The 54,290-nt window shown below is 68.6% G+C and carries 65 protein-coding genes (1 of these 65 running past the window's edge); 37 read left to right on the forward strand and 28 right to left on the reverse strand.

Features of this window, described 5'->3' with window-relative positions; translation table 11 throughout:
- Window positions 1–467: 467 nt before the first annotated feature.
- Complete coding sequence (locus BMY74_RS11850; RefSeq protein ID WP_089914364.1) at window positions 468–2,135, reverse strand: GmrSD restriction endonuclease domain-containing protein; 1,668 nt, start codon at window positions 2,133–2,135, stop codon at window positions 468–470.
- 366 nt (window positions 2,136–2,501) lie between these two features.
- Between BMY74_RS11850 and BMY74_RS11855 the strand changes: the two genes are divergently transcribed.
- Window positions 2,502–3,317, forward strand: coding sequence for a hypothetical protein (locus BMY74_RS11855; RefSeq protein WP_143091546.1), 816 nt, complete (start codon window positions 2,502–2,504; stop codon window positions 3,315–3,317).
- Here the strand turns inward: BMY74_RS11855 and BMY74_RS11860 are convergent.
- Window positions 3,314–4,843, reverse strand: a complete 1,530-nt coding sequence (locus BMY74_RS11860; protein ID WP_177229705.1) for a helix-turn-helix domain-containing protein — start codon at window positions 4,841–4,843, stop codon at window positions 3,314–3,316. The two genes, BMY74_RS11855 and BMY74_RS11860, sit on opposite strands and share 4 nt — an antisense overlap.
- Before the next feature lie 178 nt (window positions 4,844–5,021).
- Between BMY74_RS11860 and BMY74_RS11865 the strand changes: the two genes are divergently transcribed.
- The gene (locus tag BMY74_RS11865) at window positions 5,022–5,396 is read left to right on the forward strand and encodes a hypothetical protein (RefSeq protein WP_177229706.1); all 375 of its coding nucleotides are present in this window, start codon (window positions 5,022–5,024) and stop codon (window positions 5,394–5,396) included.
- A 218-nt stretch (window positions 5,397–5,614) separates the two neighbouring features.
- Here the strand turns inward: BMY74_RS11865 and BMY74_RS11870 are convergent, their stop codons facing one another.
- Complete coding sequence (locus BMY74_RS11870; RefSeq protein ID WP_089915639.1) at window positions 5,615–6,016, reverse strand: GntR family transcriptional regulator; 402 nt, start codon at window positions 6,014–6,016, stop codon at window positions 5,615–5,617.
- Between the two features lie 124 nt (window positions 6,017–6,140).
- Between BMY74_RS11870 and BMY74_RS11875 the strand changes: the two genes are divergently transcribed.
- The 12 genes from BMY74_RS11875 (at window position 6,141) to BMY74_RS11930 (ending at window position 13,465) form a co-directional block, all read left to right on the forward strand.
- Window positions 6,141–6,530, forward strand: coding sequence for a hypothetical protein (locus BMY74_RS11875; RefSeq protein WP_089914370.1), 390 nt, complete (start codon window positions 6,141–6,143; stop codon window positions 6,528–6,530).
- A gap of 193 nt (window positions 6,531–6,723) precedes the next feature.
- Complete coding sequence (locus BMY74_RS11880) at window positions 6,724–6,936, forward strand: hypothetical protein (RefSeq protein WP_089914373.1); 213 nt, start codon at window positions 6,724–6,726, stop codon at window positions 6,934–6,936.
- Window positions 6,933–7,199, forward strand: a complete 267-nt coding sequence (locus BMY74_RS11885) for a hypothetical protein (RefSeq protein ID WP_245786061.1) — start codon at window positions 6,933–6,935, stop codon at window positions 7,197–7,199. Before BMY74_RS11880 ends, BMY74_RS11885 begins: the two co-directional genes overlap by 4 nt.
- Window positions 7,200–7,202: 3 nt before the next feature.
- Entirely contained in the window at window positions 7,203–7,388 is a 186-nt protein-coding gene (locus BMY74_RS11890) for a hypothetical protein (RefSeq protein WP_089914379.1), read from the forward strand.
- A 79-nt stretch (window positions 7,389–7,467) separates the two neighbouring features.
- Window positions 7,468–8,838, forward strand: coding sequence for an FtsK/SpoIIIE domain-containing protein (locus BMY74_RS11895; RefSeq protein ID WP_245786062.1), 1,371 nt, complete (start codon window positions 7,468–7,470; stop codon window positions 8,836–8,838).
- Window positions 8,839–8,886: 48 nt separating this feature from the next.
- A complete protein-coding gene (locus tag BMY74_RS11900) occupies window positions 8,887–9,351 on the forward strand; it encodes a hypothetical protein (protein ID WP_089914382.1) in 465 nt (154 codons plus the stop codon).
- Window positions 9,348–9,662 (forward strand): WhiB family transcriptional regulator, encoded by a 315-nt coding sequence (locus BMY74_RS11905; protein WP_245786063.1) that lies wholly within the window; start codon window positions 9,348–9,350, stop codon window positions 9,660–9,662. Before BMY74_RS11900 ends, BMY74_RS11905 begins: the two co-directional genes overlap by 4 nt.
- On the forward strand, window positions 9,662–9,847 hold the full coding sequence (locus BMY74_RS11910; RefSeq protein ID WP_089914385.1) for a hypothetical protein: 186 nt from the start codon (window positions 9,662–9,664) through the stop codon (window positions 9,845–9,847). The genes BMY74_RS11905 and BMY74_RS11910 overlap by 1 nt, the downstream gene beginning before the upstream one ends.
- Before the next feature lie 8 nt (window positions 9,848–9,855).
- Window positions 9,856–10,638: a hypothetical protein gene (locus tag BMY74_RS11915; RefSeq protein WP_089914387.1), complete on the forward strand. Its 783-nt coding sequence runs from the start codon at window positions 9,856–9,858 to the stop codon at window positions 10,636–10,638.
- Window positions 10,639–10,722: 84 nt separating this feature from the next.
- The gene (locus tag BMY74_RS11920) at window positions 10,723–12,063 is read left to right on the forward strand and encodes a replication initiator (RefSeq protein ID WP_089914390.1); all 1,341 of its coding nucleotides are present in this window, start codon (window positions 10,723–10,725) and stop codon (window positions 12,061–12,063) included.
- A complete protein-coding gene (locus BMY74_RS11925) occupies window positions 12,060–12,242 on the forward strand; it encodes a helix-turn-helix transcriptional regulator (protein ID WP_089914393.1) in 183 nt (60 codons plus the stop codon). Before BMY74_RS11920 ends, BMY74_RS11925 begins: the two co-directional genes overlap by 4 nt.
- A complete protein-coding gene (locus tag BMY74_RS11930; protein ID WP_089914396.1) occupies window positions 12,242–13,465 on the forward strand; it encodes a tyrosine-type recombinase/integrase in 1,224 nt (407 codons plus the stop codon). Before BMY74_RS11925 ends, BMY74_RS11930 begins: the two co-directional genes overlap by 1 nt.
- 173 nt (window positions 13,466–13,638) lie before the next feature.
- Here the strand turns inward: BMY74_RS11930 and BMY74_RS11935 are convergent, their stop codons facing one another.
- The 3 genes from BMY74_RS11935 to arsM are packed head-to-tail and all read right to left on the reverse strand — an operon-like array spanning window position 13,639 to window position 15,781.
- Window positions 13,639–14,373 (reverse strand): class I SAM-dependent methyltransferase, encoded by a 735-nt coding sequence (locus BMY74_RS11935; protein ID WP_089914399.1) that lies wholly within the window; start codon window positions 14,371–14,373, stop codon window positions 13,639–13,641.
- 38 nt (window positions 14,374–14,411) lie between these two features.
- Window positions 14,412–15,008, reverse strand: a complete 597-nt coding sequence (locus tag BMY74_RS11940; protein ID WP_089914402.1) for a cadmium resistance transporter — start codon at window positions 15,006–15,008, stop codon at window positions 14,412–14,414.
- Between the two features lie 20 nt (window positions 15,009–15,028).
- Window positions 15,029–15,781 carry an arsenite methyltransferase gene (gene arsM / locus BMY74_RS11945; RefSeq protein ID WP_089914404.1) on the reverse strand — a complete coding sequence of 251 codons (753 nt, stop codon included), beginning with the start codon at window positions 15,779–15,781 and terminating at the stop codon, window positions 15,029–15,031.
- Between the two features lie 78 nt (window positions 15,782–15,859).
- Here arsM and BMY74_RS11950 point away from each other — a divergent pair, with 78 nt between their 5' ends.
- The 3 genes from BMY74_RS11950 to BMY74_RS11960 are packed head-to-tail and all read left to right on the forward strand — an operon-like array spanning window position 15,860 to window position 17,282.
- On the forward strand, window positions 15,860–16,201 hold the full coding sequence (locus BMY74_RS11950; RefSeq protein WP_089914407.1) for an ArsR/SmtB family transcription factor: 342 nt from the start codon (window positions 15,860–15,862) through the stop codon (window positions 16,199–16,201).
- Window positions 16,198–16,890 (forward strand): aquaporin, encoded by a 693-nt coding sequence (locus BMY74_RS11955; RefSeq protein ID WP_089914410.1) that lies wholly within the window; start codon window positions 16,198–16,200, stop codon window positions 16,888–16,890. The genes BMY74_RS11950 and BMY74_RS11955 overlap by 4 nt, the downstream gene beginning before the upstream one ends.
- Window positions 16,887–17,282: an arsenate reductase ArsC gene (locus BMY74_RS11960; protein WP_218159611.1), complete on the forward strand. Its 396-nt coding sequence runs from the start codon at window positions 16,887–16,889 to the stop codon at window positions 17,280–17,282. The genes BMY74_RS11955 and BMY74_RS11960 overlap by 4 nt, the downstream gene beginning before the upstream one ends.
- Window positions 17,283–17,297: 15 nt before the next feature.
- On the opposite strand, the gene BMY74_RS11965 is transcribed toward BMY74_RS11960, so the two are convergent.
- Window positions 17,298–18,131: an oxidoreductase gene (locus BMY74_RS11965; RefSeq protein ID WP_089914413.1), complete on the reverse strand. Its 834-nt coding sequence runs from the start codon at window positions 18,129–18,131 to the stop codon at window positions 17,298–17,300.
- Between the two features lie 151 nt (window positions 18,132–18,282).
- Here BMY74_RS11965 and BMY74_RS11970 point away from each other — a divergent pair, with 151 nt between their 5' ends.
- Window positions 18,283–19,152, forward strand: a complete 870-nt coding sequence (locus tag BMY74_RS11970; protein ID WP_089914415.1) for a helix-turn-helix transcriptional regulator — start codon at window positions 18,283–18,285, stop codon at window positions 19,150–19,152.
- Here the strand turns inward: BMY74_RS11970 and BMY74_RS11975 are convergent.
- Window positions 19,136–21,781, reverse strand: coding sequence for an alpha/beta hydrolase family protein (locus BMY74_RS11975; RefSeq protein ID WP_089914418.1), 2,646 nt, complete (start codon window positions 21,779–21,781; stop codon window positions 19,136–19,138). The genes BMY74_RS11970 and BMY74_RS11975 overlap by 17 nt on opposite strands.
- Before the next feature lie 263 nt (window positions 21,782–22,044).
- Window positions 22,045–22,206 (reverse strand): hypothetical protein, encoded by a 162-nt coding sequence (locus BMY74_RS44970; protein WP_177229708.1) that lies wholly within the window; start codon window positions 22,204–22,206, stop codon window positions 22,045–22,047.
- A gap of 68 nt (window positions 22,207–22,274) precedes the next feature.
- Here BMY74_RS44970 and BMY74_RS11980 point away from each other — a divergent pair, with 68 nt between their 5' ends.
- The 3 genes from BMY74_RS11980 (at window position 22,275) to BMY74_RS11990 (ending at window position 23,896) form a co-directional block, all read left to right on the forward strand.
- The gene (locus BMY74_RS11980; RefSeq protein ID WP_089914421.1) at window positions 22,275–22,871 is read left to right on the forward strand and encodes a histidine phosphatase family protein; all 597 of its coding nucleotides are present in this window, start codon (window positions 22,275–22,277) and stop codon (window positions 22,869–22,871) included.
- On the forward strand, window positions 22,871–23,344 hold the full coding sequence (locus BMY74_RS11985) for a GNAT family N-acetyltransferase (protein WP_089914422.1): 474 nt from the start codon (window positions 22,871–22,873) through the stop codon (window positions 23,342–23,344). Before BMY74_RS11980 ends, BMY74_RS11985 begins: the two co-directional genes overlap by 1 nt.
- A gap of 126 nt (window positions 23,345–23,470) precedes the next feature.
- Window positions 23,471–23,896, forward strand: a complete 426-nt coding sequence (locus tag BMY74_RS11990) for a DUF5684 domain-containing protein (protein ID WP_089914425.1) — start codon at window positions 23,471–23,473, stop codon at window positions 23,894–23,896.
- Window positions 23,897–23,962: 66 nt separating this feature from the next.
- Here the strand turns inward: BMY74_RS11990 and BMY74_RS11995 are convergent, their stop codons facing one another.
- The 3 genes from BMY74_RS11995 to BMY74_RS12005 all read right to left on the reverse strand — a co-directional run bounded on the left by BMY74_RS11995 (window position 23,963) and on the right by BMY74_RS12005 (window position 26,131).
- Window positions 23,963–24,742 (reverse strand): SAM-dependent methyltransferase, encoded by a 780-nt coding sequence (locus BMY74_RS11995; RefSeq protein ID WP_245786064.1) that lies wholly within the window; start codon window positions 24,740–24,742, stop codon window positions 23,963–23,965.
- A gap of 176 nt (window positions 24,743–24,918) precedes the next feature.
- Window positions 24,919–25,629, reverse strand: coding sequence for a S1 family peptidase (locus BMY74_RS12000; protein WP_089914431.1), 711 nt, complete (start codon window positions 25,627–25,629; stop codon window positions 24,919–24,921).
- Between the two features lie 82 nt (window positions 25,630–25,711).
- Complete coding sequence (locus BMY74_RS12005) at window positions 25,712–26,131, reverse strand: hypothetical protein (protein ID WP_089914434.1); 420 nt, start codon at window positions 26,129–26,131, stop codon at window positions 25,712–25,714.
- A 252-nt stretch (window positions 26,132–26,383) separates the two neighbouring features.
- Here BMY74_RS12005 and BMY74_RS12010 point away from each other — a divergent pair, with 252 nt between their 5' ends.
- Window positions 26,384–27,319, forward strand: a complete 936-nt coding sequence (locus BMY74_RS12010) for a diacylglycerol/lipid kinase family protein (RefSeq protein ID WP_089914437.1) — start codon at window positions 26,384–26,386, stop codon at window positions 27,317–27,319.
- A gap of 245 nt (window positions 27,320–27,564) precedes the next feature.
- Complete coding sequence (locus tag BMY74_RS12015) at window positions 27,565–27,819, forward strand: WhiB family transcriptional regulator (RefSeq protein WP_015104912.1); 255 nt, start codon at window positions 27,565–27,567, stop codon at window positions 27,817–27,819.
- A gap of 162 nt (window positions 27,820–27,981) precedes the next feature.
- Here BMY74_RS12015 and BMY74_RS12020 read toward each other — a convergent pair whose 3' ends face one another.
- Window positions 27,982–29,460, reverse strand: a complete 1,479-nt coding sequence (locus tag BMY74_RS12020; protein ID WP_089914440.1) for a PAS domain-containing sensor histidine kinase — start codon at window positions 29,458–29,460, stop codon at window positions 27,982–27,984.
- Between the two features lie 54 nt (window positions 29,461–29,514).
- Between BMY74_RS12020 and BMY74_RS46970 the strand changes: the two genes are divergently transcribed.
- The gene (locus tag BMY74_RS46970; protein ID WP_369809028.1) at window positions 29,515–29,589 is read left to right on the forward strand and encodes a 50S ribosomal protein bL37; all 75 of its coding nucleotides are present in this window, start codon (window positions 29,515–29,517) and stop codon (window positions 29,587–29,589) included.
- A gap of 63 nt (window positions 29,590–29,652) precedes the next feature.
- Here BMY74_RS46970 and rsrA read toward each other — a convergent pair whose 3' ends face one another.
- Window positions 29,653–29,913 carry a mycothiol system anti-sigma-R factor gene (gene rsrA, locus BMY74_RS12025; RefSeq protein WP_089914443.1) on the reverse strand — a complete coding sequence of 87 codons (261 nt, stop codon included), beginning with the start codon at window positions 29,911–29,913 and terminating at the stop codon, window positions 29,653–29,655.
- Window positions 29,910–30,575 (reverse strand): sigma-70 family RNA polymerase sigma factor, encoded by a 666-nt coding sequence (locus BMY74_RS12030; protein WP_177229709.1) that lies wholly within the window; start codon window positions 30,573–30,575, stop codon window positions 29,910–29,912. The genes rsrA and BMY74_RS12030 overlap by 4 nt, the downstream gene beginning before the upstream one ends.
- A 50-nt stretch (window positions 30,576–30,625) precedes the next feature.
- On the opposite strand from BMY74_RS12030, the gene ybaK reads away from it, so the two are divergent.
- Window positions 30,626–31,102 carry a Cys-tRNA(Pro) deacylase gene (ybaK, locus tag BMY74_RS12035; protein WP_089914449.1) on the forward strand — a complete coding sequence of 159 codons (477 nt, stop codon included), beginning with the start codon at window positions 30,626–30,628 and terminating at the stop codon, window positions 31,100–31,102.
- Between the two features lie 111 nt (window positions 31,103–31,213).
- Here the strand turns inward: ybaK and BMY74_RS12040 are convergent, their stop codons facing one another.
- Together BMY74_RS12040 and BMY74_RS12045 are read right to left on the reverse strand one after the other, a co-directional pair.
- Window positions 31,214–31,714: a hypothetical protein gene (locus tag BMY74_RS12040; protein ID WP_089914452.1), complete on the reverse strand. Its 501-nt coding sequence runs from the start codon at window positions 31,712–31,714 to the stop codon at window positions 31,214–31,216.
- A 129-nt stretch (window positions 31,715–31,843) separates the two neighbouring features.
- Entirely contained in the window at window positions 31,844–32,389 is a 546-nt protein-coding gene (locus BMY74_RS12045) for a DinB family protein (protein WP_089914455.1), read from the reverse strand.
- 65 nt (window positions 32,390–32,454) lie between these two features.
- Between BMY74_RS12045 and BMY74_RS12050 the strand changes: the two genes are divergently transcribed.
- A complete protein-coding gene (locus BMY74_RS12050; RefSeq protein ID WP_089914458.1) occupies window positions 32,455–33,312 on the forward strand; it encodes a DUF7916 family protein in 858 nt (285 codons plus the stop codon).
- Here BMY74_RS12050 and BMY74_RS12055 read toward each other — a convergent pair.
- Both BMY74_RS12055 and BMY74_RS12060 read right to left on the reverse strand, forming a co-directional pair.
- Window positions 33,309–33,920 carry an alpha/beta hydrolase family protein gene (locus BMY74_RS12055; protein ID WP_089914461.1) on the reverse strand — a complete coding sequence of 204 codons (612 nt, stop codon included), beginning with the start codon at window positions 33,918–33,920 and terminating at the stop codon, window positions 33,309–33,311. The genes BMY74_RS12050 and BMY74_RS12055 overlap by 4 nt on opposite strands.
- The gene (locus BMY74_RS12060) at window positions 33,917–34,606 is read right to left on the reverse strand and encodes an SOS response-associated peptidase (protein ID WP_089914464.1); all 690 of its coding nucleotides are present in this window, start codon (window positions 34,604–34,606) and stop codon (window positions 33,917–33,919) included. The genes BMY74_RS12055 and BMY74_RS12060 overlap by 4 nt, the downstream gene beginning before the upstream one ends.
- Before the next feature lie 85 nt (window positions 34,607–34,691).
- Between BMY74_RS12060 and aroA the strand changes: the two genes are divergently transcribed.
- The 6 genes from aroA to BMY74_RS12090 all read left to right on the forward strand — a co-directional run bounded on the left by aroA (window position 34,692) and on the right by BMY74_RS12090 (window position 39,083).
- Entirely contained in the window at window positions 34,692–35,960 is a 1,269-nt protein-coding gene (gene aroA / locus BMY74_RS12065; RefSeq protein WP_089914467.1) for a 3-phosphoshikimate 1-carboxyvinyltransferase, read from the forward strand.
- Between the two features lie 2 nt (window positions 35,961–35,962).
- Window positions 35,963–36,961 carry a ribosome small subunit-dependent GTPase A gene (rsgA, locus tag BMY74_RS12070; RefSeq protein ID WP_089914470.1) on the forward strand — a complete coding sequence of 333 codons (999 nt, stop codon included), beginning with the start codon at window positions 35,963–35,965 and terminating at the stop codon, window positions 36,959–36,961.
- 28 nt (window positions 36,962–36,989) lie between these two features.
- Window positions 36,990–37,505, forward strand: a complete 516-nt coding sequence (locus BMY74_RS12075) for a DUF3558 family protein (protein ID WP_177229710.1) — start codon at window positions 36,990–36,992, stop codon at window positions 37,503–37,505.
- 26 nt (window positions 37,506–37,531) lie between these two features.
- On the forward strand, window positions 37,532–37,984 hold the full coding sequence (locus BMY74_RS44975; protein ID WP_089914475.1) for a hypothetical protein: 453 nt from the start codon (window positions 37,532–37,534) through the stop codon (window positions 37,982–37,984).
- Window positions 37,981–38,514 (forward strand): DUF3558 family protein, encoded by a 534-nt coding sequence (locus tag BMY74_RS44980; RefSeq protein WP_089914478.1) that lies wholly within the window; start codon window positions 37,981–37,983, stop codon window positions 38,512–38,514. The genes BMY74_RS44975 and BMY74_RS44980 overlap by 4 nt, the downstream gene beginning before the upstream one ends.
- Window positions 38,515–38,600: 86 nt before the next feature.
- Window positions 38,601–39,083 carry a hypothetical protein gene (locus tag BMY74_RS12090; RefSeq protein WP_089914481.1) on the forward strand — a complete coding sequence of 161 codons (483 nt, stop codon included), beginning with the start codon at window positions 38,601–38,603 and terminating at the stop codon, window positions 39,081–39,083.
- A gap of 7 nt (window positions 39,084–39,090) precedes the next feature.
- Here BMY74_RS12090 and pruA read toward each other — a convergent pair whose 3' ends face one another.
- Complete coding sequence (pruA, locus tag BMY74_RS12095) at window positions 39,091–40,719, reverse strand: L-glutamate gamma-semialdehyde dehydrogenase (RefSeq protein ID WP_089914484.1); 1,629 nt, start codon at window positions 40,717–40,719, stop codon at window positions 39,091–39,093.
- A 36-nt stretch (window positions 40,720–40,755) separates the two neighbouring features.
- On the opposite strand from pruA, the gene BMY74_RS44985 reads away from it, so the two are divergent.
- Both BMY74_RS44985 and BMY74_RS12105 read left to right on the forward strand, forming a co-directional pair.
- Entirely contained in the window at window positions 40,756–41,142 is a 387-nt protein-coding gene (locus BMY74_RS44985; RefSeq protein ID WP_177229711.1) for a VOC family protein, read from the forward strand.
- On the forward strand, window positions 41,143–41,970 hold the full coding sequence (locus tag BMY74_RS12105) for a GNAT family N-acetyltransferase (protein ID WP_089914490.1): 828 nt from the start codon (window positions 41,143–41,145) through the stop codon (window positions 41,968–41,970).
- On the opposite strand, the gene BMY74_RS12110 is transcribed toward BMY74_RS12105, so the two are convergent.
- From BMY74_RS12110 to BMY74_RS12120, 3 genes are read right to left on the reverse strand one after another with little or no spacing between them, the layout of a single operon-like run.
- A complete protein-coding gene (locus tag BMY74_RS12110; RefSeq protein ID WP_089914493.1) occupies window positions 41,967–42,458 on the reverse strand; it encodes a DUF6912 family protein in 492 nt (163 codons plus the stop codon). The genes BMY74_RS12105 and BMY74_RS12110 overlap by 4 nt on opposite strands.
- Window positions 42,455–43,846 carry a WS/DGAT/MGAT family O-acyltransferase gene (locus tag BMY74_RS12115; RefSeq protein ID WP_089914497.1) on the reverse strand — a complete coding sequence of 464 codons (1,392 nt, stop codon included), beginning with the start codon at window positions 43,844–43,846 and terminating at the stop codon, window positions 42,455–42,457. The genes BMY74_RS12110 and BMY74_RS12115 overlap by 4 nt, the downstream gene beginning before the upstream one ends.
- Window positions 43,847–43,855: 9 nt before the next feature.
- A complete protein-coding gene (locus BMY74_RS12120; RefSeq protein ID WP_089914500.1) occupies window positions 43,856–44,521 on the reverse strand; it encodes a phosphotransferase in 666 nt (221 codons plus the stop codon).
- A 106-nt stretch (window positions 44,522–44,627) separates the two neighbouring features.
- Between BMY74_RS12120 and BMY74_RS12125 the strand changes: the two genes are divergently transcribed.
- Complete coding sequence (locus BMY74_RS12125; protein WP_089915649.1) at window positions 44,628–45,377, forward strand: TrmH family RNA methyltransferase; 750 nt, start codon at window positions 44,628–44,630, stop codon at window positions 45,375–45,377.
- On the opposite strand, the gene BMY74_RS12130 is transcribed toward BMY74_RS12125, so the two are convergent.
- Both BMY74_RS12130 and BMY74_RS12135 read right to left on the reverse strand, forming a co-directional pair.
- Window positions 45,374–45,673: a hypothetical protein gene (locus BMY74_RS12130; RefSeq protein WP_089914503.1), complete on the reverse strand. Its 300-nt coding sequence runs from the start codon at window positions 45,671–45,673 to the stop codon at window positions 45,374–45,376. The genes BMY74_RS12125 and BMY74_RS12130 overlap by 4 nt on opposite strands.
- An 85-nt stretch (window positions 45,674–45,758) precedes the next feature.
- The gene (locus BMY74_RS12135; protein ID WP_089914506.1) at window positions 45,759–46,169 is read right to left on the reverse strand and encodes an HAD-IA family hydrolase; all 411 of its coding nucleotides are present in this window, start codon (window positions 46,167–46,169) and stop codon (window positions 45,759–45,761) included.
- A gap of 67 nt (window positions 46,170–46,236) precedes the next feature.
- On the opposite strand from BMY74_RS12135, the gene BMY74_RS44155 reads away from it, so the two are divergent.
- Window positions 46,237–46,647, forward strand: a complete 411-nt coding sequence (locus BMY74_RS44155; protein ID WP_143091548.1) for an Rv3235 family protein — start codon at window positions 46,237–46,239, stop codon at window positions 46,645–46,647.
- A 385-nt stretch (window positions 46,648–47,032) separates the two neighbouring features.
- Here BMY74_RS44155 and secA read toward each other — a convergent pair whose 3' ends face one another.
- Both secA and hpf read right to left on the reverse strand, forming a co-directional pair.
- Window positions 47,033–49,984 (reverse strand): preprotein translocase subunit SecA, encoded by a 2,952-nt coding sequence (gene secA, locus BMY74_RS12145; protein ID WP_089914512.1) that lies wholly within the window; start codon window positions 49,982–49,984, stop codon window positions 47,033–47,035.
- Between the two features lie 363 nt (window positions 49,985–50,347).
- Window positions 50,348–51,013 carry a ribosome hibernation-promoting factor, HPF/YfiA family gene (gene hpf, locus BMY74_RS12150; protein WP_089914515.1) on the reverse strand — a complete coding sequence of 222 codons (666 nt, stop codon included), beginning with the start codon at window positions 51,011–51,013 and terminating at the stop codon, window positions 50,348–50,350.
- Between the two features lie 990 nt (window positions 51,014–52,003).
- Between hpf and BMY74_RS12155 the strand changes: the two genes are divergently transcribed.
- Complete coding sequence (locus tag BMY74_RS12155; protein ID WP_089914518.1) at window positions 52,004–52,702, forward strand: ComF family protein; 699 nt, start codon at window positions 52,004–52,006, stop codon at window positions 52,700–52,702.
- Window positions 52,703–53,182: 480 nt separating this feature from the next.
- Here BMY74_RS12155 and BMY74_RS12160 read toward each other — a convergent pair whose 3' ends face one another.
- Window positions 53,183–54,290, reverse strand: partial view of an LpqB family beta-propeller domain-containing protein gene (locus BMY74_RS12160; protein WP_089914521.1) — the 3' portion only. It continues 635 nt past the right edge of the window; 1,108 of the gene's 1,743 nt are visible here — the last part of the coding sequence; the start codon falls outside the window, past its right edge — the gene reads right to left on this strand; the stop codon is at window positions 53,183–53,185.

The raw sequence follows: 54,290 nt of genomic DNA on the forward strand, positions 1-54,290 counted from the left end.
TCCTAGGCCAAGCCAACAGCCTCAACAACCTCGGCCAACTGGCATTGGCCGAGTCCGACAACGACCAAGCCCGCACGCTGTTCAACCAGGCACTATCCCTCTACCAACGCATTCAGAACCGATACGTAGCAATCACACACTGAATCCGCACGCTTCTATGAAGTGGTTCGCGCACACCAAACTCCATCGTGCGGAGCTTGGATAATCAGCCGATCATGGCCGTGACCTGCGGCTGTGGTCCCGCCGGCCGTTCCGCGGACGCACCCTGTTCCGTGCATGTTCCGTAGGCAAGCCTGTGGGCTGGTCGACGCCGTCAAGGCGGCGAGCTGTCCATGGGCGCGGCAGCCGAGCGCCGTACCCAGCTCGATCAAGCTAGCCAGTCGGCGCTCGTCCCAACCCAGGCGTCCCAAACCCAGGGCTCATGCGCTTCACGCGGCGCGTTGCCTACAGCCTGCCCAACACTGTCACTAGTCAGTCGTATCGACGTCGTCGTCATCAGTTACAAGGTCAGGGGACGCAGAAGTCTCGTTGACGGCTGAGAGCTCCATCGCTAGCCCCTGAAGATCTTTGGCCCTGATCCGCAGGAAGGCGTCGTAGTCGTCCGCCAGCGCAGCGTCTGTCGCCTCCTTCGAAACCAATGACGCACCCATCCGCGAATAGAACTCTTCGTCTCCGAGCTCTTCGCGAAGCTTACCTAGGTAGACCGAGGGAGCTTGGTCTCTGATCTTGATATTACTAATAGAAGTGAGCATAATGATATTTGCAACCTTATTAGGCTTTCCACCCGGAATCTCCCGAGTGACGTAAGCGCGGGGAAACAAGTGGTGAAACTCTTTGTCGTTATCCCACGATAGCGACTTGCCGACATCGATCTTTTGGCCAGTCAGTAGGTCCACTGGAGATTTCTGCGCCAAGAACAGTGCCAGCATTTTCGAGGTCGCACTATTAGAGCGGAAGTCACGTTGCCTCCATACTGAATCTTGAGGCGGCACGCTCGAGTTTTCAATTTCATCAGCACCGGCGGCGAACGCCTCAACCGCGCCGTAGTCGCTCGCCATGTTTCCCGTGTTCCAGCCACCAAAGTAGCTCGCGAACGTAGTTAGCCAGAACCACTTTCGAATTGCGGTATACTGCTTCTTACTGGGACTCGGAACCCGCCGGAATATCTCAGCAAGAACGGCAAATTGATTCGCGTATGGCAACGCAGAATCGCCAGGCACTCCAATCTGGGTCGAAAGAAAGTCGGCTGCCCGCTTGGCTGCCTCCGTCACTTTCTTGACCAGATCATTCAAACCATCTGCATCCAAGTCCCGCAGGGCATCCATATCTTCGGCGGAGAACCCAGAACCAGAGGCCGCAGCGACTGCGCGGAGTATGGTCTTGCGCTCGATCTTTGCAAATCTTTTCGGCTCAAGCTCTACCAAGATCGCATCGATCTTATCCACGAGATCAAACTCAGGCGACCAGGTAGCCGCTCGCATTAGATCAACGATAGTGAGTCGGGTTCCGGTACTGTTGATCCTCTCGAACACCGGACCGACATCCTGGATCGACATGTCGCCGAGCGTTACAACCGCCGTCTGATAATCAGTGAATCTGTCGAACAGCGCCCTGGCTTCGGCTTGCATTTCCGCCGAAGTGGTTATGACGCGCATGAAATATTCCGACGGGTTGGCCAGAAATCTGGTCGGAATTATATGCGCAGGTTGCTCGTCGAGCGTATCCAGGTGAATAAATCTGCCACTGCGTAGGTCGAAGGCGAGGTTCCAGACGCTGTCTGCTTTTGTGCCCGACCAGTACAGGGCTCCACATATAGTCGATAGCCTCTGCTGACCATCGAGCAAGTAGTTCACCGGATAGTCTGGCTTCGTTTCATTGATCTCCAGATCGGCGATACTTCTCTCGCTTGCCAGCTTTTGACGAGTCTGCCAGAGCAGGAGGCTTCCGATTGGGTAGTTTCGCCGAACCGAATCAAGCAAGTCGATAATCTGTGATCGCTTCCATACGAACTGCCGCTGGAATCGCGGAAGAAGTATGTCCCCCGACAGAACCCTCTGCGCTAGTTGAGTCAACCGCTCCGGAGAGGGTCTCGGATCGCGAAACGAGGGCTTTGCGGCGGCGTCGCTGTCACTCATCCCGGCAGCTTATTCGGACTCTGAAGGAAGATGTAGGTCTCATCAGGCGACACGCCAAGCCGCCCCAAGAATCTTGATCTTCGCGGTTCCTGTGGGGCCGGTCGGCCGCTGCCCCGGCCGGCCGGGGTAGGCCCTACCTCCCGTCGCCGGGCGCGGGTGGGTGGCCGAAGGCCGGGCCCCGCCCGCTTGCCCGAGCGACATAGAGGCGGGGCCGTTAAGCCCCTGCCGGTCGGGATCAGCACAGTGCGGCCGAGCGGCCCCGCAGGGGCCGCCTTGATGAAGAAAAGAAACTCTGAACACGAGGTCTCTGGCTCGCGCGCTATATCTGACATGCACTGGTGGCAGTTACCGTGGGATAGTCACAACGTGGTCTACCAGGAGAGCACTAGGGAGCAAGAGCGGCGCGAGTGGGTCACAAGACAAGAGGCGTTCAAGGACGCTGGAGAGGCCTACGAGGCGGCACTCGCGGCGGCTAAGTCCGACAGCGAGAAGAAGGACCTTCAACATGCCTTCTCTGAGTACCGGACGGCCCATCGGCAAGAAGACATCCGCCGAGGAAAACGGCTCCCCGGTACTCACGTCGCGATGCACCAGATCATGTGGGCCCGTTGGCTGGAGGTCGCCGTTGAGCATGAACTTCTCGCCCGTGAGGCCTTCCCCGAACTCCTGGCCAAGGCTAAGTCAGATGCCATCCTGCGCGAGTTCCGCGCATCCCTGGTCGCTGTGACCTCGTCGGCCTACACCGTCGAAGCGTTCTTCGGAGACATCAAGTACTTGCTTCCCGCTCCCACTACGAAGCCCAACAAGCGGCATCTGATGTTGAGCAGCGCATTCAAACTGGCGTTCGGAATGAGCGATAGCGAACACTCACGACTACAACATGACCTCGCCTGGCTCTTCGAACTCAGGGACCAAGCGGCTCATCCCTACACCGAATCGGAGCCAGCTCAAGAACATCCGGCGGGATTTTATACGGGCGCCGAGTGTTGCAAGTTCAACGCGGTTACGAGCGGGCGAGCGGTAGATATCGCACTTGCGGTCTTGAAGTATGCAGACCCGCCAACGTCACCCGCCAACAGGTGGATTGAACGCTGGACCCAGGAGCGCGCCGCGTATCACCGCCAGGTGGTTGACGCGCTCAGGGAAAAGCGACTGGACAAGCCGCTGGTTCTATCTAGCTAGCTTTGAGGGCGCATCGCGGGGAGCAGTGCGCCGGAGACGTCCAAGAAGTCTCGCACTGCTGGGGACTCGGCATGCTCCCGAAGCCGGACGCGAAGATCCGAAACGGCTTCGACCGATCGCGATGACTTCACCGTGGCTGCAAGCTTGGCGGCGGCCATGCCTGCGGATGCGGCGGCCTCCAGGTCGCGGGAGTCAATCGCCGCTCGGGCAAGCGCTGCCTGCGCCATCGAGCCACGACGCGCCCGGTTCTGCCGCTCCGCCTCGGCGATCGAAAGCCCTGCGAAGTGCGAAGCCTCCTCGGCTCGTTCGAGATCGCGGAAGACGTGGGCGTACTCGCCGTTCAGGTACGCCGGGTCGATGAACCGCGCCCACTCCGGCTCGTCCTCGGGCTTGACGTTCTCGAACGCGGTCTCCGACAGGTGGACGCTCCGTGCTGCGGCCTTTCCATCACCCATCGCCGCTTCGGCGCGACCTTGCAACGCGTACAGGTCGGCAAGGCACGCGTCCGAGTGCCCCTTGGCCAACAGCCCGGCGCGTCCGGCCTTGGCGAGCTGGACGGCGTGCTCCGGGTTGCCGGTGAGCGTCGCCTGATCCGAAAGGCCGGCCAGAACGTGGGCGCCAAGCTCCGGGCTTCCCGCGGCTTGCGCCAGGCGGAGCGACTGGATCAAGTAGCGCTGTGCAAGCGAGTGCTCGCCGTTGTCGAACGCCATCCATCCGAGCAGGTACAGCTGCTCCGCGGCTGCCTCGTAGAGGGATTGGCCATTGGGCGTTGTCGGGTCGTTCGACTTCAGCAGCGGGACAACGTGCGAGGTCAGGTAGGCCGCGAGCTGTTCACGGGCGTGGCCGCCGCCGCGCATAACGTCAAGCTCCTGGAACACGCCGAACGTGCGGCGGATCGCCTCTACCTGCTGCGTGCTGATCTTGCCGGTTGCCGTGGTCGCCTCGTCGAGCGTGGCGAGCAACCAGTCTCGACTTGGCGCGACCGATGCGGCGACGGAGAACAGTGCGCTGGACAGGAAGGTTCGGCGTTCCATGTCGTGCCTCCCAAGCTCGGCTACGACTTCCACCGTAGCCGGAAGGGAGGCGGCATATGCAAGACCAAGGTCGGAAAGTGATTTCTCTTGCGGTGCTTGGGTTTCCGCATCGCGAGAAGTTGCGTCCGCACGGAACCAACGCAGGTTCTGCGGAACCTTCAAGGCGTTGCACCAGCGCTCAAGACGTTCGAGGTCCGACTCGGGGCGTCGACGGCGTTCGATGACGCTCACCTGGCCCTGCGTGACGTCGAGCCACGCGGCCAAGGTCGACTGCGGCAGGATCGGGCTGTGCGCCTGGCGGTAGGCGCGGAAGAGCTGGCCGATGCTGCGGGACCGCAGGGCCGCTTGAATCTCCGGCTGCTCCCAGAACTCCGGGCGCTGCACCGGCGCGTGCGCGGCCTGAGCTGCCTCGCACCGGCCACACAGGGACCCCATGCGATCGGCCGCCAAGAGGGTGTCGCAGGTGCGGCAACGGCGCTTCGCGGAACTCAAACGCCACCCCTCCCGTGCTGGTCAACCCCCGGATACCAACCGAGTGTAGCGGGTCGGATACGCCCCTAACCTGGACTTATCGATGTCAGCGATACGGCTATCGGTAGTTGATATTGGATCGATGCTCCGCGCGGGCGAATGTGGTTTCACCAGGACCAGAACATGGAGGTGAAACCCGATGGGGTTCTACGTGCTGGTGCAGCCCGAAGAGGACGCACGAGTGGAGTTCGTCGAGCACGTCCAGGGGCACCCGGCGCTGATCATCAGCTGTGGGGGCTCACAGATCACGGTGCAGTCGCCGGGACGCCAGGACGGACCCTCGCTCACGATCGCGTTCGCGCGGCAGCTCGGGGACGCGGCGCGGCTCTACGCGGATCGTCTCGACGGCCTCACGCGGCTGGCACCACTCGACTTCGAGAGCTTGGCAGCTCAAGTAGGCACCACACCTGCTGAGGTCGCGGAGCGGACGGAAAGCCGTCACGCGCTTCGCGATGACGACACGTGGCCCGATGACGAGAACCCACTCGTGATCGAGGCGGGCGAGCAGAGGTGATCAGCCGTGCTGCCGAAGCACTCGCGTCATTCGCAGTGACGTACGCGGCAATCGTTGGCTGGCAACGGTTTTCCGCCTGGAGGGCAGAGCAGCCGACACGCAAGAAGAACGGCCTGTAGGAGACGGGGGAAGCACGGTGTCTGGAACCGGATGGACAGCTGAGGACCTGCGGGAGTTGCACGCCTTGTCCACGAAGCTGGTGGCCCAGGTCGAAGACCTCAACGAGCGTCTGACGCGGATTGAGGATCGTCTGAAGTGGAGCCAAAAACCTCGGCCTCGACCGCAGAAACACGCCGGCTGAGGTCGTCCAGCGCACCGCTGATCTTCCCCAGAATCTCCCGAAGCTCATGCGGGGAGCCACCTTCGGGCTCCTCCGTGTGGGCTTCGGGCTTTTTCACCACGATGGTGCCTTCGCCCTGGCGCGAGATCACCAGTCCCTCGGCCCGCAGGACGTCCAAGGCCTTCTGAAGGGTCATGACGGCGCGACCGTACTTCGTCTGCAACTCCGCCAGAGACGGCAGCTTGTCCCCCACCTGAACAGCGTCAGTCGCGACGAATCGACGCAGGTCATCAGCAATCTGCTGATACGCCGGCCGCGGGTCCGCGGGATCAAGAGCCATGCACACACTGTAGCGACAAAGCTAGCAAAGCTGAATATCACCCGATCGGACCAGTGACTCTTCTAGCTCTACTAGCTATGTTGGTAGTACTGATAGAGCAAGTCCTACTGCGAGAGGTACCAACGTGGCTCTGAACGACATCCCGGTGATCCTGACCCACTACAAGCTCATGATCACCGAAGCGCCGTGCGTGAAGATGCGCGAACTCGACGGCGGGCAGCTGGTGCCCGTGATCGACCGCCACACGAACGAAGAGCAGTTCGTGGTGGTGCTGTTCGCCAAGCCCCGACCGATGGAGGGCCGCCGCAAGGCGAAGGGCGAGGAGATCCGCGTCAACCTCCCCCGTGACCCCGGCGAGGGGTTCGAGGAGGGCGACTACATCGAGCTGATCAACCCCGTGATCAACACCTACGAGATGCGCGGGGACGACGGGAAGATCACCGCCTCCGGCCTGTGGTTCAAGGCCGACGGCCTGACCCCTGCGGCACGGATCGTGTCGGTTCCCGCGGCTTAGTCCCGCAAGCCCTGCCCGGTAGGCCGGTCGCCCGCTTCGAGTCGGGCCAGGGCACTCAATTTGTTCTTTGAGAATTACACAGTGAGTCGAACCATGCCTAAATCCGGAGCATTTCGCGTGCTCCGAGAGATTCGGTGAACCCAGGTACGCCTTCGTTCCTGGGTTTGCCGTGCCTCCCGAAAGGAGTTTCGGCATGGATGAGCGCTCGTACCCGATCAAACTCACCGACCCGGACGGCGACGACCCGCGCTTCACGTTCGGCTTCGTCCACGAGGTCGGCGAAGTCCTTACAAAGCATGGCTTTCCGGGCGTCGGCCAGAGCTGGCGAGACCACCTGGAGTTGCAGCAAGCGCTGTACCGCTTCATCTACGTGGGCGACACGAGGACTGAGAGGTTGGCCAGTTGATCCAAGAGATGTTGAACGAGCGCGCTCAGCAGCGGTACGGCGCGTTCGTCGGCGCGATGGACTTCGTTGAGGAGCTGTTGGTACCGCTGGAAAAGCTCATCAACAGCATGAGCGAGAAGCCTGGCAAGGCCGGTAGCTGGCGAGTCGCAACACCCGACCAGCTCAAGGGTTACCTGCGAACCGCGCGGAACGACCTCAGCACACTTCGCGACCAAGCCAAGCGGCACGAGATCAATTTGAAGGCCAAGGAGTGGGGAGCCTGACCGATGTCTCACCAGCTCGACAACGTCGTGTCCAACCTGGACCAGGCGATGAAGCAGCTCCGCACGGCAATGGACGGCATCCCGGTTCGCCGTGAGGGCTTCACGGACCTGCGGCGCCGGTTCGTCCGCTCGGTCAGCGTGCTGACCACGGAAGCGTCCTACGCCCGCGGGCAGCTGCCCAAGGACTAGATCCACACTGATCAACGCGGCGGCCGATCTTCGACACGTTCGAGGGTCGGCCGTCGTGCATCTACCAAGGAGTTCAACAGTGGGTTGGAAGTGGAACGCAAGCAAACGCGTCGTGGCCGCCGAGTTCCGCGCGGCGCGGTGGCTGGCCAGGAACCCGGAATGGATGCTCGCGCCGTCGGCTGTCGCGGCCGGTGCCTGCACGCTCGGACCGACGACCACCGGCTACGTGCTCGGCGGCGCGGCTGGTGCGACCGGGCTTTGGTACCGGGGTCACCCGGACTCCTTCGACACCTTGGCGGCCCCGGTACTGAGGGCCTGGCAGCGTCGGTGGTTCGGCGCCTACTCCGGGGGACGCTGGCGAGACCTTATGGACGTCCACAAGCTCACAACCGAGCACCGCCGAAAGAAGGTCACGAACTACCCGCGCGTGGTGCGTGTCCGCTCGTACTCGCCATCGATCGACACCGTGTTGGTGAAGCTCGCCAAGGGCCAGTCACCGATGCACTTCGCCCGCCAGGCCGAAGAGCTGGCGCACGCGATCGAGGCTGAGCGCATCGCAATCGAGCTGGTGAAGCCTGGTTATGTGGCGCTCGTGGTCCAACGGGACGAACCGTTCACGGACATCATCCCGGCGCCGGACATGCCCGAGCACTCCGAAGACGTCGATCTGCGGGCGGTGCTGCTGGGTGAGGACGAGTACGGCGGCGACTGGACCGAACCCGTGCAGGGCACGCACACCCTGACGGCGGGCGGTACCGGGTCGGGCAAGAACTCACTGGCGTTCGCCAAGCTGCGCTCGATGGCGCCGCTGATCAGGGACGGCATCGTCCGCCTGTGGGTCTGCGACCCGAAGTACCTGGAGTTCGCGGCCATCAAGCCGATCACGGAGAACCGCTACGCCGATGACGCGGGCGATTGCCTGGAGCTGATCGAGGCCTGGGTGGATGACATGGAGCGCACCCAGAAGCGGATGCAGCGGGCGGGCTTGCGGTCGGTCCAGCCGTCGCGTGAGTATCCGCTCAACCTGCTGATCGTGGACGAGATCGGCTCCCTGGTCGCCTACCGGCCGGAGTACGCCCGAGAGATCACGGCCCTGCTGGCTCGCGGTACCTCGATGGGGCGGGCGACCAACCACGTGGCGGACGCCTACATCCAGGAACCGGATAAGGACACGCTGAAGATCCGGGACCTGTTCCCCAACCGCGTGTGCCTGCGGGCCACCTCGCCGACGCACCCAGACATGGTGCTGGGTGAGGGTGCACGCGAACGAGGCGCCATCGCCGATCAAATCCCCGCCGTGCCCGAAACGGCCGGCATCGGCTACCGCACCGACGAACGCTCTCGCGTCCCTCGTCGGGTCCGTGCGGCGTACACGACGGACGACAACATCCGCGAACTCGTGGAGTTCGTCCGCAACGGACAGACCGGCTCCATCCGCTCGATCGCCTGACCTTCTTTCATCCCAACGCTTTTCGCCACTAATCGTGGAGGTCTTGTCATGCCCGAAAACAGCGCACCTCGACGCCTGGACGGCCTGCTCCGCTCGATCCGCGGCCACATCCGCACGCTCGGCCTGCCCCGTCCGGACCGCCTGGTCATCTCCACGCCGTCCGGCTCGGTGCACGCCGAGTTCACCTCTGGCACCGCGCCTGACCGGCTCGCGTGCCTGCTGGTCTGGGCGGCCTCGCTGCACGGTGTCGAGCTGACCTGGTCGCTGCAAGCCGCGGGAACTCTGTCGGTCGCGGCGACCGGACGGACCGGCTCCGGAATCACGCTGGGGCTGGCCGCGTCGGCCTCGGTGGTCGAGCTGGGCGGCAAGCTCAAGTCCAACTCGGCGGCAGTGCTCGCGAACGCCTTCCGGCTCTCCGCGTGCACGCCGGAACAGGTCACCTTCGATGAGGTCGCCCAGGTCGTCCAGGCCGCGCGTCGTAGCCCGTCCTCGCCGTTGGCGGTGGCCGCGTGAACACCGAACCGCACGGCTACCGCGTGCTGATGAAGCTCTTGTTCGGCGGTGAACCGCCTGCCTGGCGCGAACAGGCCGCCTGCTCCGACACCGATCCGACTCTGTTCCACACGCCCAGTCGGACGGCCGCTGCCAAGGCGGTGTGCGCCTCCTGCCCGGTACTCGCTGAGTGCCGTGAGAACCAGCTGAGTTGGGAAGCGAACGGCCCCGCTCGGTACCGAGACAACGCCTTCGGCGTCGTGGGCGGCCTGTCCGGCGCCGAACGCCGCCGCATCCACTACCCGCCCAGGAACGCAAAGGACGTGGCCTGATGAAGCTCGTACTCGCCGTCCCGGTCAACCTCCGCAGCTTCGCCCGTGCCGCTCACATCGTGCTCGCCGCTGCCGCCTCGCTGCTGTGCATGTACCTGCTGTTCGGCCTCGTTGGGCTCCTGGTGCTCGTTGCCGAACTGCTCTGGCTCGGGACCCTGCTCCGCAAGGCCGCATACGGGAAGTAGGTGGCCTGGTGCCCGAGAAGTCCAAGCACACCAAAGAAAACGAGTCCTCCGAACCTCGCGAGACTCGGACCGTTCGGCGCCTGCGGGCGCAGCTCGATGAGGCGCAGGACATCCACCAGCTCGCCGCGAACCCCTTGCTGACGGCCGTGCGGGCAGACCGCTTCCGGGTCTCGGTGACGCGCTCCATGTGGTGCTTCATGACGTGCGGCCTCGCCTTCACCGCAACCGGCGTCCAAGCCTTTCTCTCCGGGCATCTCGGGCCGTCTGACCCGATGTGGTGGGGCGCGTGGCTCGTGGAACCGGCCTTCGCCGGAATCCTGATCACGCTCCTGCGGTGGGAAGCGCAGATGCTCTCTCACGGTCTGGCGGTCGATGACCGGCCCGTCAAGTGGCTCAAGCGGGTGCTGCTCGGGGCCACGCTCGTCACCAACGTGTGGTCGTCCCTGCGGCCTCCAGACGGGCAGATCAACGCCGGGATGGTGTTCCTCCACCTCGTGATCCCGCTCGTGGTGTTCCTGCTGGCCGAAGTCATGCCGGTCATTCAGCAGCGCTGCAACGCCGCGCGTGATCTGGCCGCTCAGGTCGTCGCTCCCGCTTCCAACAACCCTGTTGCTGCCCTGGCACCCACTCGGACTGCCCTGCGGCTTCCTGGACACCTCCAGGGCGCGTTGGACGCCAAGGCGAACGAGGTCCGCAACCAAGGCCGTGCGCTGACCGCGCAGGACGTCCAGGACGCGCTCAACGTGCCTGCGGACTACGCAGAACGCATCGCCGCACAGCTTGCGGCCTGACCTATCTCGATCTACGCGGGGCATGACCAGAACACCGGTCGTGCCCCGCCTTTTCGTTTCTGCACAACGGAAGGAGCGTCATCCGTGCTCACTCTGGAAGACCGCATCTCCGCGCGCGTCAAGGCGGTCGACTTCCGGGCGTGGCGAGACCGGGTGACCGCAATCGGTGGTTGCGCCGCGCCCATCCGGCTGTCCGGCGCCTTCCAACTCCAGGACCTCAACGGCGGCGTGATCGAACACATCGGCGGGGACGTCATGGTCCCGTGCGGCAACCGCCGAGAGTCGGTCTGCCCCGCCTGCTCCGACCGGTACGCGGCCGACGCCTACCACCTGATGCACGCGGGCCTGGCCGGTGGCAGCAAGGGCGTTCCCGCGGACGTCTCCGAGAAGCCTCGGGTGTTCGCCACACTCACCGCGCCGTCGTTCGGGCCGGTCCACAACCGACCAACCACCACGTCGGGCAAGGTCCGGCCCTGCACGGGCTGCGGCGAATGGCACCACGGCGACGATCCCCGCCTCGGTGGCGCCGTCGACCCCGCCACCTACGACTACACCGGCGCGGTGCTCTGGCAGGCACACGCGGGCAAGCTGTGGCATCGGTTCACCATCGCCCTGCGCCGCAAGCTCGCTGGCGCGGCCGGCCTGAAGGTCTCCGAGTTCAAGCACCACGCCCGGCTCTCGTACGCCAAGGTCGCCGAATACCAGCGGCGAGGCCTCGTCCACTTCCACGCGGTCGTTCGCGTCGACGGACCGGACGGCTCACACGACCCCACCCCGGCGTGGGCCACGGCCGAACTGCTCGGCGACTGCATCAAGGCCGCGGCTCGCTCGGTCGGGATCGACACCACGCGGCCAGACGGCTCGACGCTGCGCCTCCTCTGGGGCGAACAGGTCGACACCAGGGGCATTCGGGCGGCCAACGCCTCCCAGGTGGAGGACGAGTTCGGGGAGATCAGTGAGGCCCGGTTGGCGGGCTACGTCGCCAAGTACGCCACCAAGGGCACAGGAGCGAAAGACACGGCGGAACGGCCGATCCGCTCCCAGCTGGACATCGACGTCCTACACATCTCCGAGCACCACCGGCGGATGGTGCAGACCGCCTGGGACCTCGGTGGCCTAGCCGACTTCGAGGAACTGAACCTGCGCAAGTGGGCGCACATGCTCGGGTTCCGCGGCCACTTCCTCACGAAGTCCAAGCACTACTCGACCACGTTCCGCGCCATTCGCGAGGAACGCCGCACTTTCCGCACTCGCGAGATGTTCGAACGCCTCGACCTCGACCCGGACGCCGTGATCGTCGTCAACGACTGGCAGTACGCCGGGTCCGGCTACGACAACGACGCGGAACGCGAGCTCGCAGCCGGCATCGCCGAGCGGGTCCGAGCTCAACGCCTGCGCAAGTACGAAAGGGAGGTAGCGGCATGAGTGAGCAACTGTGGGACGTCGGCCAAGTCGCCGCGTACCTCCGGGTCACCGTGGCCACGGTCTACGGCTGGCGAACCAAGAAGTACGGCCCCAAGGGTCGACGCGTCGGCAAGCACGTCCGGTGGGACCCGGACGAGGTTCGGGCCTGGTACCTCGCGCAACCGGCGGAGGTGGCGTGATGGGCCACGTACAGGACCGGTGGTTCACCACTGTCAAGGACCCGAACAACCCCAAGAAGACCGTGCAGCAACCAACTTCGCGTTGCGGTGTTGGGAAGCGCTACCGGGCTCGGGTGATCGGGCCTGACGGCGGCGAGATCTCCGAGAGCTTCGCAGACGGTCAGGACAAGGCAGCTCAGGAGTGGATCAACACCACCGAAGCGAAGATCACGCTCGGCATCTACGAAGCTCCACAAGCTTCCAAGAAGTCGAAGGGGATGCCTGACCTGAAGTCGTTCGCGTCGGACTACGTCGCTGACCACGACATGGATGAGGCCTCACGCGAGGTGCTGGAGATGAGGTTCAGGAAGCACATCTTTCCGCACCTCGGAGAGAAGCCGCTCGATGAGATTAACGCGTCGGCTCTGAGGTCGTGGGACAGCAAGCTCCGCAAGGACAAGCTGTCGGACCAGTACCGGCACACGCTGTTCATGAACCTGTCGGCGGTCCTGAACGCTGCTGTCGATGATGAGGTGATCGACAAGAACCCGTGTGAGGGCAAGTCGGTCAAGAAGCCGAAGCCGACCAAGAAGAAGGTCGTGCCGTGGCCGGCCGCCCGCGTCTCGGCCGTTCGACGGGGCTTGCCCGAGCGCTTTCGAGTCGGGACGGACCTCGGTGCAGGGCTCGGTATGCGCCAGGGTGAGTGCTTCGGGGTCGCGGTGGAGGACATCGACCGCGAGGGGCGAGAAGTGCACATCGTCCGGCAGCTCAAGACCGTGAGGAACACGCTCGTCTTCGCGTTGCCCAAGAACAAGAAGACCCGCAGTGTGCCGCTTCCGGACCACGTCGAACGCACGATCGACGAACACATCGAGCGGTTCCCGCCGATCCGAATCACTCTGCCGTGGGAAACGCCAGACGGTCCGCTGGTGACAGTCGAGCTGATCATGACGTCGATGAGGGGGCTCCCGATCCGGGCGAACGACTTCGACCGGAACTACTGGAAGCCCGCGCTCGTCGGGGCTGGGGTGCCCGCAGGTCGTTACGAGAACGGCATGCACGACCTGCGCCACCTGTACGCCTCGGTCCTGCTCGACGGCGGCGAGTCGATCAAGACCGTGTCGGAACTGCTCGGGCACGCGGACCCCGCGTTCACCCTTGCGACCTACACGCACCTGATCCCCGAGAACATCCCTCGGACCAAGGGCGTGATTGACGGGTTCCTGAGCCAACTCCGCGGCTGACGGCCCGGAGACGGCCCAAGCCTCCGCCAGGACCCGTAAGTGCAGGTCAAGGCAGGTTCCCGGACAAATCGACAAGATCTTCTGGGAGACCAAGCAGGGCTGAGCCCTTTGCTTTGTGAACGACGCTGACCAGCGAAGACCTCTTTCGCCGGTCAGCGTCGTTTCTTTTTGGGTCAGGCGGCTTCCAGGACGAAGAACACGAAGCTCAGGAAGGCCCCGTTCGGGAACTCCGCCATCTCGTCGGGGAAGAGCTCACGGGCCTCCGGCGCCGCGGGCGGCTCGCTGATGACGGCCGTGCGGAAGCCCGCAGCGGTGAAGGCGTCCGTCATCGCGTGCAGAGGCCGGTGCCAGTAGGTGAGCGTGGCCTTCTGACCGTTGAAGTCGTACTCGTCGGTCCATTTGGTGGTCGCGAAGTAGTTGGCCTTGCGATTGATGAGCGGGAGCAGGAGCGGGTGGTTGACGGCCATGATCAGCCGGCCACCGGGCTTCAGCACCCGCCGCAGCTCGGCCAGCGGTGACGCCCAGTCCTCCAGGTAGTGCAGGACCAGGGCGGCGACGCAGTCGTCGAACGCGGCGTCGGGGTACGGCAGCGGCTGACTGATGTCCGCCACCCGCAGGTCCGCGTCGTCGCCGAGGCGTTGCCGGGCCAGCTCCACCATCTTCGCGCTGCGGTCGAAGCCTGCCACGACGGCGCCCTTGTCGCGCAGCGCCTTGGACGTGGGGCCGGAGCCGCACCCGGCGTCCAGGATCCGCCGGCCGGTGACGTCGCCGGCCAGGTTCACGATCGCGGGCAGGGTGTAGTACGCGTTGAGGAGGCTGGTCTCGTTCACGGCCGCGTACCCCTCGGCGAAGAGGTCGTAGTCGTTCTCCACGGCGACGTCGGTGGAACTCCGGGTTTCGGAAGACATGTCGCCATACTGCCGACTTGTCGATCAGCGGTGCCGTTCTACAGCCCGAAGGCGCCGCCCTCCACGAGGATGAGCACGCCGATCCCGATCAGCACCACGGGCAGGACGACGTGCCCCCACCTCGACAGCACCGCGGCGACGGCCGGGCGCGTGGCGAAGAACCGGCCCGCCGCGACCCACACGGCGACCAGGACCAGGAACACGGTCACGTAGACCGCCATGCCACCTGGCCCAGAGGTGGCGAACACCGGCACGTAGACGCCGATGTTGTCGCCGCCGTTGGCGAAGGTGACGGCGGCGACGGCCAGAGCCGTCGGACCGCCGCCCTCCGCGTTCCGCTCCTCGTCGGGGTCGTTGCGGTGCCTCCACGCCTGGACGGCGGCCTTGACGCCGAGCGCCAGGGGCAGCAGACCGAGGTACGGGACGGCCGCCTCCGGCAGGAACGTCGCGCCGAAAGCCGCTGCGACGGCGACCGCGAGGATGCCCGCGAAACCGAAGTACTGGCCGAGCGCGATGGTGCGGGTCGTGCCGCGGTGGCCGGCGCCTTGGGCGAAGAACAGCGCCAGGATCACGATGTCGTCGACGTTGGTGACGGCGAACAGTCCTGCCGCCCTGCCGATCGTGCCCACATCCATGATCAACGATTGCACAGACCTCAGCGGCCGGGCTTGACCGCACGGACGATCGCGGAGTGCATCCCGTCCGCCACCTCGTGGGTCGGCGTGATCTCCACGCCTGTGAAGCCCGCCGCCTCGAGGCCTTCCCGGTACTCGGTGAACGACAGCGCCCCGGCGATGCACCCGACGTAGCTGCCGCGCTCGGCCCGCTGCCCTGGCGTCAGGTCGTCGTCGGAGACGACATCCGAGACACCGATCCGGCCACCGGGCTTGAGGACGCGGAACGTCTCGGCGAACACGGCGGGCTTGTCGGTCGACAGGTTGATCACGCAGTTGGAGATCACGACGTCGATCGTGCCGGCGGGCAACGGGATCGCCTCGATGTCGCCCTTCAGGAACTCGACGTTCGTCACGCCCGCCTTGGCGGTGTTGGCCAACGCCAGGGCCAGCATCTCCTCGGTCATGTCGAGGCCGTAGGCCTTGCCGGTCGGGCCGACGCGGCGGGCGGAGAGCAGGACGTCGATCCCGCCTCCGGAACCGAGGTCCAGGACGCGCTCGCCCTCGTTCAGCTCGGCGACGGCGGTCGGGTTGCCGCACCCGAGCGAGGCCGCGACGGCCTCGGCCGGCAGGGCTTCGCGGTCGTCGGCGGCGTAGAGGGTCGAGCCGAAGTTCTCGTCGGTCTCGATCGGCTGGGGTCCACAACACGCCGTGCCGCCGTCGGTCACCTTCACGGCTGCCGCGGCGTAGCGCTGGCGCACGACCTCCCGCAGGTCGGTTGACGACTCGCTCATCTCTGCCCCTCACGTCGTTGTATCGATGTCGATCGATACAACCTTGCGCCTTGGTTCGAAGAACGTCAAGATAGAAGCATGTCGAATCAAGAGCCGGGCGGCTGCCGCGGCACGGTGAGCGCCGCGCCGCTGGACGCCGGCCAGGCCGTCGAGCTGGCCGCCGTCTTCAAGGCCCTGGGCGACCCGGTGCGGCTGCGGTTGCTGTCGATGATCGCGTCCCGCGAGGGCGGCGAGGTCTGCGTGTGCGAGCTGACCCCCGCCTTCGACCTGGCTCAGCCGACGATCTCCCACCACCTCAAGCTGCTGCGGCAGGCCGGGCTGGTGGACTGCGAACGGCGCGGGACCTGGGTGTACTACTGGGCTCTGCCCGCCACCCTCGACCGGCTCGCCGGGTTCCTGCGCACCTCCGTGACCACGTGACCGGCTCGCTCCGACGCCGGGCGGCCGCGGAAGCGCTCGGCACCGCGGCGCTGGTGGCCGTGGTCGTCGGCTCCGGGATGCAGGCCGCGACGTTGTCCCCGGACGTCGGCGTGCAGCTGCTCGCGAACTCGTTGGCCACGGTGTTCGGCCTCGGCGTGCTGATCGCGTTGTTCGGCCCCGTGTCGGGGGCGCACTTCAACCCCGTGGTGACGCTGGCCGCGTGGTTCGTGCACCGCCCGCCGCTCAGGGAGGCAGGCGTCTACGTCAGCGCGCAGACGGCCGGGGCGATCGCCGGTGCGGTCGTGGCCAACGCGATGTTCGCCGAGCCGCTCGTCGCCTGGTCGACCCACCAGCGCGACGCCGGGAACCTGCTCGTCGGTGAGGTCGTGGCCACGGCGGGACTCGTCGCGCTGATCTTCGGCCTGCTCCGGTCCGGCAGGGAGAGCCTGCTCCCGGTGGCCGTGGCGGCCTTCATCGGCTCCGCCTACTGGTTCACGTCCTCGACCTCGTTCGCGAACCCGGCCGTCACGGTCGGCCGCGCCTTCACCGACACCTTCGCCGGGATCGCGCCCTCGTCCGTCGCCCCGTTCATCGCCGCCCAACTCCTCGGCGGCGTGGTCGGCCTGGTGGTCGTCGCCCTCGTCTTCAAGAGCCCGCACCCGTCCCGCGCCAAGGAGCCAACGCCGTGAGCCGTCCGTCCGTGCTGTTCGTCTGCGTGCACAACGCCGGCCGTTCCCAGATGGCCGCCGCCTTCCTGACCCACCTCGCCGGGGACCGCGTCGAGGTCCGCTCGGCGGGCTCGGCACCGGCCGGCGCGGTCAACCCGTCCGTCGTGGCGGCCATGGAGGAGGTCGGGATCGACATCTCCCGGGAGACGCCCAAGGTCCTGACCACCGACGCGGTGCGGGCCTCGGACGTCGTGATCACGATGGGCTGCGGGGACGCCTGCCCGTTCTTCCCGGGCAAGCGCTACCTGGACTGGACCCTCGAGGACCCGGCGGGCCAGGGCGTCGAGGCGGTCCGGCCCATCCGCGACGAGATCGAACGGCGGGTGCGCGGCCTCATCGAGGAGATCGGCTGACCCGCGCTCCCCTGCTCAGGCGGGCACCACGTCGGTCGACCGCGAGAGCTCCTGCCAGGTCTCGAGCTCCGCGCCGACGGCCGCGATCTTCGTGCGGACGTCGGCGAGCGTGGAGGTGCCCAGCGGCAGCCACGCCGGCATCTCCGGCAGGTCCGCGACGGTCAGGACCGCCTGAGCGGCCTTCGCCGGGTCGCCTTCCTGCAGGCCGTGGTTGGCCCCGGCCCACTCCCGCGACGCGCCACCGGTGGACGCGTAGTCGTCGATGACCCGTTCCACCTGGGCCAGCGACGACGAGGCGAGGAAGTCGGTGCGCAGCGGACCCGGCTGCACCGAGGTGACCTGGATGCCGAGGGGCGCGAGTTCGAGGCGCAGCGCCTCGGTGATGCCCTCGAGCGCGAACTTCGTGGCGCTGTAGACGCCCCAGCCCGCCCACGCGACGACGCCGCCGGTCGAGCTGATGTTGAGGATGCGGCCACCGCGGGCGGCGCGCAGGACAGGCGTGACCGCGCGCAGGACGGTCAGCAGGCCGAAGACGTTGATGTCGAAGACCGCGCGGGCCTCGGCGTCGCTGGTCTCCTCGACGGCGCCGACGAGGCCGCGGCCCGCGTTGTTCACGAGGACGTCGATGCCGCCGAACCGGGCGACCGCCGCCCGCACGGCCGCATCGGCCTGGTCCTGGGACGTGACGTCGAGCGGCAGGGCGAGCAGAGCGTCGGACCGGCCGAGGGCCTCCTCGATCGCGCGGGGGTCGCGAGCGGTGGCCACGACCGAATGGCCCCGCTCCAGCGCGGCCTTCGCGATCTCCAGACCCAGGCCGCGGGATGCTCCGGTGACGAACCAAACGGACACGGTGTTCTCCTCAGCAGGACGTGGTTGACGCTTTCCATTACGTCCCACCGCAACCCCGATTCGAAGGGGATGACTGGTACCCCTGATCGTGGCTCCGGCAGTACCACCCAGGAGCTGCCGGGCACCCCGCAGCGAGGCCATACTCGATCTCATGACCAGTGGCGGTGAACTCGGCGACTTCCTCACCTCACGCCGTGCGGCGCTGTCGCCGGAGGAGGTCGGCCTGCCCGCCGCGACGACACCGCGCCGGGTCAAGGGCCTGCGGCGCGCGGAGGTCGCGATCCTCGCCGGGGTCAGCGTCGACTACTACGTCAAGCTCGAGCAGGGTCGCGCGAAGAACGTCTCCGAGCAGGTCGCCACCGCCGTCGCGAGGGCGTTGCGGCTCGACGACGTCGAGAGCCGCTACTTCCTCTCGCTGCTGCAGGCCGAACCGTCCCGCCCGGCCACGACGCCGAGGGCCAGGCCCGCGCTGCAGTCCATGATCCGCGCCATGGAGGTGCCGGCCGTCATCCACGGGCCGTACCTCGAGATCCTCGGCATCAACCACGCCGGCAGGGCGTTGCTGGACGACTTCGACGCCATGCCCGCCGAGGACCGCAACCTGGCGAAGTGGATGTTCCTGAACCCGCGGGCCCGCGTCGTCTACCGCGACTGGACCGAGATCGCCGCCGACGTCGTGGCCACGTTGCGCGCGTCGATGATCCCCGGCCGCGACAACGACGCGCTGTCGCGGATCGTCGGCGACCTGAGCACCCGGTCGGAGGAGTTCGCCGCCATGTGGGCGAGCTACCGGCTCTCCGAGCACCGGCACGGCGTCAAGCGCTTCTTCCACGAGGCCGTCGGCGACCTGCGACTCAACTGGCAGACCTTGCGACTGCCGGATTCCGACGGGCAGACGATCGTCGTCTACAGCGCCGACACCGGCTCACCGTCGGAGGAGAAGCTCCGCCTGCTCAGCAGTTGGACGGCGGGTGGCCGTCGCAGCGACGACCACCCGCGCGCGGTCACACCGCCTCAGTGACCTTCCCGGTCACCTCGAAGCCGATCCCGGTCGGCGACTGCCCTTCGAACCTCAACCTGACCTGTTCCTCGCCCTCCGCCTCGGCGTCGGTGGTGGTCGGCACCTCGAACTCGACGGAGGTCTGGCCCGCCGGGACGAGGACGTAGAGGCCGAGCCTCGTGGCCGACAAGGGCCGTGAGGGCAGGGCTTCCTCACCCGAGTTGCGGATCAGCCACTGCGCGTTGACGTCCGTTGTGGACAGTTCCGTGCCGGAGGCCGGTGCCACCGCGGTGCCGAGGACCGCGACGGCCGAGTCGGCGGTCTCGGACAGGGTCAGCCGCCACTTCAGCGTGCCGCCCTCCGTCACACTGCCGGTGACGGGCGTGACCACGACCTCCGGCGCAGGGTCGTCGTTGCGCACCAGCAGTCCGCCGGTCGCGGCACCCACCACCGCGTTGGAGATCGCCTGCACCGAAACGGAATGGCGGACGTCACCGCTCCACCTCGTGTTGCCGGTGTAGGTCACCGGCACCTCGGCGCGGTCCTGGCCCGCCTGCAACGTCACGAGCTTCGTCGTGGGCTGCCGGGTCGCCGGGTCGGTGTAGAAGAGCCGGATCACGCGCGTGCCGTCGCCGGTCGCGGTGACGACGATGTTGTGCGTCTGGGTGCCGGAGTCACCCTCGTCGACCGCGGTGACGACGGCGTCGACGCGGGGCAGCCGCGTCGGGGTCAACGGCACCAGGCCACCGTCCCAGCCGGACGCGTCGATCAGCCACGCCTCACCGGACGCGGCCCCGGGAACCAGTTCCAGCGACGCCAGCCGGTCGAGCCCGGGCGGCAGCGGCACGCGGACTTCCTGCGCCCACAACGAAGACGTGCGATCACTACCGGGAACGCCGGCCACCTGAACGGAGCCGAGCGAGTGCTTCTGTCCACTGTGGTCGATCACCGCCACACCGAACTCGGACGCCGCCGCGTTCGGCGGAACGGCCAGCCTCAGCGTCAGCTCGCGTGCACCGTCCAGCGACACCGGTTCGGCCGGCGTGACGACACCGGGCTGCCCCGCCGCCGACCACTTCAGCGCGACGGAAAGGCGTTCGGGCTGCGCCACAGCCCCGCGGAAACCGACGAAGTGCGGCGACCGCGCGGTGCTGCACCCGACCGCGACGTCGCGGGACGTCTGCTGGCAGACGCGGGCGATGCCGGACGTGGCGGTGGACCCGCCGGGCACCACGAACGGCCTGCGGTCGGCCCCGACCGCGTGCGACAGGACGCGAGCCGGGTCGGCGGACGGCGCGCGGACACCGGATCCGTCGAGGAGCGGCAGCACGGACTCGTCCCGGCCGAGGAACAGCCGGGCGGACGCGGCGACGTAGGTGGCGCCCATCTTCTGCTGCTGCTCGGCGGTCAGGCGGGTGGCCGTGCCGGGCGCGCACAGCGGGTCCGGCGGCTGGCCGGGCCAGAAGTCGTCGGACGCCGGCGCCTCCGCCTGGCCGGGGGTCCACTCGCTGTTGAAGTAGTTGTGGTTCGCGCCGACCATGTAGAGCGCGCTGTGCAACGCCTCACCGCAGCTCAGCCCGCGGGTCTGGTCGACGAACACCTGCCCCTGCAGGTCGGACACGTCCCCGTCACAACCGGGCAGGAACGTCACCGAGGGCACGTCCGGCGCCGGGTTGTGACCGAAGATCGTGGGCCCGACCAGCACGTCACCGCGGATGTCCCACCGCACCGGACCGCTGAACCCGGTGTCACCGGGCGGCGGCGTGAGGCTGTCCGTGGCGGCGCGGTTGACCCCCTCACCACCGCGCGAGTGGCCCACGAGCAGCACGTTCGCCATGTCGGCCCGCACTCCACCCGGCACGGACCCCTGCCCGGACGACCAGTCCGCCCACTTCGCCAGGTGGTGGCGCACCAGCGACGACCGCCCCTGCGCACCGGCGTCGGCCGTCAGCGCGTCCTGGGCGTTGATGCCGTTGGCGGAGATCGACACCGTCAGGTACCCCTGCGACGCCAGCAACTGCTGCGCCTTCAGGTACCCCTTGTGGCTCGGCACGGCCCTCAACCCGCTGGAGCACGGCCATTCCATCGCGATCCGGTTCGGATCCGACTTGCTGTAGCAGGTGAAGTGCCTGCCGTGCAGGAAGAGCACGAGCGGCCGGGCGCCGGGCGCGTCCTTCGGCGCGACGACGACGCCCTCCATCTCGATCGGCGCCGCGTACTCGGGCAGCCGGACCGGGTCGAGCGCGTACTCACCGGTCGTGGTGGCGTACGGCCCCGGCGTGCCGGGATCGACGTCCGCCGCGGGCCGCGGCGCGGGCAGCTCGGGCACGGACAGCCCCGGTGCCGAGGGTTCGACGACGTCCAGCCGCCTGCCCGCCGACCGGACCTGCAGCGCGGCGGGGTCCTGGAGCTCGGCCTGCACCGTGAAGCTGCGCAGGTCGGCCGACTCGCGGGCCCGGCCGAGGAACCGGTCGCCCTCCCAGAACTCCACACCCGCGTCGAGCAGCGGCATCGGCGCGGAGGTGGTCCATCTGACGACGTTCCCGGAGACGGTCCAGCCGGGTGGTGGTTCCGGCGCGGCCGACGCGGACGGCGCCGGTAGAACCGCGGCGAGAAGAACGGGCAGGAACAGCGCGACAGCACGGCGCATGTGTGGGTCCCCCTCAAAAAGGATCCACTCCGTTCTATCGACGCTCGACAGCGCGGTGCGAGGAATTCAGCGCGGAATCCGCCAAACAAAACAAAGACCCGACGAGCGTATTGGGCCATTCGGTCTAAAATGGCATGAAAAATCGAATAAGCGCCGGTCCGGCACGTCAACCGGAGCCGCAGAGCCCTCTGCGCGAACCAGTCGATTTACCGGGAAATCACCTGGGACCACGCCGCGCAAGCATTTCGAGCACGGCCGAAATATCAGCGCTCCCGCTCGTCGGCACCGTGCTCGTTCTGACTCAGCTTGTTCCACGTCGAGGTCAGCTCCGCCCGGATGCGGGCCACGCGGACGCCGAACGCCTCGCGGATCTCCTGGGGGTCGACTTCGTCGGGGACGCCGTGGTCGGGCTGCTCGGCGGTCATGGCGGGTGGAGTACCGCGATCGCGTCCTGCTCCAAACGTGCTCCCCGTCACTGCCTAGGATCGAACAGGTGAGCACCCACCTCTACCTGCTGCGCCACGGCCAGACCGAGTGGTCCGAGAGCGGCAGGCACACGGGACGCACTGACATCGAGCTGACGCCCGAGGGCGAGCAGCAGGCACGGCGGGCGGGGGCGGTGCTCGCTCGGTTGCGGGGCACCGACCAGGCGCCCGCGCTCGTGCTGACGAGCCCCCGGCAGCGCGCCACCCGGACGGCCGCGCTGGCCGGGCTGGAGGTCGGCGGCACGACCGAGGACCTGGCCGAGTGGGACTACGGCGACTACGAGGGCATCACCACGCCGCAGATCCGCGAGCGCGTGCCGGGCTGGACGGTGTGGACGCACCCGATGCCGAACGGCGAGACGCACGCGGAGGTGCAGGAGCGGGCCCGCAAGGTGCTCGGCGAGGTGCGCAAGATCCTGCCCGGCGGTGACGTGGTGCTGGTGGGTCACGGGCACTTCAGCCGCGTCCTGATCGCGGCGTGGCTGGGTCTCGCGCCGGACCAGGGTGTCCACTTCGGACTGGACCCGGCCGGCATCTGCCAGCTGGGCGACGAGCGGGGCGACCCGCAGGTGCGCAGGCTCAACGTGCCTGCCTGGGAGGTGTGATGATCCGGCGGGTGGAACCGCGTGACGTCGACGCGGTCGTGCGGCTGGTGCACGAGCTGGCGCTCTACGAGAAGGCGCCCGAGCAGTGCAAGCTCACGCCGGAACAGTTGCACACCGCGTTGTTCGGCGAGCACCCCGCGCTGTTCGGTCATGTGGCCGAAGTGGACGGTCAGGTCGTCGGCATCGCCCTGTGGTTCCTCAACTTCTCGACGTGGGACGGCGTGCACGGCATCTACCTCGAGGACCTCTACGTCACGCCGGAACAGCGCGGCAGGGGCTTCGGGAAGCAGTTGCTGGAAGCGCTTGCCCAGGAGTGCATCAGGAAGGGATACACCCGCCTGCAGTGGTGGGTGCTCAACTGGAACGAGCCGAGCATCGGGTTCTACAAGTCCTTGGGCGCCATACCGATGGACGAGTGGACGGTCATGCGCGTCGCGGACGAAGCCCTGGTCAGGCTCGGTTCTGCACTCTGAAGGTTGAGGGATGGTCTCGAAAGGCTCACGAAACGGGAATTCCACACAGGACGGGTCCGCCGTGCTGGCAGCGTCCCCGCTCGCCGATCCCCCGGCACACAGCAAGAGTGGAAAGAAGGAAAGACCGTGGACCCGTCACAGCCGACTCTCACCGAGGCCGACACCGCCGCACTGCTGGGCTCGCTCGCCGTCTTCGGCGTCATCGCCCTGGTCGCCGCCGTCATCGGCATCATCGTCATGTGGAAGGTCTTCGCCAAGGCCGGTCAGCCGGGCTGGGCGTCGATCATCCCGATCTACAACTTCTACGTGATGACGAAGATCGCCGGCCGTCCGGGCTGGTGGACGGTTCTCCTGCTGATCCCGTTCGTGAACGTCGTCGTGCTCGCGATCCTGTCGATCGACATCGCGAAGTCGTTCGGCAAGGACGCCGTCTTCGGCATCGTCGGCCTCTTCCTGTTCAGCATCATCGGCTACGCGATCCTCGGCTTCGGCAACGCGCAGTACCGCGGCCCGGCCGCTCTGGTCGGCCAGCAGGCCGCGTACCGGGGCTGACACCCGAACACGTCGAGGCCGGGCCTGGAACAACCCCTGTTGCTCCGGGCCCGGCCTTCGCCGTTCTCAGACCATCCCGACGGCGCCGTACGTGGACGCGTCGGCGGCGGCGGACGCGCCGGGCAGCTCCCCGTCGGCCCTCCAGTGGGCCGCGAGCACCAGTCCGGGCTCGAGCAGCTTCAACCCGCAGAGGAAGTCCTCGACGTCCTGCTTGGACCGCGGCACGAGGTCCAGGTCCATGCCGTCCGCGAGCTCGACGAGCCGGCCGACGAGTTCGGGCTCCATGTCCTTCGTGAGGTGCGTCAGCGCGAGGATGCTGCCCTCAGTCAGCGCGGCCCGGTAGCGGGCGACGACTCCGGCGGGCTCTTCGGTGACGTACGGCAGGACACCGACCATCAACACGGCGGTCGGCTGCGTGAAGTCGATGAGACGACGGGTCTCCGGGTGCCGCAGCACGGCGCCGACGTCACCGATGTCGGACTGCACGATGGCGGCGTTGAGGTTGTCGCGCAGCATCGTGCGGGCGTGGGCGACGGTCACCGGGTCGCGGTCGACGTAGACGACCTTGCAGGACGGGTCGATGCCCTGGGCGACCTCGTGGACGTTGCCGGCGGTCGGGATGCCGCTGCCCAGGTCGAGGAACTGCCGGATGCCGTGCTCCTCGACGCACAGGCGCACCACGCGGCGGGAGAAGGACCTGATCATCCGGGCTATCTCGGCCACGGGGTACATCTTGATGCTCTCCTCGGCGACCGTGCGGTCGACCGCGAAGTTGTGCGCGCCGCCGAGGTAGTAGTCGAACAGGCGAGCCAGATTTGGGCGTTCGGAATCGCCGTTTGTGGTCACCCGCTGCGGGCCGTCCTGCACTGCGCACCTCACCCTGCTCCCGAGCGGCGCGAACGCTGGGGGCACGGTAACCGGCTACTCCGTTCGTGTCCATCCACCATTAGTGAACACGCAGGGTGATGGCCCCCGGCCGGAGCCGAGGGCCATCGCAGGGTTACCGCTGGTGGAGCCGTGTGTCAGACGCCCGCGTACTGGCGGATCCAGGTGCGGTAGGCGCCCACGTGGGTGTAGTTGGACCGGGTGGAGCGGTCCGACGTGGAGGCGACACCGACCTGCTTGCCGTTCGAGAACATCGGGCCACCCGAGTCGCCGCCGGCGGCGATGCCGTCGACGCGCGTGACGGCGACCGCGCGGCCACCGCGGTAGTCACTGCCGTTGACCGACGTGACGCGGGTGTTCGCGACCTTCAGGTAGCGCGACTGGCAGTTGATCTCCGGCTGGTTGGTGCACGTGGCACCCCAGCCGTAGAGCTGCACGGTGTTGCCGGTGGCCACGTCGGACGTGGTGCCGAGCGGGGAGAACGGAGCGGACATCGTCGTCGAGACACGCGCCAGCGCCAGGTCGGCCGACGGGTGCTTGATGATCTGGTTGGCCGTGACGAGCTGGCCACCCGAGGTCTGGTCCAGGCTGCCCGCGCGGAACGTGTACGTGCCGCTGCCCGAGACGCAGTGCTCAGCGGTCAGGATCCACTGAGGTGCGATCTTCGTGGCGGAGCAGTTCTCCCGCCCGTTGAAGAACAGGCGAGCGGCGTACGGGAAGTTCTGGGCGTAGCTGCCACCGATGATCATCGGCTGCATGTCCGGGTTCTCCGGAGCAGCCGTCGCGGCAGCGGGGGCGAGGGAGAGCGCCGCCAGGAGGGCGCCCGCGATCGCGGTAATGACACGCATGGTTGGTCACCTCGTGAGTGCAGGGAGTGGTTAAGCAACCACGCACAGCTTCACCCCTTCGTGTGAGGCTGACCACCCTCCGTTAGTCGGCTTTGTCGACTTCCGATTCACCTTCGAAGCCCATCGCCCACTTGCGGCCCTCGGTGGTGAACAGGAGCACGAGCACGACGACGCAGTAGATGCCGCCCAACGAGCCCAGCAGCTGCTGCTCCGAAGGCCCGTACGCGTACCAGGCGCAGCCGAGCAGCAGGAGCTGCGTGACGATCACGGGCGTGCGGGCGCCGTGGTGGCCGCGGAACAACATCACCGTCGCGAACAGCACCCCGCCGAACCAGAGCACGAGCACTCCGGCGGCGCCGAGGATGGGACCCGCCGGCGTGGCTCCCCCGATCACCCGGACGACGAGGGCGACGGCCAGCGCGATCCCGCCCAGGCCCTGCACGAAGGTGAGCGCGGACGCGATGCGCACCGGGCGCGGTGGCGCCTGGGTCTGAGTGGTCACGGAAGACCTTTCCTCACGTTCTGTACCTGGTCACGGATCGTATGCCACCCGGTTGGAGGGCTCTGGAAGCACGTCGGGCGCGGGAAGATCAAGGGGCCTTCAGCGAGCCGGCGGTCGTCCGGGGTGCACTCGGCTGCGAGGCGGGACGCGGTGCGACGGAAGGGAGATTTGCGCCACTTTCGTGAGGCTGGAGCCACCCTGAGGGAGGACATGCGAACCGCAGACGGTCACGCATTGTCCTACTCTCAAGTAGTGCGCGCTCTTCTCGTGGTGAACCCGCAGGCGACTACAACGACGCCGGCGGGCCGAGACGTGTTGGCGCACGCGCTGGCGAGCGACGTGAAGCTGGAGATCATCGAGACCTCCTACCGGGGCCACGCGGCGGACGCCGCCCACGGTGCCGCGGAGGACGGGTTCGACCTGGTCATCGCCCACGGCGGCGACGGCACGGTCAACGAGGTGGTCAACGGCGTGCTGCGCGGCGGCCCCCGTCCGGACAGGCCGATGCTGGGCGTCGTGCCCGGCGGTTCGGCCAACGTCTTCGCGGGCGCCCTCGGCATCCCGCGCGACCCCGTCGAGGCCACCCACGTCCTGCTCCAGGCGATCGAGCACGGCACCAGGCGCCGCGTCGGGCTCGGGCAGGTCTTCGCGGACGTCATCGAGAACGGCCGCTGGTTCACCTTCAACGCGGGCCTGGGCCTCGACGCCGACGTCGTGGCGGGTGTGGAGCACAAGCGCGCCAAGGGCCGCACCGCGAGCCCGTTCCTCTATTTGAGCGTCGCCCTCAAGGCGTACGGGCAACTCGTGCGCAAGCCGCAGCACTTCACCGTCGAAGTGCCGGACGAGGCGCCGTTCGACACCGACGGCATGGTGTTCGTGTCGAACACCGACCCGTGGACGTACTTCGGGGACAGGGCGATCCAGCTCAACCCGAGCACGTCGTTCGACGGCGGACTCGGGTTGAGTGCGTTGAGGACTTTGCGGGTACCCACCGTCGGGCGCTACATCGCCCAGGTGCTGGCCACGGGCAATCCGAAGAGCGGGAAACTCGTTCGGCGCGATGACGTGGGTTATGTCAGAGTGAAGTGCGAGGAGCCCGCGAACCTCCAGGTGGACGGAGATTTCCTCGGAACGACCACCGCGGTGGAGTTCCGGGCGGTGCCCGACGCGTTGACTGTTGCCCTGTAAGGAACTTGACAGTCCGTGATCGGTTCGTGACCGTCTCGGTACGCACCCGCGATGTACTGCAGTCGAGTGACAGCAGAGCGTGAAACCCCAGGTGAACGCTGTCGATCTTTTGGGTGAGTTCACTCACCGGGTCAGTGCTTACCCCTTGACATCTCTGCCGTTCGTGAAAGCATTCACAAGCACCCCAAAAACGACCGCTGACAACCGGCGTGCCCTTGTGCGCGCCTAGCTGAGGAGTAGTTCCAATGGACTGGCGCCACCGCGCGATCTGCCGCGACGAGGACCCCGAGCTGTTCTTCCCCGTGGGGAACAGTGGTCCCGCGCTGCTTCAGATCGCCGAGGCGAAGACCGTCTGCCGCCGTTGCCCCGTCGTCTCCGACTGCCTCGCGTGGGCGCTCGAGAGCGGCCAGGACGCCGGCGTCTGGGGCGGGATGAGCGAAGACGAGCGCCGCGCCCTCAAGCGCCGCAACGCTCGCACGCGCGCCCGCAGCAACGCCTGAGCAGGCTGTTCGCCGCTTTAGACATACTGCGTTGATCTAGAACTTCATAAAGATCAGGCCCGACACCGTGCCAGGTGTCGGGCCTGTTCTTTTGTTTGCACACCCTCCCGCATGACCACGTGAGACCGCTGAGGCTGATCGTCACGTGTGCACGAGGTCAGTTTAGCGTCGCCCTCTGAGCGGCACGCGCAGGACCGCCTCAGTACCGCCTCGGGGCCTTCGCCGCAAGCTCAAAGAGCCTCTCAATTCGGAATCGACGAGGGTCCGAACGATCTGCAGGCCCAGGCGGTCGGTGCGTTCCAGGGAGAAGCCCTGCGGCAGGCCCTTGCCGTCGTCGGTGATCGTCACGTCGAGCCACTTCGCGCTGCGCTCGGAGTGCACGACGACCTCGCCGCGCTGGCCAGGGGCGTAGGCGTGCTCGAAGGCGTTCTGCACGAGCTCGGTGAGGACCATCACGAGCGGGGTGGCGATCTCGGCGGGCACGATGCCGAACCCGCCCTCGCGGCGCACGCTCACCTGGGTCTCGGTGACCGCCACGTCGCCCATCATCGGGATGACCTTGTCGACCACGTCGTCGAGGTCCACGCGCTCGTCGACCGACATCGACAAGGTCTCGTGCACGAGTGCGATGGAAGTCACACGGCGAACCGACTCGGCGAGCGCCTCCTTCGCCTCCGGGTTGCTCAACCTGCGGCTTTGCAGCCTCAGCAGGGCCGCGACGGTCTGCAGGTTGTTCTTCACCCGGTGGTGGATCTCGCGGATCGTGGCGTCCTTCGACATCAACGCGCGGTCACGACGACGGACCTCGGTGACGTCGCGGCACAGCACGATGGCGCCGGCGGCCTGCCCGCGTGGCCGGAGGGGCAGAGAACGGAACAGCACCGCGGCGCCGCGCCGGGACTCGGCCTCCATGCGCATCGACGGCTGCCCGTCGAGCGCCTGCCGGATGCGCTGGGCGACCTCCGTGGCGTCGAACGGGTCGCCGATCAGGCTGCGGGTCAACGGCGCCAGGTGCACGCCGACCAGGTCCGAGGCGTGCCCCATGCGGTGGTAGGCCGACAGCGCGTTGGGTGAGGCGAACACCACCGCGCCGGACGGGTCGAGCCTGATCAGGCCGTCCCCGACGCGCGGACTGGTGTGCACGTCCGGCGAGGGTTCGGGGGCCGGGAACGTGCCGTCCGCGATCATCTGGCACAGGTCGGCCGCGCTGCCGAGGTAGGAGATCTCGAGCGGCGACGGCACGCGCGGCACGGCCAGGTTCGTGCTGCGGCTCAGCACGGCGATGACGTGGTCGCCCAGCCGCACGGGGATGGTCTCCCGGCGCACCGGCACGCCCAGGTGCCAGCGCGGGTCCTCCTCGCGGCAGATCCGCGACTCGTCCATGGCCCGGCGCAGCTGCGGGTGGTCGTCGGAGTCGACCTCGCTGCCGACGACGTCCTCGGGGTGGGCCGTGGGCGCCGTCGTGGGGCGGGCCTGGGCGACGCAGAGGAACTTGTCGCCGTCGAGCGGGACCCACATGACGAAGTCCGCGAACGACAGGTCCGAGAGGAGTTGCCACTCCGCGACGACCAGCTGGAGGTGGTCGACAGCGGCGCCGGAGAGCTTGGTGTGCTCGGCCAGCAGGTCCGTGAGCGTGCTCAGAACTCCTCCATGAGAAAATGGCCGATGAAGCAGTTCTGATCCTAGGAGACACCCATGTCGAAGCGTGCTCGCAAGCGCCGCGACCGCAAAAAGGGCGGCGCCAACCGAGGCAAGCGCCCCAACGCCTGAGTGCTGCGAAAAGGCCTGGACACCGAGACGGTGACCAGGCCTTTTTGTCTGTGAGGACGATCTTCAGTCCTCCGTGCGGATCTCCACGATCGTCGCGCGGATGCGCGCCTTCAGATCCGCGGGCGCGTAATCCCCACCACACTTGCGGGCGAGCAGCGCCTTGAGGTGCTCCTCCAGCCCGAACTGCTCCAGGCAGGGATGGCACTCGTCGAGGTGCGTCTGCAGCGCCTTGCGCCTGCCGGTGTCGCACTCCTGGTCGAGGAACAGCCAGACCTCGCTCAGCACCTCTGAGCAGTCGGTGTCGTGGGGTTCGCCGCAGTTCATGACGCGTCTCCGTTGCTGCCTCGGAGGAACCCGCGGTCGCGGGCGACGTCCGCCAGCATGTCGCGGAGCTGGCGACGGCCGCGGTGCAGGCGGGACATCACCGTACCGATCGGGGTGCCCATGATGTCTGCGATCTCCTTGTACGCGAAGCCTTCGACATCGGCGAGGTAGACCGCGATCCGGAACTCCTCCGGCAACCGCTGCAGAGCTTCCTTGACGTCGCTGTCGGGCAGGTTGTCGAGTGCCTCGACCTCGGCGCTGCGCAGCCCGGACGAGGTGTGGCTCTCCGCCTGCGCCAGCTGCCAGTCCGTGATCTCCTCGGTCGGCTGCTGGATCGGCTGGCGCTGCTTCTTGCGGTAGCCGTTGATGTAGGTGTTCGTCAGGATCCGGTAGAGCCACGCCTTGAGGTTCGTGCCCTCGGAGAACGACGCGAACGCCGAATACGCCTTGAGGAACGTCTCCTGCACCAAGTCCTCGGCGTCAGCCGGGTTGCGCGTCATGCGCAGGGCGGCCGAGTAGAGCTGGTCCAGCATGGGCATGGCGTCGCGCTCGAAACGCGCAGCGCGCTCCGCCGTCGTTTCTGTCGTGCCGGTGGCGGGCACCGCGCTCCCTTCCCACAGGTTCTGGGTCGGGACTGACTTTACGCGTGACCGCTCAAGCATGTTGGTTGCCACGTTCTGGGTAACAACGGACGGGCTGGTAGTAATTCCGCATGGCCGGACGTGGGACCCCCGCCACAGCGCTGCTGGACAAGCAGCGGGTGGCGCACACCTTGCACTCTTACGAGCACGACCCCCGCCACGAGTCGTACGGGCTGGAGGCCGCGGAGGCGCTCGGACTGGTGCCGCAGCGCGTGTTCAAGACCCTGGTCGCCGAGGTGGACGGCAAGCTCGCGGTCGGCGTCGTGCCGGTGACGGCGCAGCTCGACCTCAAGGGCCTCGCGGCGGCGTTGAAGGGCAAGAAGGCGAAGATGGCCGTCGTGGCCGACGCCGAGCGCGCCACGGGGTACGTGGCCGGCGGCATCTCCCCTCTCGGGCAGAAGAAGCGGCTGCCCGTTGTGGTGGACGCGTCGGCGCTGGAGTTCGACACCATGTTCTGCAGCGCCGGACGGCGCGGCCTCGAGGTGGAGATCGCGCCGTCCGAGCTGGTGCGGCTCACCGGTGCCGTGGTGGCCTCGATCAGCGCCTAGTGGTGTGGCGCAGAAGGTTGCCGGGGGAATTCGCGGTCAGACGGGTGCATCGTGGTGCCGCGAGGCGCCCTGCTGAGCGTGATCACCTCGCCGACCTTCTGGGACGCGCCACTAGCTGACCGGCCACCCGATGTTCGTGAACGTCACGGGCGTGCCGATCCACGACGGCCACGCGACGGTGACCCGGTCACCGAGGCTGCCCTGACCCGGCAGGTCGAACTGGACGGACGCGGGCGTCACGGACGAGCTCTTCTTGGGCGAGCCCACGTAGACGACCGCACTGAAGATCCCGTGCACCGTGGCCTCGGTGTACTGGCCCTGGCCACCGGTCAGCGCGACGTTCATGTCCGCGCCGCCGGCGTCGAGGAACCGCACGTTGCTCAGGCTGCCGCCGATCGTGCAGGTGACTCCCTCGGCAGCGGCGAACCTGATCACGTGCCCCTTGTTCGGGGTCGTCGTCGGGCGCATGTCGTGGGCGGTGATCACCAGGTCGTCACCGGTGCACCACGGCGCATCGGCCTTCGTTTCGACGGCTTGTGCGGCGGGCGTTCCCGCGACGGCCAGGAGGGCGCCTGCTGCCAGTGCGGCAGCGGTCCTGCGGAACGAGTTCACGTGTTCTCCCCGAATACGTCTCGAATGGTGTTCCCCTACGCCACAGGGGACGACCTTGATCCGCATTCGGTTGTCAGGACGGGCGATTGCCGTACTTTCGGCCGACGCCCTGTCCATTCGGTCAGCCGCTCATTCGCCCGTCTGCCCGTCCACGGCCTCGCGAAGCAGGTCCGCGTGGCCGTTGTGGCGGCTGTACTCCTCGACCATGTGCGTGAGGATCCAGCGCAGGCTCACGGTCCGGTCGTCTCCGCGCCACGGCTTGCGCTTGGCCGGCTGCCCCAGGTCACCGGTCTCCAGCGCCTCCTCGACGGCCTTGCGGGAGCGCTCGACCTCGTCCTGCCAGAGCGCGACCAGCTCCTCGGCGGTGTGGTCGGCGGCCGAGTGCCAGTCCCAGTCGTAGTCGGCCTTCCAGTCGACGCTCTTCCACGGCTCCAGCGGCTCGCGGTCGTGCAGCACGACGTGGAACCACTGCTGCTCGACGTACGCGAGGTGCTTCACCAGCCCGCCGAGGGTCATCTCGGACTTCGCGGTCTTCTGCGCGAGCTGGTCCGCGGTCAGGCCGCCGACCTTCCACGCGAGGGTGGCGCGCTGGAAGTCCAGGAAGCCGTTGAGGGTGGCGAGTTCGTCGCCATCGGTCGGGGGTTCGGGTCTGCCCTGCTCATCGAGATCGGTCATGGCCGAGATCCCAGCCGAAGTCGTAGGGTGCCACCACTTGGTTTAGACCAATTCAGGAGGCAGACGTGCGCATCCTCGATCTCGACCGCACCGGACTCGCGGCTCTGCGCGGGCCGGACCTCTCCGCGGCCGTGGCCGCGTCCGAGGGCAGGACCGTGGTGGCCGAGGTGTTCGCCGACCGCGCCGCGCTCTCGTTCGACGGGCGGACCGGTGTGCACAACGCCGAGCTGATGGCGGCGTTCGGCGCCGACGTGATCGTGCTGAACATGATCGACCGGGTCTGGGACGGCACCACTTTCCGCTTCCCCGGCCTCGGTGAGCTCACGAGCCTGCACGAACTGGCGGAGCGGATCGGCAGGCCGATCGGCGTCAACGTCGAGCCGGGAACCGTTCCCGACCTGCGCAAAGCCACCCAGGACAACGCCCGCCGCCTCGCCGACGCGGGTGCGGCGCTCATCGTGCTGACGGCCAACCCGAGCACGGACGGCTCGCTCGACGGCATGGCCCGCGCGACCGAGGAGATCCGCACGGACGCCGCGCTGTGGGTCGGCAAGATGCACCACGCCGGACACCCCGAACCGATCACCGCCGCCAAGCTGACGCGGCTCGTGGACGCGGGAGCGGACGGCGTGATCCTGCCGATTCCGGGCACACTGCCCGGCGTGACCAGGGAGGCGGCCGCGGAGGCCGTCGCGGCCGTGCACGAGAAGGGCGCCGTCGTCATGGGCGCGATCGGCACGTCCCAGGAGGGTGCGCACACCAACGTCGTGCCGCACCTCGCGCTCACCGCGAAGGAGATCGGGGTCGACGCCCACCACATCGGCGACTGCTTCCTGCCGGGCATGGGCGACCCCGAACTGCTGTACGCCTACTCGGTCGCCATCCGCGGGCGCCGGCACACGTGGGCCCGCATGGCGCGTTAGTCGAGCGGCCGCAGCACGCGGTCGAGCCACTCCCCGACCGATCGGCCCACGTCCGCCACCGATGCCTTCAGCGAGTGGTCGCCCTTGAGCAGCACGACCTCGCGGTGGTGGGCCCCGCCCGGCTGGCCGAACGGGTCGTTCTCGCCCTGCACGACCAGCGTGGCGACCTCGACGCCGTCGAGCTCGGACATCCGCGACTTCTCCGGCTTGCCCGGCGGGTGCACGGGGAACGCGAGGCACAGCACCGCCACGGCCTGGCCCTCGACCGACGTCCGGCAGGCCACGCGCGCGCCCGACGACCGGCCCCCGAACACCAGGGGCAGGCCGTCGAACCAGCGTTCGCCCAGGTCGTCGACCACGGAGAGCCACGCCGTGTCGAGCTGGCCCGCGGGCGCCGGGGCACGGCGGCCCGCGACGCGGTAGGGCTGTTCGACCAGCGCCACGTGCACGCCGACGGAGTTGGCGGCGCGGCACGCGGCGACCAGGTCCGGTGCCTCGACGCCACCGCCGGCGCCGTGGCCGAGCAGCAGTGCGGCGCGCGGTTCGTGGGCACAGTGCAGCGAGGCCCGCGCGGGGCCGTGCGGCGTGTCCACCAACAGCGTCGTCACGACAGCTCTGCGCGTTCGATCAGGGAGGGCTTGTTGTTCTTCACGCTGTTCACCTCGGTCGAGACCGGGCGCAGCTCGAGCGCCTCGACGATCGACAGGTCCGGCTCCAGCAGTTCGGACGGGTCGAGCGACGCCGGGTCGAGCCACGCCGACCAGCGGTCCTGTGGCAGCAGCAACGGCATGCGGTTGTGCACCTCCGTCAACGCGCCCATGGACTCCGTGGTGAGCACCGCGCACGTGACGGTCGGGACGTCGTCCTTCCACCACACGGACCACAGGCCCGCCATCGCGAGCGACGTGTCGTCCCCGAGCGTCATGAAGTACGGCTGCTTGCGCCCCTCGGCCGCCTGCCACTCGTACCACCCGGCGGCGGGGATGATGCAGCGCCGCTTCATCGCCGACTGCTTGTACGCGGGCTTGGTGAGCACGGTCTCGGCACGGGCGTTGATCATCTTGGCCGCGCCGGACAGGTCCTTGGCCCAGTGCGGGACGAGGCCCCAGCGCATGACGCGGATGCTGCGTTCCAGCTCCTCGTCCTCGGGCTTGCGCTCGACGACGGCCATGACGTGCTTGGTCGGCGCGACGTTGTAGTCCGGGCCCGGTGCCTCGTCGCCGGTCCCGTCCACCGCGTCGAACTCGGCCGCCAGCAACGCCGGGTCCTTGGTGGAGGCGTACCTACCACACAAAACCGATCACCTCCGAAGTTGCGATAATCCCACGTCCGGCACACCGGTGCGAACTGTCCCGGTGCGGATGCGGGATCATTCGTGCATGACTCAGCACTGGTCAGCTCCCAGCGCACCCGGCCCAGTCCACTCGACGGTGCCGGTGCCCGGCTCGAAGTCGATCACGAACCGCGTCCTGGTGCTCGCGGCGCTGGCCGACGGGCCGTCCACGGTGCACGCGCCGTTGCGCAGCCGCGACACGGTGCTGATGTCGGCCGCGCTGTCGTCCCTCGGCGTTGGGATCACCGACCGCGAGGACGGCGGCTGGGACGTCCTGCCGGGTCTGCTGCGCGGTCCGGCCGACGTCGACTGCGGCCTCGCCGGCACGGTCATGCGCTTCCTGCCGCCCGCCGCCGCGCTGGCCGAGGGCGAGATCCGGTTCGACGGCGACCCGCACGCCCGCGTGCGGCCGATGAGCACCGTGCTGGGTGCGCTGCGGTCGCTGGGCGTGGAGGTCGACGGCGACGCGCTGCCGTTCACGTTGCACGGCACGGGATCGGTGCCCGGCGGTGAGGTGACGATCGACGCGTCGGGCTCGTCGCAGTTCGTCTCCGGGCTGCTGCTGTCCGCCGCCCGGTTCGACAAGGGCGTGACGATCCGGCACGACGGCAAGCCCGTGCCGTCGTTGCCGCACATCGACATGACGGTCCAGACGCTGCGCTCGGTCGGCGTCGAGGTCGACACGAGCGCGCCGAACGTGTGGCGCGTCGAGCCCGGCGTCATCAATGCCCGCACGTGGCACGTCGAGCCCGACCTGTCGAACGCGACGGTGTTCCTCGCCGCGGCCGCGGTGACCGGCGGCGAGGTGACGATCCCGCACTGGCCCTCCGCGACCACCCAGCCCGGCGACGCGGTGCGCGGCATCCTGGAGCGCATGGGCTGTGCGGTCGAGGTGTCGGAGCGCGGGCTGACCGTGCGCGGACCCGGGAAGCTGTCCGGTGTGGACATCGACCTGCGCGACGAGAGCGAGCTGACGCCCACCGTCGCCGCTCTGGCCGCGCTGGCCGAGGGGCGCACGACCATCCGCGGCGTCGCGCACATCCGCGGCCACGAGACGGACCGGATCGCCGCTTTGGTCAACGAGATCAACGCGATCGGCGGCAACGCCTCCGAGACCGAGGACGGCCTGGTCATCGACCCCGTCCCCTTGCACGGCGGGGTGTGGAAGGCCTACGCCGACCACCGGATGGCGACCGCGGGCGCGATCATCGGCCTGGTCGTGCCGGGGATCGAGGTCGACGACATCGGCAGCACCACCAAGACGATCCCCGACTTCCCCGGCATGTGGGACGCCATGCTCACCGGGGGCGCGTAGAAGTGGGCAAGCGGGACTGGCGCAAGCTCGACGAGTCCGACGTGCGCGTGCGCCCCGGCAAGGGCACGAGGCCGCGCAGCAAGAGACGCCCCGAACACGCGGACGCCGAGACCGCCATGGTCATCGGCGTCGACCGCGGCCGCTGGACGTGCGCGATGGAGTCCGGTGCCGTCGTCACGGCGATGCGTGCGCGCGAGTTGGGCCGCACGCCCGTAGTGGTCGGCGACCAGGTCGGCATCGTCGGCGACACGTCGGGACTACCGGACACGCTGGCCCGCATCGTGCGCGTCGAGGAGCGCACCTCGGTGCTGCGCCGGACCGCGGACGACACCGACCCGTTCGAACGGGTCGTCGTCGCGAACGCCTCCCAGCTCATCATGGTCGTGGCGCTGGCGGACCCGCCGCCGCGCACGGGTTTCATCGACCGCTGCCTGGTCGCCGCGTACGCGGGCGGCCTGGAACCGGTGCTGTGCCTGACGAAGTCCGACCTCGCCTCCCCGGACTCGCTGCTCGCGCTCTACACCGAACTCGACGTGCCGGTGGTCGTCACGCGCTCCGACGAGGAGCCCGCCGCACTGCGGGCGCGCCTGACAGACACGGTGTCGTGCCTGATCGGCCACTCCGGCGTCGGCAAGTCCACCCTGGTCAACAAGCTCGTGCCGGACGCGAACCGCGCGGTCGGCGTCGTGTCCGGCGTCGGCAAGGGCCGCCACACCTCCACCCAGGCCGTGGCGCTGCGGCTGCCCGAGGGCGGCTGGGTCGTCGACACGCCGGGCATCCGCTCGTTCGGCCTCGCGCACATCACGCCGGACGACATCGTGAAGGCGTTCCCGGACTTCGCCGAGGCCGCCGAGGAGTGCCCGCCCGGCTGCGGCCACCTCGGCTCCCCCGAGGACCCGGGCTGCATGCTGGACGAGCTGGTGCCGGACGCGCCGGGCCGTCTCGCGTCGTTGCGGCGGCTGCTGGCGTCCCGGGCCGGCCGCGACGATCACGCGGATTGAGGTTGCGCCGATCAGTCACACTTCCCCCGTGAACAGACTTCTGGGGGTCGCCGTGCTGTGCGCTGCCCTCACCGCGTGCACGGCCGAGATCCCCGGACCACCACCGAAGCCGGTGCCGACGACGTCACCGCGGATCGACAAGCCGCGGAACCTGGCCGCGTTCGACCCGTGCAAGGCGCTGCCGACCGACGGCAGCCAGTGGTTCCTCGACCCGCCGTCCGCACCACCCGCGGCGGAGAAAGCAGGGCTCTGCAAGTACACCTTCGGCACGCTGACGGTCCTCGTCAGCCTGCAGGAGGTCGAGTACGACGAGGTCAAGAAGGACAACCCGAACGGCCACCAGGGACAGATGGACGGCCACACCATGTGGTTCGCGTGCGACACCGACGCGTCCAAGCTGGATTGCGGGGTGTGGGCGGCGGTCGGCTACGCGCGCACGCTCACCATCACGATGCAGGACCCTGACAGCGACGAGTCGTGGATGCTGCGCATGCGCACGATGCTGGTCCAGTACGTGCTCGACCGCCTGCCGAAGTCGTCGTGAGTCGCGGGGATGAAAAGGTTGTCCTCATGATCCGACTGGTTCCGGTGCTGCTCCTCGCCCTGACTGCCTGCTCGACCCAGCAACCTCCCGCAGCCCCGGCCTTCGCCGACACCGACCCGTGCGCGCTGCTGCAGTCCGGCGACGCGGGCCAGTTGAACGGCACCCCGGCCAAGGGTGAGCGGCAGTGCGACTACCCGTTCGGCGCGCTGACCGTGCGGTTGAAGCTGGTGAGCGCGAAGTACGCGGACGAGTCGCAGAAGCTGCTGGCCGACGGGGGCTACGGCGGCGTGATCAACGACCGGCCGCTGACGCGCAAGTGCGTCGACTCGTCGGGCGAGGTCACGTGCGACGCCGTCGTGGAGGTGCGGGACGGGGAGCTGATCGGGCTGACCGTGCTGCAGCGCAGCCACGACCTCAACGCCGTCGGCCAGGCGACGCAGGGGCTGGCGGCGAAGGCGTTGGAGAGGCTGCCGAAGTGAGGCGCCTGCTGCCGTTGGCGTTCCTGCTCGCGGGCTGCGCGTCCACTCCGGTCGCGACCGCGCCGTCCACCACCGCGACGACCACGACCACCGAGACGACGGTCGCCACGACGTCGCCGCGCCTCGACACACCGCGCAAGCTGCCGGCCGATCCGTGCCGGGTGCTCGAGGCCTCCGACTTCGACGAGCCGCTGTTCGGAACGCCCGCGCCGAGCCCGGCCGACCCGCGGTCCTGCCTGTTCCAGGTCGGTCCCGGAACCGACGGCGACGAGATGGTGCTCGTGCGGTTCGCCGGCGTCTACGAGCGACCGGACCAGGCCATGGAACTGCTGGTCGGCGACGGGCACTCGGCGGCGGTGACGTGCGCGAGCATGCAGAACGGCATGCAGTGCGCCGAGATCGTCGCGGTCAACGCCACCGAGTCGCTGGAGGTCGTCGTGCTCGTGCCCGGCGCCAACAGCGGTCAGGTCGCCAAGGCCGTCCAGGACTACGCGGGCAAGGCCTTCAAGCGGATGGTCGTCACGTCCTGACGCGCTGTCCCGTCCACGAGCGCCGATGCCGTGCGGCTTGGACGATTCCACGGATCGAGCAGGTGGCCGTGAGCCACACTCACCCTGTGATCAGACGACTGGGAGCCGCCGCGATCCTCGGACTGCTCGGCCTGGGCGCGTGCTCCGCCGAGCAACCGCGACCCGAGCCGCCGGGGTTCGAGACCGCCGACGCTTGCTCGCTCCTGCGCGGGGACGAGGTGTTCGAGGTGGACGACCGGTCGGCGCGGAGCGCCATCGGGTCGACTGTCCGAGACTGCGACTGGACCTCCAGCCGCACCCAGGTCGAACTGGACCTGGTCCTGAAGCCGTTCGCGGAGGAGTCGGAGCGCCTCATGGTGAACGGCGGCTACGGAGCCGTGATCAACGACCGCCCGATGACGCGCAGGTGCGCGGACGCGTCGGGTCTGGTGACCTGCGAGGGCGTCGTCGAGGTGCGGGACGGCCAGCTGATCGAGATCGAGGTGGTCAGGCGGCACCCCGACCCCGACGCCATCGGGCAGCTCACCCAGGAGCTGACGCTGAAGGCGCTGGAGAGGCTGCCGAAGTAGCGCGGACCTAACCCATGTGCGGGTACCGGTGGTCCGTGGGCGGCACCAGGGTCTCCTTGATCGCCCGCGGGCTCGTCCACCGCTGCAGGTTGTAGATCGAGCCCGCCTTGTCGTTGGTGCCGGACCCGCGCGACCCGCCGAACGGCTGCTGCCCGACGACGGCACCGGTCGGCTTGTCGTTGACGTAGAAGTTGCCCGCCGCGAACCGCAACGCGCGGTGCGCCTGCTCGATCGCCGTGCGGTCACGCGCGAAGACGGCACCGGTCAGCGCGTACGGCGTGGACGTGTCGATGGTCTCCATCATCGTCGGGAAGTCCGCGTCCTCGTAGACGTGCACGGCGAGGATCGGGCCGAAGTACTCGGTCGTGAAGATGTCGTGGTGCGGGTCGGTGCCGAGCAGCACGGTCGGATCGACGAAGTAGCCCACCGAGTCGTCGCACGAGCCGCCGGCCAGCACCTCGACCGAAGTGGACGCGGACGCCATCAGCAGCGCTTCCTTGTGCTTGGCGAACGCGCGGGCGTCGATCACGGCACCGCCGAACGTCGAGAGGTCCCTGACATCGCCGTAGGACAACGACTTCATGATGTCGAGCAGCTGGTCGCGGACCCCGCCCTCCCACAGCGACCGCGCGATGTACGCGCGGGAGGCCGCCGAGCACTTCTGGCCCTGGTACTCGAAAGCACCGCGCACCAGGCCCGTGACGAGCGCCTGCGGGTCGGCGGAGGCGTGGGCCAGCACGAAGTCCTTGCCGCCGGTCTCGCCGACGACGCGCGGGTAGGCGCGGTAGACGTCGAGGTTCGCGGCCATGGTCTGCCACAACGACTTGAACGTCCGCGTCGAGCCGGTGAAGTGCAGGCCGGCGAAGTACCTGTCCCGCAACGCGACCTGGCCCAGCGCCTGGCCGTCGCCGGTGAGGAGGTTGACCACGCCCGGCGGCAGACCGGCCTCTTCGAGCAGGCGCATGGTGAAGTGCGCGGCGAGCTGCTGGGTCGGTGACGGCTTCCACAGCACCGCGTTGCCCATCAGGGCGGGCGCGAGCGGCAGGTTTCCCGCGATGGCGGTGAAGTTGAACGGCGTGATGGCCACGACGAACCCGTCGAGCGGCCGGTGGTCCATGCGGTTCCACACGCCCGGCGAGGAGATCGGCTGCTCCTGCAGGATCCGGCGGCCGAAGTGGACGTTGAAGCGCAGGAAGTCGATGAGCTCGCACGCCGCGTCGATCTCGGCCTGCTGCACGGACTTCGACTGGCCGAGGATCGTGGCGGCGTTCAGGGTGTCGCGCCACGGGCCGGCGAGCAGGTCGGCCGCCCGCAGCAGCACGGCGGCGCGTTCGTCGAACGGCAGCTCCTGCCAGCCCGGTGCGGCGTGCTGAGCGGCGCGCATCGCGTCGGCCACGTCGGAGGTGCCTGCCTGGGCCGTCACGCCGAGGACGTGCCTGTGGTCGTGGGGCTGCACGACGTTGATGCGGTCGCCGGCGCCCATGCGCTGCTCACCGCCGATGGTCATCGTCAGCTCGTGCGTGGTGCCTTCGAGCTCGGCGATGCGTGCTTGCAGACTCGCCCGTTCGGCGCTACCGGGTGCGTAGGTGCGCACGGGCTCGTTGACCGGTTCGGGTGCAGACGTGACTGCGTCCATTCCCCCATCGTGGCACGCAGTAGTAGGGTCCGTCGGGTGGCGCGGGTGACTGGCATCGGCGGGGTTTTCCTGCGTTCACGGGATCCCGTGCGCTTGGCCGCCTGGTACCGCGAGAACCTGGGCGTGCCGATGAGTGAAAAGGGCACCGTCACCTTCCACTGGCTCGACACGGCTTCGAACGAGTTCCCCGGCACGACGACGATGGCGTTGTTCGCGCAGGACACCGAGTACATCGGCGAACCCGACCAGCGCACCATGCTGAACCTGCGGGTGGACGACCTGGTGTCGCTGATGGCGAAGCTCAAGGCGCGCGGTGTCGAGGTGCTGCCGGAGACCGAGGACTCGGAGTTCGGGCTGTTCGGGTGGTGCGTCGACCCGGAGGGCAACCGGATCGAGCTGTGGGAGCCCGCGGAAGGGATGTAGGTGCTCGACGAGGCCGCATGCGCGCTGCGGGAGTGGCAGCACGACGACCAGCCGTTCCAGCTCCACCCCGGAGACCTGGGCTGGTACCGGCGTTTCGGTGCCGAGGCGACCGGGGACGCGATCCGGATCTGGCGCGGCGGCGGGCGGATCGTCGCGGTCGGGCTGCTGGACGGCGCCGACCTGCTGCGGTTCACGATCGCGCCGGACGCGCGCGCCGACGAAGAGCTGGCCGTGCGGCTGGCCGACGACATCTCCTCGCCCGAACGCGGGGTCCTGCCCGCCGGGACCGTCTACGTGGAATCCCCGCGCGGCACGCGGTTCCAGGAGCTGATGTTCGAGCGCGGCTGGCGGTCCGACGTGCCGTGGACGCCGTTGCGCCGTGATCTCGGCCCGCCCGTGGAGGACCCCGGAGTGCGGGTCGAGGTGATCGGCGCCGACCGGGCCGAAGTGCACGCCGCCGTGGTCCGGGCGTCGTTCGAGAAGTCGACGTTCACCGAGGACCGGTGGCACGCGATGGCGGCCGGTTCCCCGTACGCCGACGCCTGGAGCCTGGTCGCGTTCGACGGCGACGACGCGGCGGCGGCGATCACCGTGTGGTCAGCGGGCCCCGGCAGGCCCGGGCTGGTCGAACCGATGGGCGTGCACCGCGACCACCGGGGCAAGGGGTTCGGCAGGGCGATCACCCTCGCCGGGGCGGCCGCGTTGCGCGCGCTCGGCTCGTCGAGCGCGCTCGTCTGCACGCCCAGTTCGAACGCGGGCGCCGTCGCCACCTACCGGGCAGCCGGGTTCACCGCGCTGCCCGAGGTGCACGACCAGCGCCGCGACTAGAGGAGTTCCAGCACGAACGGGAGTTCCTGCGCCGCGTACCAGGCCAGTTCGTGGTCCTCGGCGCTGCCCAGCGTGAACTCGGCGTCCGGGTCGCCCAGGTCCGCGGCGTCCACGACGTCGACCGCCGCGCGCACGTCCTCCTCGGCCTCGGCCGTGTCGAGGTGCACGGAGGCGACGTCCTTCAGCGTGAACGAACCGCCGACCTTCACGACCGAGAAGTCGAGGTCGGGGCGCAGCGTCACGTCGTCCATGTCGACCGCGAGCACCGCGCGCCGCGGCTCCGCCTTCTCGTCGGCGGCCAGCAGCCGCAGGGAGGCCCGTGCGGCGTCGAGCATGGCCGCGTACTCCAGCTCCTCCGTGTCGCCCGCCGCGTAGGACTCGCGCAGCGCCGGCGTCAGCGCGAAGGCCGTGCCGGTGACCGGGGCCAGTTCGCCGCTGTCCACGAACTGGCGCAGCATCGGCACCGTGGCCGGGATGTAGACCCTCATGCGCTCGCCGTCCCCATCAGTTCCTCCACCGACTCCTCGACCATGGTCGCGAGAACGTCCACATCGGACATGGCGTCGCGGTCGCCGTTCAACCCGAAGTACACACCGCCGTCGTACGACGTCACCCCGATGGCGAGCGCCTGGTTCCTGGCGAGCGGCACGACCGGGAAGATCTCGGTCATTCTCGCGCCCGCCGCGTACAGCGGCACCTGCGGGCCCGGGACGTTGGTGACGATCACGTTGAACAACCGGCGGCTGAACGAGCTCGCGGCCCGCGCGCCCATCGCGTGCAGCGTCGGCGGCGCGAAGCCGGAGACCTTCACCAGCGCGTCGGCGGCCACGGACTGGCCGGACTCCAGGTGCGCGCGCATCGCGTGGCTCACGTGGTGCAGGCGCACCACCGGGTTCGGTTCACCGACCGGCAGGTCGACCAGGTAGGCGCTCACGTTGTTGCCCGACTCCGGGTCGGCCTCGCGGACGCTCAGCGGTGCCATGGCGCGGATCGTGGTGCTGCCGGTGACGTTCTCGCCGCGGCTGAGCAGCCAGTTGCGCAGGGCACCGGACAGGGCGGCGAGCACCACGTCGTTGACCGTGCCGCCGTGCTGCTTGCGGATGGCGCGCAGGTCGTCGAGCTGGGCGCGCGCGACGGCGAACCGGCGCTGCGGCGAGGAGATGCGGACGTTCAGCGGCGTGCCGGGCGCGGGCGTGGCGGCCGTGCGGACGGCGCTCGCGAGGACGCTGAACGCGTTGAACACCTTCTCGACCGTGTTGACGGTGTCGAGGGCGGCGCTGCGGACGTTCTCCACGAGCTCGCCGGGGCGCTGCACGATGTCGGTGACCGCGTCGGCCACCAGCTGCAGCGAGCTGGGCTCCGGCTGCGGCATCCAGAGGTTCTCGACGTTGGTGCGCGGCGTCGGCGACACGTCCAGCATGACCTGGCCGATCTCCAGCGACGCGATGCCGTCGACCATGGCCTGGTGGGTCTTGGTGATGACCGCCGTCTGGTTCTTCTCGAGGCCCTCGACGAGGTAGATCTCCCACAGCGGGCGGGAGTGGTCGAGCGGGCGCGACATCAGGCGCGCGATGAGGTCGTGCAGCTGCGTCTCGTTGCCCGGCTTGGGCAGGGCGCTCCTGCGGACGTGGTAGGTGACGTCGAAGTCCGGGTCGTCGACCCACACGGGCCGTGCGATGCGGCCTGGGACGTGCACGACCTTCTGGCGGTAGCGCGGCACGAGGCTCAGGCGCTGCTCGATGAGGTCGACGAGCTTGTCGTAGTCGAATCCGGCCTTGGGCCTCTTGAACACGGCGACACCGCCGACGTGCATCGGCGTCGTGGAGCCCTCCAGGTACAGGAACGAGGCGTCCAGCGCTGACAGTCGGTCCGGCATGCACCCAGCCTAGTGCGGTCGGCGGTCCATCAGCTTCTGAAGAGCGGCACGTTCACGCGGATCGCGGTCGTGCCGTGCCAGGCGGATGCGCGCGGCCTCCGGGATCGCGTCCTTCGCGTTGGGGTCCACGTTGGCCATGAACGACCGGAGGAACCGCCAGCGCGTGAGCTTCTTGACGGGCGCGAGGTGGGCGACCGCGAGCGAGACCCAGCTGAGCGCGACGTCGAGCCTGCGGTCGCCCTTCGTGGCGCTCGCCCAGTCCAGGACCACGGGGCCCTCCGGGCCGAGCACGACGTTGCCGGGGTGCAGGTCGAGGTGCAGCAGGTCGCCTTCTCCGCTGAGGAAGTCGGGCGCCGGGATGACGTCGAGGCGGTGGTGCAGGTCCGCGAGCTCCGCGCCGAGGCCGCCGGCGAGCCAGGGCTTGCGGCCGATCTCCTCGGACATGCGCGGGCCGGGCACGTACTGCATGACGAGCTCGTCCTCGGTGGCCTCGTGCACGCGCGGGACGGGGATGCCGTACCCGCTCAGGTACGACATCATCTCGGCCTCGCGCCGCAGGTCACGACCGGTGCGCGTGCGTTTGACGAGCAGCCCGTCGGACCGGATGAACACGTCCGAGTCCTGACCGCTCGCGAGATGTTGACGTTGCGCGACGCTGCGCATACCTGCCGTCATGTGACGATCATCATCGATATGATCCGAAACACAAGGGCCGAACGGCTCTAGTGGAGCTCTTCACCCGTTTGAGCCCGAGGTGGGGGCCTCTGTCACCCTCTTCCTCGTGGAGATCTCGCCCAAGGACCGCTTCGTCACCGTCTACGGCCGCAAGCCAGTGCTGGAAGCACTGGACGACCCGGCGCTCTCGGTGGACAAGGTGGTGCTCGCCGACACCGCGCGCGGCCCGGCGGCGCGCGAGATCCTCGACGCCGCCCGTTCGCGCGGGGTGGCCGTCCAGCGCGCCACCGCCCAGCGCGTGAAGGTGCTGGCGGGCAACGGCAAGCAGGACCAGGGCGTGCTCGCCGACGTGGTCGCGCCGCGCATGAAGCCGTTGGCACTGGCGTTGGAAGAGGGCGGTCTGAAGTCCGTGCTGGTGCTCGACGGCATCACCACGCCCGCGAACGTCGGCATGATCCTGCGCACCGCGACCGCCGCGGGCATCGACGGCATCGTGGTGCCGCGCCGCGGCGTCGCCTCGATCGACCCGCTCGTGGTGAAGGCCTCCGCCGGAGTGGCTTTCCGAGCGCCCGTGCTGCGCTGCGGCACCTCGGCGGAGGCCTCCGCTCTGTTGCGCGCGTCGGGATTCCCGCTTTACGCGCTGGATTCCCACGCGTCCGACACGATCTATTCCGCTTCTTTTCCTGCGCGCGCCGCTTTCGTCCTGGGAAGTGAAACGGCCGGAATCACCGAGGACGTGCGTCCGCACATCACGTCGTGGCTTTCGATTCCGATGGCGGCGGGCGTGGAATCGCTGAACGTGGCCTCAGCGGCCGCCGTCCTGTGCTTCGAACTCGTGCGCCGGGCCCAGCCCTAGAGCCAGTCGACGTGGTACCCGTTGACCCGCGGGTACCCGAGCAACGACGTGCACTCGGCGACCGACGGCTCGCCCCTGACCCGGCCGATCGTGCCGTACTGGTCCCAGACACCCAGGCCGTTCGTGCAGTGCGCGACGGCCCGGAACCGCCCGGGCCTGCCGTCGTCGCAGTAGACCTCGACGGTGCGCCCGTCCCGCAGGTAGTCCTCGTAGCAACCGCGTTCTTGCGCCTGCGCGGGTGATGCAATTGCCGTGGCTGCAATGGCGACCGCAACACAAGCGACAATTCTTCGCATTTTCTCCCCTATGCAATCCGAAGGCCGACCAAATCGACGCTAGTGCGTTTCGGAATAAGGGGCAATGACGCTGCGGGGTGAACCCTCAATCGCGGAGCGCGATCGCTAGCAGGATCTCCAACTCCTCGAGGGTGGACCGTGTCGACCGATGGTGGACGCCGACCATGCCGGCCTCGACCGCGCCGTGGATGTTGACCGCGAGGTCGTCCACGAAGACGCACTCACCCGGTTCGAGACCGAGCTTCGTGGCCGTGAGCAGGTAGATGTCGACGTCCGGCTTCGCGAGCCCGACCTCACCGGAGATGATCGCGACGTCGAACAGCCCGTCGAGCTCTCGCGGCGGCTGCCACCAGCCGTCCGCGTTGGACAGCAGCGCCGTCTTGAGGCCGAGTTGCTTCGCCTTGCGCAACGCGGTGAGCAGCGGGGGTTCCGCGGGGTTGTCCTCGCCGGGATCGGTCAGGACACCGCCGTAGTCGAGCACCAGGGCTTTCAGCACGCCCCGGACCGTACCCACTTTCGGGTGCTCGTTGTCCTGATCCCGCGGTTGACGCGCCTAGTCCGGCATGCCCCCAGTAGTACGTCGCCTGTCCCCGTACGAGCCGCCCGTCGGCGCCGTCGCCCACGTCATTCCCCGGCCGCGGCCGAGGCCCGTGTGGGTTCCCGTGCCGGAGCCGCCGTCGCCTCCGCTGGATGCCGCCCGGTTGCTCGGGGTGGTGCTGGAGGTGCTGGACGGCCGGCGTGCCGCGCGGTTGCTGCGGGAGGTGGCGGTGCCTCCGGTCGCCGCCCGGCTGGCGGGGGCGGTGCAGGCCCGGAGCACCCGGATGGTGCGGGCGCCTCGCGTGTGCCGGCCGGCTCGGTTCGTGGCGGAGGTTTCGGTGACCGTGCGGAGGGAGGGGCGGGTGTTCGCGGTGGCGGCTCGGGTGGAGCACCGGGGTGGGAGGTGGTGGTTCACGTCGTTCACGGTGCTGGAGTGAGGGCTCGGGTTGCGTGCGGGCTCGAGTGCGTGCGGGCTCGAGTGCGTGCGGGCTCGGCTTGCTTGGACTGTGTCGAGCCGGGTCATGTCATCGCCGCTTTGCCACGATCGCGATTGGGGTTGGGTCATCACCGCTGCTCAGAGCCCGCGGAGGCAGGGACGCCTCGGCATCACCACCGTGATGCGTGATGGCGATGCCTCGTCCTGGCCCGCGCCGCTTCACTCCGGCCCACGCCGCCTTGCCCGCCGCCCTGCAGGCGCCCGCCGCCTTCCACCCCGCCACCCCAGGCGCCCTCCGCCGTCCCCCTCCACACGCCGAAAAGCCGCGTGGGCCGCAACCCCTGAGGAGTGCGGCCCACGCGGTGGTGGTGCGGTCTGGCGGTGGGTCAGCGGTTCTTGTTCTGGCGGTTGTTCTTCGCCGCCTGGCGGGCCGCCTCGCGGCGCTCCTTGCGGGTGCCGCCCTGCTGGGCCGCCGCGCCGCCTGCCTCGGCGTGCTCTTCGACGCCGCCGTCCTCGGCCGGGCCGCTGTAGCTCAGGTTCTGCTGGCCGGGGGCGCCGAGGCCCTTGCCGCGCAGGGCGGGCGGGATGGCGTTGCCGCTGGCCAGCTGTGCCATGGCCGGGCCCGAGGGGGCCTGGGACTGCTGCTGGGCCTGCTGCTGGGCGGCGGCTGCGGCGCGAGCACGGGCTCGGGCTCCGCTTCCGCCGCCGTTGCCCGACACCTGCGGGAGGGGCTGCGGGGCGGCGCCCACGGCCACGGGGACCTCGGGCTGGGCGGGCTCGGGCTCCGCTGCCTCCACCTGGAGGTTGAAGAGGAAGCCGACGGTCTCCTCGCGCAGCGCGTCGAGCATCGCGTTGAACATCTCGAAGCCCTCGCGCTGGTACTCGATCAGGGGGTCGCGCTGCGCCATCGCGCGCAGGCCGATGCCCTCCTTCAAGTAGTCCATCTCGTAGAGGTGCTCGCGCCACTTGCGGTCCAGGACGGACAGCAGGACGCGGCGCTCCAGTTCGCGCATCGCGCCTTCGCCGACGCGGCCCTCGATGTCGGCCTCGCGGGCGCGGTAGGCCTTCAGCGCGTCCTCGACGAGGATCTCGCGCAGGTACTCGCGCGTGACGTCCTCATCGGACTCGAGGATCTCCTTCGGGTCCAGCGAGACCGGGTAGAGGGTCTTGAGGGCGGTCCAGAGCTTGTCGAAGTCCCAGTCCTCGGCGTAGCCGTCGGCCGAGGCGCCGTTCACGTACTCCTCGACGACGCTCACGATCATGTGCTCGACCTGTTCCCTCAGGTCTTCGCCTTCGAGGACGCGGCGGCGCTCGGCGTAGATCACCGTGCGCTGGCGGTTCATGACCTCGTCGTACTTGAGGACGTTCTTGCGGATCTCGAAGTTCTGCTGCTCGACCTGCGTCTGCGCGCTGCGGATGGCGCGGGTGACCATCTTGTGCTCGATCGGCACGTCGTCCGGCACGTTCAGGCGCGTCATGACCATCTCGACCATGGACGCGTTGAAGCGGCGCATCAGCTCGTCCTGCAGGGACAGGTAGAAGCGCGACTCACCGGGGTCGCCCTGGCGGCCGGTGCGGCCGCGGAGCTGGTTGTCGATGCGGCGCGACTCGTGGCGCTCGGTGCCGAGCACGTAGAGGCCGCCGGCCTCGCGGACCTCGTCGGCCTCGGCCTTGCCCTGGGTCGTCAGTTCCTCGACGACCTTGGCCCACTCGGCCTCGTACTCCTCCGGCGTGGTCACCGGGTCGAGGCCGCGGTCGCGCAGCTCGTGGTCGGCGATGATGTCCGGGTTGCCGCCCAGCACGATGTCGGTACCGCGACCGGCCATGTTCGTCGCGACGGTGACGGCGCCCTTGCGGCCCGCCTTCGCGATGATCAGCGCCTCGCGGTCGTGGTGCTTCGCGTTCAGCACCTCGTGCGGGATTCCCCTGCGCACCAACAGCTTCGACAGGTACTCGGAGCGCTCGACGCTCGTCGTGCCGATCAGGACCGGCTGGCCCTTCTCGTGCTTCTCGGCGATGTCGTCCGCGACGGCGTCGAACTTCGCCTCCTCGCTCTTGTAGACGAGGTCGGGCTGGTCCTTGCGCTGCGGCGGGCGGTTCGTCGGGATCGGGACGACGCCCAGCTTGTAGGTCTGGTGGAACTCGGCCGCCTCGGTCTCGGCGGTACCGGTCATGCCGCCGAGCTTCTCGTAGAGGCGGAAGTAGTTCTGCAGCGTGATCGTGGCGAGGGTCTGGTTCTCCGCCTTGATCTCGACGTTCTCCTTGGCCTCGATGGCCTGGTGCATGCCCTCGTTGTAGCGGCGGCCCGCGAGCACGCGGCCGGTGAACTCGTCGACGATCATGACTTCACCGTTGCGGACGATGTAGTCCTTGTCGCGGTTGTAGAGCTCCTTCGCCTTGAGGGCGTTGTTCAGGTAGCCCACCAACGGCGTGTTCGCGGCCTCGTACAGGTTGTCGATGCCGAGCTGGTCCTCGATGAACTCCACACCGAGCTCGGTGACGGCGACCGTGCGCTTCTTCTCGTCGTACTGGTAGTGGTACGACTTGGACTTCTCCTCGATGACCTCGAGGCGGTCCTTCTGCGACATCTGCGTCACGTCGATGCCGCGCATGCGCGGGGCCAGGCGCGCGAACTCCGTGTACCAGCGGGCGGACTGCTCGGCCGGGCCGGAGATGATCAGCGGCGTGCGGGCCTCGTCGATGAGGATCGAGTCGACCTCGTCGACGATCGCGAAGAAGTGGCCGCGCTGCACGCACTCGTCCAGGCTCCACGCCATGTTGTCGCGCAGGTAGTCGAAGCCGAACTCGTTGTTCGTGCCGTAGGTGATGTCCGAGTTGTAGGACGCGCGACGCTGCTCCGGCGTCATCTCGGAGAGGATCGCGCCGACCGTGAGGCCGAGGAAGCGGTGCACGCGGCCCATCCAGTCCGCGTCGCGCTTGGCCAGGTAGTCGTTCGTGGTGATGACGTGGACGCCCTTGCCCGCGAGCGCGTTGAGGTAGACCGGCATGACCGAGGTCAGCGTCTTGCCCTCACCGGTGCGCATCTCGGAGATCTGCCCGAGGTGGAGCGCCGCTCCACCCATCATCTGCACGTCGTAGGGCCGCTGGCCCAGGGTGCGCTTCGCGGCCTCGCGGGCCACGGCGAACGCCTCGGGGAGCAGTTCGTCGAGCGTCTCGCCCTCGGCGTAGCGCTTCTTGAACTCCTCGGTCTTGCCGCGCAACTCGGCGTCGGAGAGGTCCACCACCTCGTCTTCCAGGTGGTTGATGTGCTGTGCAATGTTGCGGAGGCGCTTGAGCATCTTGCCCTCGCCGGAGCGGAGCAGTCGGGACAGCACCATCTGGATAGACCTCATCACCTGTATCGCGGCGCGCCCACGTCGGACGCCTTTCCCCTGCCCATCGTAGGCAAGTCGCCAAGATGTGTGCACGGACACAGGCGGATTGACGCCCCGGACCTGGTATGCGCAGGTCAGGTGCCGATTCTGCGATCTTCCCGAACCGCCTGCCGCCGGTACCCCCACCTCGGCTACTGCTGTGGAGAACGCATGAGGACCGCGTAAAGGTTCCTGGCCCGCGGGATTCCACCTTCACGGTGAACGACGGGGCGCCGATTGGGTCCGACCGGCGGTAGACGCACGCCGCCGCCCCGCACGCGAGGGGTGCGGGGCGGCGGCGGTCGGAGGAACGTGGGTTCGCGCGGGTCAGGCCAGCCTGATCACGCCGTAGTCGAATCCCTTCCGGCGGTAGACGACACTCGGGCGCCCGCATTCGGTGTCGGCGAACAGGTAGAAGTCGTGTCCGACCAGCTCCATCTCATAGAGGGCCTGGTCGACGGTCATCGGTTTGGCGGCGTGCTCCTTCTCGCGTACGACGCGTCCGGGCAACTTGTCTTCGAGGCCCTCTTCCCAACGCTGCGCGGGCACTTCCGCCATGCCCTCGTAGTCGGCCTCGGGGGCGTCGAGCACCGCGGTCTTGGCGCGGCGCGACGTCATGCTTTCGCCGGCGGACGGATCACCCAGTCCGCTTGTCGCTTCGGCCACCGAGATCGGGGCGCGGGCCCCGTGGTGGACGCGCCTGCGGTCGTGCGACCGACGCAGGCGGTTCTCGAGCTTCGCGACCGCAGAATCGAGCGCGGCGTAGAAGTCACCCGCGCAGGCTTCGGAACGGACCACGGGTCCACGTCCCTTGCCGGTGATTTCGACCCGCTGGCAGTTCTTCGACTGCCTGCGGTTCGGCTCGTGGAAAAGTTCCACGTCGTAGCGGATGACCTTGCGGTCGTAGCGCTCAAGCCGGGCCAGCTTTTCGGCGACGTGCACCCTGTAGTGATCGGGCACCTCGACGTTGCGGCCCTTGACGACGATGTCCATACACGACCTCCCTCGCTTTGCTGCGAGCTATGGCTGGACTGCATTTAAAGCGCCGTGGCGATCTTGGATCGCGGATGTGTCGCAGAGGGTCGTCTCCCTCAGCTCTCACGGCGCCAGGATCATGGGCTGTTCGCCTCCTCCCCGAGGGCCGGGAACGCTGATAGCGGTGCACGTTAGCTTGGGATTCACCGTCGCGTAAGCCCCCTTGCCGGGGGAACGACGAGTTTTTTTGGTGACTACGCAGCGCGACGACTGCGTGTTGTCAGACGTTTCCCGAGCGTGCTCCGAACCAAACCCCTCAGCCCCTCGCTCACCCGAACGGCGCAGGCCCGGACCGGCACTCGACGGCAGCGTCGCTGCGTCGAACGGCTCCAGTCGCGGCCTCATACCCAGCCAACGGGCGACCCGCGCGTCATGTTCCCGAAACCGGGGAGAGATCGATTCCGAACCACTCCGTGGACGCGAGGCGCACTTCTTCTGACCGGACAGAGGGGCCGCAACGCCCGATCACGACCCAGTCACGCCGGGCTGAACGGCGGATTTCGCCCAATCGCGGACAAGGCAGTCGATCACCATAGGGGCGGCACGTACCGACATTTCCTCTAATAACCGCTGGTCAGCTCCATACGTGAATAATCGTTAACTACTCGGGGGTGTGGGCGGCCCCTGAGCGAGTCACCCTGGGAGGTGCTCGCGGTGGCGGTCGAGACCTCGATCAACCGGCTCGCGTGCGGACGCCCCAGTTCTGAAACACCGCCTCAACAGAGGCTGGGACAAACGGGGTGAAACGAGTTACAAGATCGTGGAACGTCGTCACAGAACTCGTGCCCAGCAGGGGGTTCTCGCGTGGCGAAGGCCCTTCGGAGATCGACAACGTCACTTGAACTTCACTCGTGTGGGCGGTGCCGAAAGACCCCGCAGAGCACCCTTCCGCGAGTCCGCCGGCCACGACCGCGATTTTCTGTCGGACCCCGCCGCCATCCTGATCCCATGACAGCCATCGACGTCCTCGTCCCCGCCCTCTGCGCCGGCTGCGGCCGCGCCGGAACCGACTGGTGCGCCAGGTGCCTGGACGAGTTCGGCCCGCCCACACGCCTCCAGGTGCCCGGTGTGGGGCCGCCTGTGTGGACGCTGGCCGCCTATCAGGGTCCGGCGAGGGACCTGGTGCTCGCCTTCAAGGAACGGGGCGCACGGGCCCTCGCAGCCTGGTTCGGCGCGATGGTCGCCGCCGCCCTGGTGGCGGTCGGCCCTCCACCTTGGACGCTCGTGCCGGCGCCGTCCCGCCGCAGCGCCGCGCGGGACCGCGGCGGCGACCACATGCTCCGCATCGCGCACGAGGTGGGCACCGCGGCCGTCGCACCGGTGCTGCGGCTCGCGCCGGGCGTGGCCGACTCGGTGGGGCTGACGGCTGTCGCGCGGCGGCGGAACCTGGAGGGGCGGGTGGAGGTGTGCGGTCCAGGGCCGCCGGGCAGCGCGTCGCTGGGGAGAACCGTGCTGCCGGGCACCCCGGTGCTGCCGGGCACCGTGCCGCCGGGCAGAACGCCGCTGGGCACCACGGTGCTGCTGGACGACGTGGTCACGACCGGGGCCACGTCGGCGGCTTGTGTGCGGGCTCTGCGGGAGGCCGGGGTGCGGACGCACGCGGTGCTGGTGCTGACATCGGCTCGGCCGCATCGGGCTGGGCAGTAGGGGCGCGGCTGGGGCTCGGCGGAGGACTCGCCGGCAGGGCGGCGGACTGGCCTGGCGGTTGCGACCAGGACGAGCTGGCGGCGGCGCGTCGGTGCTGTGGTGCGGCGGTGCCGTAGTCGGCGCCGGTCAGCGGCGCGTCGGTGCTGCGGCGCGGCAGGGTGCTGTGGCGCGGCAGGGTGCTGTGGCGCGGCAGGGTGCTGCGGCGCGGCAGGGTGCTGCGGCGCGGCAGGGTGCTGCGGCGCGGCAGGGTGCTGCGGCGCGGCAGGGTGCTGCGGCGCGTCGGTGCTGTGGCGCGGCGGGGTGCTGTGGTGCGGCGCGGCGGTGCCGCGGTCGGCGCCGGTCAGCGGCGCGGCGGTCAGCGCCGGGCGGCGGCCATCAAGCAGCATCGTGCGGTGCGGCGTCACGCCGCAGTGCGGCTCCACCCCTCCGCCCTCGACCCGCCACGCCGTCACCCCGTCCCGGGGTCACCCCGCCCCGGGGTCAGCCCGGGTAGAAGACCAGCGCGTTCGACGGCACCCGGATCGTGCTCGCCCGCCACACGTCCGTGATGTCCGAAGCCGACCACAGCCCCGAGGAGTCGATCACCTGCACCTGGCGCGCCGCGGCCGCCGCCACCGATCCCACCGGCACGGTGAGGTTCGACTGGCTGTAGCGGTCGATGCGGTAGCCGTCGGTGTAGACCTTCGTCACCGGCCACGAGGGCAGCGAGGAGGAGACCGCCAGCACGTCCTGGGAGAGCCAGTCGATCGACTGCACGGCCGAGCCGAGGTTGGTCGGCTGCAGCTGCCGGGGTGAGCGCAGGGCCACGTCCTGGTTGTTGCGGACCACCGACGCGATGTAGAGCTTGCCCGAGATCACCATGGCGGCGCGGGTGCCGTCGCGGGAGAGGCGGAGTTCGCTGATCGCGCCGAAGTCCTTGAGGTCGGTGACGTTGACGGCCTTCGCGGTCCAGCTGCCGTTGTCGGACCTGGTCACGCGCGCGACCGAGTTGCCGTTGACGGCGGTCCAGAACTCCGCGCCCGGTTCCTTGGGGCCGCTGGAGAGCAGCCACGTGGGTCTCGTCAGCGTGTTCGCTGTCAGGTCCACTTCGGACAGGTCCTGCTCCAGCTCGCCCACGCGCAGCCGCATGGCGCCGCCGGAGCGCGCGACCACGGCCAGGCGTGAGCCGTCGAGCGACTGCGCCGCCGAGACCACGTTGTACGCGCCGGCGCCCGCGGGGCCCTTGATCAGGTTGCCGTCGGCCAGCGACCGGACCGTCCCGTCCGACACGAGCATTCCCTGGAGGTTCGCGTTCAGCGCCAGCAACGCCTCACCCGCGGTCGCCGACACGTCGGACGGCCGGTAGTCGCGCTGGTCCGGCAGGATCTGCTGGCCGTCGACGAGCACGCGCACGCGCGACGACGTGATGCCCTGGTACGACTTCACGATCTGGGCCACGATCTGCTTGCGCTTCTCGGGGGTCATGTCCTTGCCCACGTTGGTGAGGTTCACCTCCAACGCGCCGTCGTCGGCCTCCAGCGTGTCCGAGAACTTCTGGGTCTCCGGGCCGAGCGAGCTCACCAGCGTGTCGCGCACGGCGTCGCCCGGG

Origin of the sequence: Lentzea albida, from assembly GCF_900111005.1 — a bacterium.
Classification (GTDB): domain Bacteria; phylum Actinomycetota; class Actinomycetes; order Mycobacteriales; family Pseudonocardiaceae; genus Lentzea; species Lentzea albida.

Bases quoted from the DNA above. Each gene is read 5' to 3' on its own strand.
- BMY74_RS11850 (WP_089914364.1), bottom strand. From the start codon at position 2,135: ATGAGTGACAGCGACGCCGCCGCAAAGCCCTCGTTTCGCGATCCGAGA.
- BMY74_RS11865 (WP_177229706.1), top strand. From the start codon at position 5,022: ATGGGGTTCTACGTGCTGGTGCAGCCCGAAGAGGACGCACGAGTGGAG.
- BMY74_RS11870 (WP_089915639.1), bottom strand. From the start codon at position 6,016: ATGGCTCTTGATCCCGCGGACCCGCGGCCGGCGTATCAGCAGATTGCT.
- BMY74_RS11880 (WP_089914373.1), top strand. From the start codon at position 6,724: ATGGATGAGCGCTCGTACCCGATCAAACTCACCGACCCGGACGGCGAC.
- BMY74_RS11890 (WP_089914379.1), top strand. From the start codon at position 7,203: ATGTCTCACCAGCTCGACAACGTCGTGTCCAACCTGGACCAGGCGATG.
- BMY74_RS11900 (WP_089914382.1), top strand. From the start codon at position 8,887: ATGCCCGAAAACAGCGCACCTCGACGCCTGGACGGCCTGCTCCGCTCG.
- BMY74_RS11910 (WP_089914385.1), top strand. From the start codon at position 9,662: ATGAAGCTCGTACTCGCCGTCCCGGTCAACCTCCGCAGCTTCGCCCGT.
- BMY74_RS11925 (WP_089914393.1), top strand. From the start codon at position 12,060: ATGAGTGAGCAACTGTGGGACGTCGGCCAAGTCGCCGCGTACCTCCGG.
- BMY74_RS11930 (WP_089914396.1), top strand. From the start codon at position 12,242: ATGGGCCACGTACAGGACCGGTGGTTCACCACTGTCAAGGACCCGAAC.
- BMY74_RS11935 (WP_089914399.1), bottom strand. From the start codon at position 14,373: ATGTCTTCCGAAACCCGGAGTTCCACCGACGTCGCCGTGGAGAACGAC.
- BMY74_RS11940 (WP_089914402.1), bottom strand. From the start codon at position 15,008: ATGGATGTGGGCACGATCGGCAGGGCGGCAGGACTGTTCGCCGTCACC.
- arsM (WP_089914404.1), bottom strand. From the start codon at position 15,781: ATGAGCGAGTCGTCAACCGACCTGCGGGAGGTCGTGCGCCAGCGCTAC.
- BMY74_RS11950 (WP_089914407.1), top strand. From the start codon at position 15,860: ATGTCGAATCAAGAGCCGGGCGGCTGCCGCGGCACGGTGAGCGCCGCG.
- BMY74_RS11970 (WP_089914415.1), top strand. From the start codon at position 18,283: ATGACCAGTGGCGGTGAACTCGGCGACTTCCTCACCTCACGCCGTGCG.
- BMY74_RS11975 (WP_089914418.1), bottom strand. From the start codon at position 21,781: ATGCGCCGTGCTGTCGCGCTGTTCCTGCCCGTTCTTCTCGCCGCGGTT.
- BMY74_RS44970 (WP_177229708.1), bottom strand. From the start codon at position 22,206: ATGACCGCCGAGCAGCCCGACCACGGCGTCCCCGACGAAGTCGACCCC.
- BMY74_RS11985 (WP_089914422.1), top strand. From the start codon at position 22,871: ATGATCCGGCGGGTGGAACCGCGTGACGTCGACGCGGTCGTGCGGCTG.
- BMY74_RS12000 (WP_089914431.1), bottom strand. From the start codon at position 25,629: ATGCGTGTCATTACCGCGATCGCGGGCGCCCTCCTGGCGGCGCTCTCC.
- BMY74_RS12015 (WP_015104912.1), top strand. From the start codon at position 27,565: ATGGACTGGCGCCACCGCGCGATCTGCCGCGACGAGGACCCCGAGCTG.
- rsrA (WP_089914443.1), bottom strand. From the start codon at position 29,913: ATGAACTGCGGCGAACCCCACGACACCGACTGCTCAGAGGTGCTGAGC.
- BMY74_RS12030 (WP_177229709.1), bottom strand. From the start codon at position 30,575: ATGCTTGAGCGGTCACGCGTAAAGTCAGTCCCGACCCAGAACCTGTGG.
- ybaK (WP_089914449.1), top strand. From the start codon at position 30,626: ATGGCCGGACGTGGGACCCCCGCCACAGCGCTGCTGGACAAGCAGCGG.
- BMY74_RS12045 (WP_089914455.1), bottom strand. From the start codon at position 32,389: ATGACCGATCTCGATGAGCAGGGCAGACCCGAACCCCCGACCGATGGC.
- aroA (WP_089914467.1), top strand. From the start codon at position 34,692: ATGACTCAGCACTGGTCAGCTCCCAGCGCACCCGGCCCAGTCCACTCG.
- BMY74_RS44975 (WP_089914475.1), top strand. From the start codon at position 37,532: ATGATCCGACTGGTTCCGGTGCTGCTCCTCGCCCTGACTGCCTGCTCG.
- pruA (WP_089914484.1), bottom strand. From the start codon at position 40,719: ATGGACGCAGTCACGTCTGCACCCGAACCGGTCAACGAGCCCGTGCGC.
- BMY74_RS12110 (WP_089914493.1), bottom strand. From the start codon at position 42,458: ATGAGGGTCTACATCCCGGCCACGGTGCCGATGCTGCGCCAGTTCGTG.
- BMY74_RS12115 (WP_089914497.1), bottom strand. From the start codon at position 43,846: ATGCCGGACCGACTGTCAGCGCTGGACGCCTCGTTCCTGTACCTGGAG.
- BMY74_RS12120 (WP_089914500.1), bottom strand. From the start codon at position 44,521: ATGACGGCAGGTATGCGCAGCGTCGCGCAACGTCAACATCTCGCGAGC.
- BMY74_RS12130 (WP_089914503.1), bottom strand. From the start codon at position 45,673: ATGCGAAGAATTGTCGCTTGTGTTGCGGTCGCCATTGCAGCCACGGCA.
- BMY74_RS44155 (WP_143091548.1), top strand. From the start codon at position 46,237: ATGCCCCCAGTAGTACGTCGCCTGTCCCCGTACGAGCCGCCCGTCGGC.
- secA (WP_089914512.1), bottom strand. From the start codon at position 49,984: ATGGTGCTGTCCCGACTGCTCCGCTCCGGCGAGGGCAAGATGCTCAAG.
- hpf (WP_089914515.1), bottom strand. From the start codon at position 51,013: ATGGACATCGTCGTCAAGGGCCGCAACGTCGAGGTGCCCGATCACTAC.
- BMY74_RS12155 (WP_089914518.1), top strand. From the start codon at position 52,004: ATGACAGCCATCGACGTCCTCGTCCCCGCCCTCTGCGCCGGCTGCGGC.